This is a genomic window from Halobaculum magnesiiphilum (assembly GCF_019823105.1).
Lineage (GTDB): Archaea > Halobacteriota > Halobacteria > Halobacteriales > Haloferacaceae > Halobaculum > Halobaculum magnesiiphilum.
Window position 1 is genome coordinate 168,088 of the sequence record NZ_CP081959.1, and the last position, 57,016, is coordinate 225,103.

Genomic DNA, 57,016 nt, shown 5'->3' on the forward strand with positions numbered 1-57,016 from the left:
CGGTCATCTGGATGGACGTATTCGAACGCGATCTCACCAAGCAACTCCTCGGCCTCGTATCCGGTGATGCGCTCGCCCGATGGACTTTGGTACTGGTAGGTTCCGTCCGGATCGAGAACGGAGATGATGTCCGTCGAGTGTTCGATAAACGCCTGAAACCGCTCCTCCTGCCGTTTGCGATCGGTAATATCCCGCATCATAATGACCGCGGCGCCCGTTTCTCCATCTGCAACGAGTGGCGAGAATTGATATTCGAACGTCACCTGTTCGCCATCAAAATTGAGCGTCAATTCCAACCGTTCGGGGGAGCCAGCGGGCCCCTCGCGTTCGAACGTGCGTTCGAGTGCCTGTTCGAATCGGCAAGGATCATCCGCTTCGACAATGTACTCCTCAGCGAGGCGCATCACCGCCTGCCCTTCGAGGGTATCGAGCGGGGCATCGATGTACTCTATAACCGACTCGTTTACGAACTCGACAATCCACTCATCATTGACGACGAACGCGACATCGTCAATGGTTTCAACAATTTTCTCGTACTGCTCTAGCCGTTTCTCGCGCTCCTTGTACTCAGTAACCTGGCGGAAGTAAATCGAGACTCCGCCATCACGATTGGGGTATACGTTGACATCGAACCACTCCTCGAGACCGGTGTAGTACTTCGTGAACGAGACCGGCTCGTGTGTCTCCTTCGCCCGCCGGTATTCGTCCTCGAACTGTGTGCCTCGTGCATCTGCGAACACGTCCCAGAAGTGCCGGTCGAGAAGGTTTGATTCGTCCAGCCCTGCAAGGTCCTCTGTTCGTCCGTTCACCAGGGTGATCCGCCACTCTGCATCGACTTCGATGACGGCATCGTTCGTGCGGTCGATGATCTGTTGGCGTTTCTGCTCGTGATCTTTCTGCTCGGTGATGTCACGGTCGGAGATAAGCAGAGAGACGACCTCGCCGTCGTCGTTTCTCACAGGCCGGAACACACCGCTGACGACGAGTGGCTCGTCAACCGATGTGGAGAGATCAATTTCAAACTCGACGTACTCGCCAGCAGCCGCCTTGTCGATCCATTCTCGGATTTCCTGTTGGACCGATTCGTCACCGGAAAACCACGGTGTTTTCCAGAACGGCTTGCCCGTGATCTCTTCTACGTCTGCTTCGATGTACCTCATAGCGGTCTCGTTGATGTCGAGGACAGTTCCATCGGTATCGAGCATCCCTACGAGAATATTCGGATCATTGAAAACCGCCTGATACCGGCGCTCTTTCTCGCGAAGTTCCTGTTGGCGAGCTTTTCGCTGAGTGATGTCACGAACGCTTACGATGATCCCCCCGATGACCGTGTCTTCGAGGCGATTCCGGCCTCGTACCTCGACCCACCGCCACGATCCGTCAGCGTGGCGCACGCGATACTCGACTGTATGGTCCTGATCTGGGTGTTCTAGCAAGTCGGCAAACGCATCCGAGGCTGTCGACAGATCCGCTGGATGGACGTGTTCGAACGCATCGGTGCCCTCTAACTCCTTGGGCTGGTAGCCCAATACTCGCTCGACAGCTGGCGAGATATAGTCCACCTGCGCGTGTTCGTCAACTACTATTACGTAATCGGATGCGCGTTCGAGGATTGTCCCGAAGTACGCTCGCGTTCGCGAGACTTCCTCTACGGCACGGATTTGGGCAACGGCATTTGTGATGCGGTTCGCCAATATCGTGTACTGATCCGTGCCGCTCTCCTTCTGGAGATAATCAGTTACCCCCGCAGAAATGGCATCACTGGCGACTTCCTCTGATCCCTTGCCCGTATAGAGAATAAATGGGAGGTCTGGATACTCCTCTCGGACGGTCTCGAGGAACTCGATGCCGTTCTGACCGGGCATATCGTAGTCAGAGACGATACAGTCGATACTATCGGTGGAAAGGATTTGTTGACCCTCGTCGGCGGAGGTCGCTGTTCGAACCGTGATTCGGTCATTCTCCCGTTCTAGGAAGGTCGCAACCATGTCGCTGAGGCTAGGCTCATCATCGACATGGAGGACATGGACCCTATCACCTGTTCCACTCATACATATGCAAACCCGAATGCACCTAACGTAAAGTAGATGTGTGGGTGCGGTGCCCCTGAGCGACAATTCTGCGTCGGATCCGTGCCCCGTATTCAGCAGGATCGATAAGAAATATGATACCTCCTCTGCTCCTCGATGCTGACTCGTTCATGCTAATGGCGTCACTACCGAGACGATTGGTGAAACAGAACTGGCATTTCGTCGGGCCGTCTGTGACTGACGCCCCACAGGACCGGCACTCGCCGTCGGTGGCTGTTGGCGCATCGAGGTAGCCACCAGCGCTCGTCGCGACGCGTTGCCGACGAGGGTCACCCTCACAGTCGTCGTCCAGCATCGTGTCCGGAATGTGGGACGCCTCGCCGGTCGGCCGCAGTTCTGCAAAGTCAGCATATCGGTTGTGCATCGGTCAGTTCGTAGGTTCTGTCGGTATTGCATTTCAAGTCCGGACGCCTTCGCTCGCAACTCACTCTAGATTATGCGAGAGAGTACAAACATATGCGAGTTCAGCGCCAACACTGTCGTAAGAGGTGCCACACATGTCCGAATCCTCGCGAGATGGGATCCAGTCGTGGACTGAGTCGATGAGCGCCCGCGACCGTATTCGGGCGATCGTCGAGATGCTTCGCGAACCGCGGTCGGTCAACTGGATCAGCGAGCAGGCCGACGCCGCCTGGAGCACGACCAACGAGGAGCTCCAGGATCTCGTCGACCATTGGCAGCTGCGCCGCGTCGAGGCTGGCGAGACAACGCGCTATCTGCCGGACTACACGCGCCTGCTCTTCGAGGAGATCCGCATGCTCATCGAGGAAAACACCCGCGAGGAGCTACGGAGCGAATTGGCCGCGATCACTGAGAAGATCGAGGAGTAGCAGGCGACCTACGACGTCGAGATGTGGGAAGAACTCGAACAGTCGCTCGCTGACGGTGACCTCGCGAGTGACGAACTAAACGAACGCCGTGACGTGATTACGCGCTGGGAGGAGAATCTGGAAGACCGTCGCCTCATCAAGCACGCGTTGGCGCTCTACCCAGATGTCGAAGCCGCTCGCGATCAGTTGATCGACGTGGCTGACAGCGCGAACCGCTAATCCCGTCTCACGGCGTGTTTGAGGTGCTATTTAGCTGCTCAATATCGTCGTTATCGTACACAGCCCGCCCCATCGCATGAACTGCACGCGTCACGAGTGAGACCTCGGTCACACCGATACAGGACGGTTCGGCGTCCGTCGTCACGGCCTCAGGCGGGGGATGGAAATGAACCTCGGGTGTATGGGTGTTCGGGTGGCGGTCGAAGCGCCAATTGACGTCGTCGCTATCGACGTAGTGGAACGAATACATCCCGAGTTCGATCCACTGGATATCGAGCCAGGCGCTGTCGGCGTCGTCGACTCCATCGCTGAGACTGATCTGTAATTCCGTGGGAGCGACGACGTCGTCGTATGCCGTGGCGTCGACGAGCGGCTCGAGTTCGAGCCACAGCTCACGAATCCGCTGGAGCGCTGGAAGATAGATCCGCCCCTAACTCGCCGGCACGGTCGTCACCGTTCATACGGTGAGCTGGTGGCTGGCCTCGTCGTAGGCGAGTGCCGCTTGCGCGACGGCGAGATTCTGCCGCGTCGTGCGCCATGCGCTGAGGTCGTCCCAGCCCTCCGTCTCGTCGGCGTCGAGTTGATGGGCGAGTTCTTCGGGAGATACGACGTCGTAACGGTCCTCATAGCGCCGAATCTCGGCCTTCATGTCTTGAATACTGTCGAGCAACTCCGGCCGATCGACTTCCTCACGCAGCTCGCGGATCCGGGACATCAACACCCGGTCGCTGTTGCGCTTGTACAGCGTCGTTTGGCCGTCCTGTTCCGTCTCAGCGAACCCGGTGTTCACGACCGCCTTGCAGTGGCGACGCGCCGTCGGCTCGCTCACGAGGGCGCGGTCGGCGATCTCGGCGGCCGACAGCCCCTCATGGGTCTGTTCGACGATTTCGTATACCCGCTCGAACGGTGTAGTGTCGTCTTTCCAGTCTGTTTTGACTTGCTCGTTGACGTCGTCCCACGTCTCGGTCATACTGGATGCTACGCAGCCGAGGAACAGATAGTTTCCTGAGAAAACTATCTGACGGCAGCGCTTGTAGATGAGCGTCGGCCGGCGACCTGTTCCTCCAACGTATCTCGGTGTGCCCGAACGGTCGCCTTCGAGGTGTTGGCCACGTCCGCGGGTTCGGATTGCGTCAACCATCCCCCCTCCTCGCGACCGGCCTGTAAACCGCCTCGAGGTCAATACCCGAAGTTTCTCTCGCGTTTGGACTTGGGCCTCCGGGGGCTGTACCCACTGTACTCTGAGATATTTGTTGAGGTGGGTTCTGGGAGGGACCAAACGGTAGTACGGAAGAACGAGCGAACGTTGGGAGACTGCCGTCTTCCGTCTTATTCGGTGGCGAGTTCGTCGTAGATCTCCTGGTGCTCGTCGAGATCCTGGCGGCCAAGGAACCGGATGAGGTACTGCCGTGCCTCCTTGGGGGACATCTCGTCGGGGATCTCGGGCTGCTCACTTTCAGCGGCCATTCTCATTCCTCACTATGGGGGTCGTGGCCATAATCGTTCGGTTCGTGTGACTCATCATCAACTGTGTCGTGCTCCGTTGGCAGTTGGTCTGTGCCGTCAATACGTGACAGCCAGAGGTTGATGGTCGCCTCGTACTCCGGAGCGAGCGGCTCTGTATGCTCTCGTAGATATTCGATCACGTCGTCGTCATCGACACCAGCCTCATCCGTGGCGAGTGACTTCAGAATCTCTTTGATAGTCCGGTCATAGTTGAAGCGTAGACCATTCAAGGCGTAGAAAATTCGAGTCGACATGAGCGCCGTTCGCTTGTTCCCATCGACGAACGGATGATTCGCCGCAATGAGCCGCAGCAGTTGGAAGGCTTTCTCGTGAAGCGACTCGGGCACCTGACCGAAATGACCTTCCTGAATATGTTCTACGGTATATTCAATATCACCTGGTGAAGAGATGCCCGCCGCTGTGTCCGCATTTGATTCCACGATCAATTCGTGGATGTCACAGATATCAGTAGCCGACAAATAGCTGATTGACTCCGATTCCTCGCCCATCGTCAATATACTCTGTTACGACGCATATCTAACCTCTGCTTTGTGCAGTTGTCTCTCGTTTCTGTGTCGTGGTAGTGCTCTTGGTGTCCATCTATGCTCATCGCCCAGCTGTTGTAGTGTATCTCGATGGGTCCGAATTGTTGTTGAGATGTTCGCGGCTCCTGCAACCTCGGATTGCGTAAACCATCGCCCCTCTTCGCGGCCGGCCTTGTAGAGGAAGGCCGCGGCGATCCGGCCGGATGGACGCCCGTCGTCATGCCGCGGTCTTCGGCATGCTCTGCGAGGGTTCGAGCACGCTGTCGGATCTCGTCCGGACACTCGAGGTCAGAAGTGAGGCGCGGCACGAACATGCTGGGGGTAACGGGCTCGGCAGGAAGCCCCAGCTCTTCGATCAGCGGTTCATACGCGTTCGTGACTCCGAGACGCGGGCTATCTCGCTCACGTTGTCCACTAACCGCGAGAGGCCGTTGCACCGGCAGGCCCCGTAGACGCTGGCCGCGGCGATGGCCTCGATGGACCTGCCACGAAGCAGATCCTCGTTCTGGGCGCTCCGGAAGAGCTGACACGCCTGGTCGCGGACCGAATCTGAGAGTTCGAGCGCACTCGCCAACCGCCGCACTTCACCCAATCCGTAGGCGAGATTCCGTTCCGCTTTCGACCGCCAGCGCCCACGGGTCTGCTCACGGCGCATCCGCGCGAGTCGCCGTCGCTTCTGCCCCGAGAGTTCGTTCCCCTTCGCGTCGGTACCGCGACCGATCTCCGTCGACAGGCCGCGATCGTGGCGGGCCGCAGTGAGTGGAGCACCCGTTCGCTCGCGCTTCTCGTCGTCGTACGCCCGCCACTCCGGCCCGTGATCGATACGCTGTTCGTCGATGACCAGGCCACAGTCCTCGCAGACCGTTTCGACCGCGTTCGTGGTGACTCGACCGTCGCACTCGGGACACTGGTTCGCACTCGATTCCGTTCGGACGTCTTCGTCGAAGCCAGTTTCGTAGATGTCTCTAGTTGCCATCGTTCTCACCGTGTTTCGGGAACCCGCCAGTTCGGCGCGCCCCTCACCCATTCAGGGGTAAATAGACTCTCCGGAGTAGCGCGTTCCTGTTCCAATTAATTCTCGATGTCGGCCGTAGAGGATAGCCAGAACGTATCATAGTCGACATTCATATGCGCCGCATTCGAGGCGACGCCCTGAACATGGTTCTCGCCGGTAATCAGAACAACCTCTGAACAATCGTGCTTCTCGCAGGCTGAGACAATATTCTCAAACATTCGTTGGTCCCTGATTGGTCGACGAACATCGCCGAGTCTCGTTCCTATCGTCGTCGCGAAGGCAACCGATCCTAAGGCCGCAATCATCCAGGGAATCGAACCGCTCAATGCCAGTGTCACCGAGATTAGGAGAAAAATGACTGCAAGCCAGCTTATCAACGTCAAGTGCCGAGGGACCAACTTGGCCCGTTCTATTAGAGAGACGTCTACCGCCTCCCATTCAACTCCGTGTTTATCAGAAAGCTGTTTGGCAGCCTGAAGACATTGGGTACGTCCACCACTCTTCAACGTGAGCTGATTGGCTTTCCCTGAAGCCACCATCTTCGTAGCGAAAGCTAAATTGCCGACGATAAATGCGGCCAACCGAAGCATCCCGAAAATCACTGCTAACGGGTTCTTCACTACGGTCCACGCAGAATACTTCATCTTCAATGGGTCTCCTTCTGGTGATTCATGGAAAATTCGGTCGACATCTCCACCGACTTTCTCATCAACTAATGACGGAACACGACGATCGGGATGGCGTACTCCTAAAATCAATAGGTGGTTCGGTTTTTCAGCACTCATTTCACGTTCATATTGTGATGTCTGGTTGACGGGTTTTACAAGTGATAGGAGTCAATCTATGGGCTACACTCTGGACTAAGACTGAAGATATCGAAATCGAAGCTGGAAGACTCGAGTTCCTCTTCATCCAGTGCTTCAACTCGCTCCACTTCTTCTTCGCTCAGGAATTCATACTCCTCACCGATTTCACGGGTAATCCGCTTAATCACAGCTAAAACCTCTGAGATACCCGATCGAGTCAGTGTGAGAAGCTCCTTGAGCAACACTACGTAAGCCTTCAAACCTAGCGTCCGAGCAACGAACCCGAGCAAGTATTTTCGCGCCATACCCACAAGGAAAGACGCTACACGACCTGTGACGCCAAACGCTGTTGCAAGAAGGTCAGCGATTAAGATTCCGAGACTCAACAACATATTCTCAATCTCATTTACTGCTTCTTCTGGATCTGCCTCGGTTACCGCACATGCATCATCAACTAATTGACTGAGACTACTGACTACAGGAAGAAGTGACATACTCCATCGTGTCCAGCTCGTTGTTCGGGTTGTCAATTGATACGCCAACGAAGCATCGTACCCTAACTGATCCTCGACGAGGCCTAAGACGATTTTGAGACCAGAGAGAACTTGAGCTGCTTCGGCTCTGTTGAAACCCTCTTGCAGTCTTGCGGTTTGCTGAAAAGCCAGTTTCGTAGCGGATCCGTCTGATCCGGTCGGAAGAGCCGGTCTTCCCAATGTCAATTCTGAAGGATTTCAACAGAGCCGACTTCGACAAATCAATCAATTGGCTCTGTCGAAATCATTCACCATTGCATTACGTAGAGCCGTTCTTCTCATCGGATTCTACGAGTCCACTGCAACACCAGGGCCTCAGTAAATAGCAAGATGGCGAGAGGATATCAACATCGGTTGCAAACCAGACTGCGCGTCGAGGTCCGGCAGTGACGTGCACCGCTCGCGAGCGTGTTCGAGCGCACGAACTCAGTAGTGCTCTGACACAGCGTGCTCTCGTGCTCGGTGTCGACGTCCTCGCGCCCGGTGTCGTGCAGGATGGACGCTCGAGGCGACGCTGCGGGGAGCGCGCGCACCACCCGCCGTGCTTCGGACGCTGGAGCGCTACGGCGGGTCGATCGTTGATGCGACGCCGCGGGGTGAGCCGCCCCAACTGGTCGTCACCACTCAGGTCGAATAGCTAGCCAAACGCCCGATTCAAGTCACACCCAATGCCACACCAATCCATGTCTGTCACCGCCGCTGACCTCCGCGATCAACTGCCCGCGTTCGACGATATCAAGCCCGGGTTGGCGCTGGAGATCAACGGGGAGCCCTACGAGGTCACGAGCGTCGAAACCGAGCGTCCCGGCCCAGGCGAGGAGATCCGCGTACTCGTACTCGCTGGAGTGGACGGGGAGATGAAATTCTCATGGGGCGCTGGACACGATGTTGAAGAGGTCGTGTTCGTGCCTGTGGATGGAAACCCGATGATGGATGCGATTGAGGTCCGAGAAGTAAAAACAAACACCTAAACCCAATTACTAACTGCCGTAGCCTCTACCGGAAGAATCACAACGACCAGATATTCACGCACGCCTGCGCCAATTCTCGCGTCCTGTTGTCGATATTCTCTCCGGACCACTCATCGTAGTCAGTCGCGATCGCTTTCGTCATCTCGTACTCGGACGTCGAGTACACTTCTTTCTTGTTCTCGAAGGGGTCCGCCCCGACCGACGCATTTCGGTCGGACTCAAACAGCGTCAGATTGCCCAACCGGTCGCGAACCTGCATGAATTCACCCTCGGTCATGTCCAACTGAACTGGCCACGCGCTGTACTTCTTTGCACTGAACGCCGCGCGCGGGGCGATATGTTCTCGCTCGGGCTCCGAGAACTCTACCTGAGATCCATTGTAGTAGTCCTCTTCGATACGGATCAGCATGTACTTTGTCTGGTCGTTCAGCCGCATCCGTTTGTTCTCCAGACTCGTTCGGAACTCGCCGTCGCTCGGCCACCGATCGGTGAATAGATCGCGGAGTTCGTCGGCGACCTCGCTCTCATCATCGAAGTACTCGGAGCAGGCCCGCGAGTAGATCCGGTCGATTTCACCACCGGTCGGGTAGTTCGCCGTCTTCCAGCGGATGACGAACGCTTCGAGAACGCGGAGGGCCTCCATCACTCGATTGGCGGACTCGAGTTCATCGATGATCCGCAGGAGGATGGTGCGGGCCTGAGTGATGCTGAGCATCTCGAGGTCGTCCAGTTTGTCATTCACCGCCGCGTTCCCGTTGGAATCGTACTTGCTGACGGAGTGATCGATCAAGTCTGCGTAGATCGACGCGCTCCGCAACATATCGGCGACGTACTCTTCCAGCGAAATCCCCGCTTGGTCCAGTTTGTTGTCGACGATATCTTGGAAGGTGTCGTAGAGCTTGTAGTCAGAGACGTCACCGTCGTGGTCAGGCTCCGAAGCCGACATGATATAGTGCCGGAAGAATCGACTCGGCTTGGAGAGCTTTGGCACGATCAGTTCGACGATCGCTTCCCAATCGTCTCGAATCTGGTCGTAATCGATGGAAGGGTCCGTTGCCGCCGTGCTGAACACGTAGTTCTTCATCAAGTCGACTGCGGAGAGTTCGAGACCGCGATCGTTGAGGGTCTCGAAGAGCCTGAAGGCCGACTGCTCACCGTCGGTCGTAATCGAGACCGCGGTGACGCTCCGGAGCAGCTTGTTACGTATCTCGTTGATCTCCTTCGGGTCCAGTTCGTCCATCTTCTCCGCGTAGAACTGGAACCCTTCTCTCAGGTTCGAGTCACTCACCTCGTCGAACCGTTGATCGAGGATCGCCCTGTAATCGTCGTCGTCGAACTTACTCAGACTCAGATTAGGATATCGAGCGGTGTCGATGTCCTCCTGCCAGAGGTACTTGTTGTTGATTGAGTCTGCTTGTTTCTCTAAATCCTCGTTGAGGTACTTCTGACGCATCACCGCCAGAATTAGAGAGATCGTCGTCAACCGCTGCTGGCCGTCAACCACCTCAAGTTGGTCGAGATCGTTGAGACCTTGGCTGCGTTCGATGAGTACGATCGAACCCACGAAGTGGGTATCACCTTCTTCGATAGCTTGGATGTCGGACCACAGCGCAGCCCACTGCTCTTCACCCCATGCGTACCTTCGCTGGTAGTCAGGAACGGTGTACCGATATTGCCGCGTGAGAATACTCTCGATTCGGTCTTCAGTGGCAGTCAAGCCGATACCGCTACTCATTGATGGATTCAAACGGTTACTTCACTAATAACATACGGAAGCAGATAGCAGTATTACTCCCTAACCTGTTTTTATTCAGGTGCTACTCCCCGACAGCCTCCTCCACGATCTCGATTTCCTCATCACTCAACCCGTACAGCTCGTAGACGATTTCGTCGATCAACTCGTCGGTCCGCTCGATCTGCTCCTCCAACTCCTCAGCCCGTTCTTTCGTCTCTAGATAGCTCTCCAGCCCGTCGCGAACGTCGTCGACTGCAGGCAGCGTCAACCCATGGAGCCGGTCGACCAGCGAGTTCGTCTTCGTCGCGGTCTCGCGGAAGCCGGCGAAGCCGCCCGCTTCGTCGACGGCGACCGGCACGAACGCTTCGATGAGATCGGCCTCCGATTCGGTGAGATCCGTGATGCGCAGTGCCGGGAGGGGGTCAGTCTTCGTGTAGCCCCACTGATCCGTGTCGTGTTCGTCCTCGTCGTCAGGTTTGTAGCGAGCGGTGAGGCGGATCTCGACGGTCGTTGGCGACAACCGGTCAACGATAGCCCCCTCGGTTCGTAGGTTGATCTTCTCTTCCGATGTTTCTTGAAGAATCGAATCTGCTGCATTCTTTGGTGGCTGAATTAAGCCAACATCACCGATTGCATCTCCATCGTCGTAGTTCCCAAGATAATCTTTGAATGAGAGATTCAAATCACCAATTTTTCTAGTATTTTCGATCATTTCATCTGATAGCCGCATGAGTGCTTCACGGGGACAATCGGCAGGAGGAGTCATTTTGTGGAGCATCTCCTCGCTGACCCCATTGTCCATATCTGGAAGGGGAATTGGACCGAGGTATGACGTTTTGAATCGTCTGAAATCGCCTCGGAGGACTGGACTAGTATGATAGATGTAGAACCATGTTGGGGAACTGTTTAGGATAGCTGTCAAAACCAACCTGTTCGACCGGTCATTTTCTTCTGGAACTACAGCATATGCTGTGTCTCTAATATAGATACCCTGGTCGTCAAGGGTGAATTCCGAACGTTGGCAAACATCGGGGACCAATATCTTATTAGAATCAAAAACCTCCTTTTCACGCGGACACCAAAGAGAGTACCATGTAGGATAGTTCATCGAATCGCTCCCCCTTTCGCTTAGTCGCTTTCTGAACTCGTTCAGATATTGGTATGTTCTGGGGTAATCTGATTCGAGAGTTGACTCTGGAATCTCGGAAGTATTCCCAGCATGATTGGAATATGGATAAATGACCGCTGTTTGGGGATCGATTGATAAGTATCGAGAGATCTGATTGCCATCCGTGAGCGGTTGAACCAGTTCTCGCTCTAGAGTATAGCGGTCATTATTGGCAGGTGATTCAATGACCACCTCGTCCTCTCTCCATTCGACGACATCGACGAATAGGACTTCATTGTCCCCGGACACGATCCCTTCAGCAAGGTAATCGGTTACATCGCCTAATGTAGGCCCCCGCTCCTCCATTTTATTTAGAGTCTGTCTTTCAATGGCCCCCGTCAAGATCCAGGGGGTTGAGTCAAGTTCGCTTGTGCTGACCTTACTTGATGATATATCGGATAAGTCGGCTGATTCGACTGCTTCTGACGGTACCTCACAGTAGTCGAACTCATCGGTTGCGTAGCTATCACCCGATAACAGTAACAGACAAGTGTACGTTGTAGCCCCAGAGAACACTTGATTCTCGCCAAAATCGACAATCGAATTGAGATCGGTTTCCCGCGTGAGGTACTTACGCAGCCCCTCGCCTGCGTTCGACTCGAAGAATTTGTTTGGAAGAATGTAACCTAAGCCTCCGTGAGCACTCAACTGTGACCCTTTCTCTGCGAATAACGCGTACAGGTCAAATCTTCCCGTAGCCGACATATAATTTGACGAGGCGAAGTCAGCAAATTGGGCGTTTGTTTTTCTAATATTCTGAATCTTCACATACGGCGGATTCCCAACAACTGCATCAAACCCACCATCTGCACGCTTCTCCCCATCAGTCCCGAAGAACACCTCGGGGTACTCCAACTCCCAGTGGAAGAAGTCCTCCTCGTCGGCCATCGTCTGAGCTGACGCAAACCAATCCTCTCCCTGCACGTCGGCCCACTCGCTCTCGTCCTCGATCGCGCCGGCCATCTCCTCGTACACACCCTCAGGCACGTCCAACCCGAACTGCTCGGCGGTGTGGACATTCGCCAACTCGAATAGGCGCCCGTATAACGGATCCGAGCGGATCTCGTCATACGTTTCTTCCATCGACTTGATATCCGCGAGTGTCTCGTTGTCGATGGCCAACAGCTCCGACATGAGTTCCATCACGTGCTCGAGCGTGTCCCGACGAGCCTTCGCGAACACCTGGGTGAGCGTCAACTGCCCACCTTCCTTGGCGCTATCATCGGACAAGACCTCGGTGATGTCCGACCCCACCAGCGAGTTCCCGTCCTTCAGGTGGTGGTCGAGGAACGCGAGCGGCTGGTCGGTCGCGAGCGTCTCCAGCCACATCGAGAGCTTCGCCAACTCGACGGCCATCCCGTTGATATCCACCCCATAAATGCACTCGCGGGCGATGATCCGCCGGATGTCCTGTTCATCGTAGCTCTGAATCTCCTGGTGGCGGATGACTTCCATCACCTGTTCGGTCAGATACCCGGTCGCCTTTGTGAGGAAGTGCCCCGACCCCATCGCCGGGTCGAGCACGGTCAATTCGCGGATTTGCTCCAAGAACGGCGCGATGTACCCCTTGTCGCCGGGTTCTAACCCCTCCTCCTCGCGAATATCGTCCTTGATCTCTGCGACCAGCGGGTCGATCGTCTCCTCGACGATGTACGCGACGACGTAGTCGGGCGTGTAGTAGGCCCCAGTGGCCTTGCGCTCGCCGTCGTCGTTCACCACGTACAACTCGCCCTCCTCGACCGTCTCGACGGCGTCAGCGACGCTCACCTCCGTCGCGGGCTTCCACACTTGCCCGCCGTCCTCCGAGACGGCGGCGTACTGCTCGGGAGCGATCCGGAACTCGTGTTCGAGCAGGCCCTCGTAGATCGTCCCCAAGTGCCGGGTATCGAGGTCGGCGTAGTCGGCGAGCACGTACCCATCGCCGTCGTCGGCCGTCGTCGTCCCAAGGCGGTAGACGACCTCGGCGATGTACCGATCGGCGACCTCGTTGTTCGCGAGGAACGCGTGCTCATCATCGTCGAAGAGGCCGCCGTTGTACGGCGGGATTCCCAGCGACTCCTCGCCGGAGTCGATGAGCCGGAATAGGTCCTGGAGGCGCCCCCACATCGACGTGGAGTACTCGCTGTACTCGTCGAAGGAATCGCCCGCGTCGATGTCCTCGTGGATCTCTTGGCGCAACTCGTCGAGGCTGAAGTTCTCATTGAACTCGGCTTCGCGAGAGGGCTCGTCCGGGCTGATGAGGTGTCGCGACTCGGCATATAGCACGAACATCAGCCGATATAACAGCACGAGCGACTGCTCTTTCAGCTCCTCGCGAGCGTCCTCGTCGTCGGGGTCGATATCGAGATCGTTCGTCTCGACGAAACCCTCGCCGAGGATGCGCAGAGCGGTGAAGACGTTGTCCTGGAGGTCCTCGCCGAGCTCCTGGGCGGCCGTCTCCGATTCGTTCCAGACCGTTTCGAGGAACGTCGTGCCCGCCGTCTCGCGGAACGCAGCCGGCCGGAAGAACGCGTAGAAGTACTTGAATTGCTCAAGGTCGCCCGACTCGAGGAGTTCGGGCAGGTTGACCTCGTAGTAGGTCTCGGTCGCGTAGTCTTTCGTCCCGTAGAGGCGCCAGGTCTTGCCGTCGGTGAGGATACCCCACTCCAGTCGCTCAGGCGTGTGTTCGAGGTAGTACTTGATCTGGTGAGAGGCGTCGCGATAAGAGCGCATCTCCGCGAACCGTTTGGTGAAGTCGGCGTCCCACTGCTTGGCCTCGAGGACCGCGGAGGCCAGTGAGTACATCGCGTCGCGGTCGCCGTCGCGCTTGCGGATACTTGCGTCGCGGCGTTTCTCGTCGGATTCGAACAAGAGGCGGTCGTTGTACCCTTCACTGTCCGGAAGGGTGGTCTCCGAGAGAGTTCCGAAGCCGAGGACGTCCAGTACTTCGTCGATCCACGAGTCGAGCAGTTCGTCCTCTTTGTAAGAGGCGACGAGCTCGCCTTCCAGTTCCCACAGGCGTTGGAGTTCCTCGAGGGCGGCTTGGGCTTCTTCATCGCAGTTCCAGGCGTCGAGATCGTCGACGCGCTCGTCGAGATAGTACCCAGAGAAGAGGTCCGAATTGCGGTAGGCCGTCGTCCCAAGCGTGGCCTGACTCATCTGACCGATCCGGTGAGAAACCCTGCAAGCAGTTGTCTACACTCGGGTGCATCCGGTGCCGATGCAGAGTACGCATTGTTCAGATCTTTGGATCCAATTTTCTTCATCAGGACCCACCTGTAGGGGTAGAGATCGATATTGAGTCGGACACTATCGTCCGCTCGTCTGCGATGTTCATAATCATATCCAGTTGCATACATCGAAACCAGATAGCAGATACAAAAGGTTGACTGGATTGAACGGCCCTCCCACCGACCTTCTGGACAGACTCCAGTCTGGTCAATGCGTACTCTAAGGAGGGTTTCCCCATTCTCGGCGTCGGCTTTCTGATTGGCGCGTCTCGAAATGGGTTTCTCAGGAGGAACTGACGATGTCTACTAATCAATCGTCAGTAGCGACGGAGTTTGTCGCTGAGGCGTTCGAGACGGAAGTTCTCGACGAAACGACAGACCGCCTCATCAGCAGGATCGATGACACTGTTTCGAGGTTACGAGAACAGATCGACGACGACAGGCTAGAAAAGATTCTCCGTGCCGATGCTGGCTCGTACCAATTGAAAGCGAGCATGACTCGTGACGGGCTTCAGCCCGAGTCCTTCACACAAGAAGCTGTGATCAACCCCCTCTTGAATGCTCTCGGATACGAGTACTCAACGGAGGCTGGTGGGTTATCTGGCGGGCAAACACAAGTCGCAGACTACACGATTTCGCTCCGCGACTATCCGGCAATCGATTCGACCCGTCTTCTCATTGAGGCAGAACCCATCAATAAGGATCTGAATAGCCGGAAGCATGGGATTGGGCAGGTTCGAGATTGGCTTAGCCAGCGCGAATTTGAATCGGACTTTGGGTTCGCAACTGATGGGCTTCGGTGGATTTTCGTTCGCTACGATCCCGACTCGTACACCCTCAACACTATCGAAGAAATCGACCTTCAGCCAGTCTTCCTTGCACTCTTCCAGAACCAAGTCGGAAAACGGAACGACCTTGATGAGGCACTCTTCGATGCAGATGGTGAGCGTGTCACCCGATTTGTCCGGACGTTCGAGTATGAGAATTTCGTCTCTATTGCAAGCGAAGCCCGGCAAGTCATCAAGCAGAAGCGCGAGGAGATCACCGCTGAATTCTACGACGACTACATTCGCTATGTCTTCGGGATCGTTGACGAGGATGAGGAGACTCCCCGGTCACTTGTCGGGGATGGCGTAGTCGTTCCAGACGCCGCGACCGAGGACAAAGCCCGTCTCTTCGCAGTCGAACTGATGAATCGGTTGGTGTTCATCAAATTTCTTGAAGACAAGGCGCTCGTTCAGCCTGACCTACTTCAGACGCTCAAGGACACCTACAAGGACGGCTTCTATACCGGCTCGTTCTACGAAGAATTCTGTCAGCCGCTCTTTTATGATGTGATGAACGAGAAGCCGGACAGCCGGCCGGCACAGGTCCAACAGATAGATCTGTTTCAAAATATCCCATACCTCAACGGTGGCTTGTTCCGACCGTCCATCGGAGGCGACGACTTCGATGAAGCAGCCTTCGACGTTCGGAACTCGGTACTGTTCTCCATTATTGACCTGCTGGAGCGGTATAGCTTTTCAGCGGAGGGAACACCAACCGATTTGGATCCGAGCGTTCTCGGAAATGTATTCGAGAAGACGATCAACTACGTCACAAGCGATAACGCGGACACGAACAAAGAGTTGGGGGCGTACTACACACCAAGCGAGATAACGCGGTTTTGCGCGGAAGAAACGGTACGACCAGCTCTTTTGGATCGGTTCGAGCAGGTGCTGATCGAGGAGTGCGACTGGCCCGAGCATGCCGCGACTGATTATGAATCGGTGTACAAACTCATTGAGGATCTGCCGGGGAAATTCAGCACGATCAGCGCCCTGCTTTCGGAAGTGGACGAATTCCGGGTGGTTGATCCCGCGTGTGGAAGTGGCCACTTCCTCACGTCTGTTTTGGAAGAAGTCGTCACCATCAGAAAGGCGCTGTATGCGCGAAACGAATCGTATCCCGACGAGTACCGGCTGAAGAAGACGACGGTTCTGAACAACATCTATGGTGTGGACCTCATGGGACCGGCTGTCGAGATCGCCAAACTCAGGTGTTGGCTGTCGGTTATCTCCGAGCTTGAGACGGAGAATGTGGACGAACTTGCTGAAGACAACGCGCTCGCGCTCCCGAACATCGCATTCAATCTCCGCGAAGGGAACAGTCTGATCGGGTACACCGGATTCCCCGAGACGACGGACAACGGCGAGTATACGCTCGGGAGCTTTAGCGAGGACACCGTTCGGGATCGCTATCAGAACATCATTGACGAGATCGAAAAACACGAGAATGCATTCGACAGCGAGACCGCCGAGAAACACCGCCGGCGTGCCTTCTCGCTATTAAGGGATGCCCGAGAAGAACTGATTGAAGACATTCATGGCGAATTTATTGAGGCCGGAATTGATAGAATTTCTTCAGATCAGGTAGAGCAGATGAAACCATTCAATTGGGTACTTGAGTTTGCTGAGGTCTATGCTGATGGAGGTTTTGACGTGGTTGTAGGTAATCCTCCTTGGGACCGTATCAAAGCAAACCGCGATGACTTCTTCTCGCGGTATGACTCTGATTTCCGGACACTATCAACAAACCAGAAAGATATCGTAGTGGCTGACTTGTTGGAGGAGGAGTCGATCCGAGAAAAGTGGGAGGAGTACAAGCGGACCATCGAAATACAGGCTCAATATTTCAACGAAGGGGAGGCATTTACCAAACAACGTTCTACAGTCGGCGGTCGGACTCAAGCCTCAGAGAATGATCTGTCCTCGCTATTCTTTGAACGAGTATTTGAAATTGCTCGAGACGACGGATATGTTTCACAGGTTCTACCAGGTAGAATATTCCATGGAGCCCCGACCAAAACCCTGAGACAGCACCTTTTGACCAAGACAAGAGTTAGCTCGCTGATTAGCTTCGAAAATCACGGTATATTCGACAATATAGATAATAGGTACAATTTCGGTGTATTAACGTTCGAGAATCAGGGAGAGACGGACACGCTACGAGGAATCTTTGAACAAAAAGACTTGGATATCCTACAAAGCTCGAAAGAATCTCTCGTTGACATTCCAATAGAGATACTGACAGGCTTTGCGCCGTCATCACTCTTATTCCCTCGAATTCAAGGGCCGGAGGATTTGGGTGTGCTTCAGAACGCTGTATCATTCCCTGCTGTTGCGGACGAGCAAAGAAATTGGCACGCCAAACCGACACGGCCCCTCGGAAAAACTTCAGACAGTGAGAGGTTCTTTGACACAGCAGAGGGTTGCGATTACCCGATCTTGACCGGACGGAACTTCTTTAATTTCAATCATGATCCAACGTTCTACGAGGAATTGAAACCACCCTTCCAATGGAGTGTGGACGAGAATAGGGACCCAGAGCACAGCGCGAAGCAAAGAATCCGGGAGAAAAAGATGGGTTCGTTGAAGAAGTCAATATACCAATCATTTGGCGGAACAGGTTCAATGAAAGGATTTGTTAATCAATTACTTAAAAATGAGCGAGATAGTCCGCTATCTCCGAAGGATGTGCTATTACCATCAACGGTCTACCGCTTGGGATTCCGGCGGGTAGCACGGGGGACGGACGAACGGACAATGATCTCTGCGGCAGTTCCTCCAGGTCCTGTTTGTGACTACAGTTTTTATGTGATTGATCCATTTTCAATCAAACCCGAGCGAGGTAACTTGTCAGAAGCTCCCCTCCATGGGATGTACGAGCAGATATTCACAGACGGAGAACTATTCGTAGCATTGGGCCTGTTCAATAGTATTCCGTTCGACTTTCTGATTCGACGAAAGGTCGACAACAGTATCCCAATTTATAGTTTCAAAGAAACCCAAGTTCCAGACTTAAGCCAAGGGGACGAGTGGTTCGATTACATCTCAACCCGAGCTGCCCGGCTAAACTGCTACGGAGAAGACTTTGAGGAAATGCGCAACCGACTCGGCGGAATCGAACCCGCGACCGGCATGGACGAACGGCGCGAGGTCCAGGCAGAAATCGACGCGGCAGCCTTCCACGCGTACGGCCTTGACCACGATCAGACGGCCTTTGTGCTAGACGACTTCCATCGAGTACAGAACCCCCGAATCATGGACGAGGACTACTTCGAAATGGTGCTAGAGAAGTACGAGGATCTCGCTTAGGAAACTCAATCTCTGGAGGACAAGAGAATCGCACACAATCTCATCGACAATTTGTATCCGCTAATGGATTTCGCTTAACGCTCGCCGAGTCATCGAGCCATCGATGTTGAGATACTGCCGTGCAGTGTCGATATCTTCCCACCCAAACATCGCTCGTAGCGCTGGTAGATCAAGTCCACGTCCAGCGTGATACGAAGCGGCGGTTGCTCGGAGTCCGTGAGGGGTCGTCTGATTTGGAGACAGTCTTGGTGCCTTTTCGAGTGCGGTCTGCAGCCTCCGCTGTAATGTAGAGAACGAGTACGCCCACCCACCATGGTGCTCGATGAGTTGTTTCAACGTTGTATGGACACGCCACGAGAAGTGAAATGGGACAGCCCGTGCTGCAGCCTTCGTTTTCGGCACCCAATATCGCTTGCCGAGTGCAGCAAACGACTCCTCTGCACCGTGCTTGAGCCGTTGTTCTACGGCTTGTCGGCAGTACCCGCAGAGTCCGCCATTCTGACCCTTGTCACATGGCTGGTGCTCTGGGATCGAAATAATTTGTCTATCCCAGTCAACCCAAGATCCACGTAGGTGGGTTATCTCACCTGGCCGGAGGCCAAGACGTCCACCCAATAGTAGCACTGCACGGCTCTCAATCCGACGCCGCTCATTTTCGATTGCATTAGCTCCACAGAGGAGATACTCGAATTCTCGCTCGGTGACAGTTCGATCTTTTGAGGGTGCCATATAATGAATGAATCACGAGGCCAGATGAGCGGAATCATTCTCCAACGCCTCTGGTAGGATTCGCTGTACGCCCTGGGTAGAGACAACATTGATGCAGTGCTCAGTGAATAGCAGTCGCGAAAATCAGTCTTAGACCACGTCGTGGAACGCAGATCTGAGCCAGATGAATCCTTCTCCAGCAGGTACTGATCCTCGCCGTCCTCGGACTGAGCGCGTTCGCTTCTTGATAACCTGCGACGAGCGCTCGAGGCCTATGAGCGCGGAAACATATACTCCCGTCTGCCACGCCTTCAGCGAGACGGGCGAACGGAGCGACTCGACACTGGTCTTTGAGACCGACAGCTGTCCCGTCGATGACGTCGGTCGCGGCGAATTGGCGACGGCGACGATTACGCAGCGAACACCTACAATGACTGACCGCGACGCGGGCTTGTGAGGGCCCTCTGAACCACCCTCACGACACACACCGATGCCCGAAAACACAGCCCGACGAAACGTCGAAGCGCGTTCTGCATACGAACTGGCTGAGAAACACCGCGACCTCTTCGAGCGGATCGCCGAGTGTAACGACCTGACCATCGCGGAGCGGTTCGGCACGGCCCCGCTACGGAAGTTGGATGCACACAACGGGAACGGAGGCCACTAACGATATGAGGAGATCCACCCCGTACATCGACGAATTCTCGGGGGTACAGACAGATGACGATCTACTCGAACTGGCTGCAGCAGAGTTGGGCGTTCGCGCAGCCGAGATCGCTGCGGCAGTACACAGCGATGACCCCGAGGAGGCCGACAATGGGGATTAGTCGCCAGTTCACGAGCGCCGAAGTCGCTCAGACGGACGACGATTGGCTCCAGGAGCACCGCGAGGAGATCGAGCGCGAGGCGAACGCAGACCACGGTGCTGCGTGGGTGTTCAAGCGGATGATCCAGTCGCTGAACGCCGGTCGCGATGAGTGATTGAATCGGCCATCCAGAGTAGCCAAGGAGAGACACCCCCGGCCGCTCGGCGGATCCCTACGTGATCCGCTTTGTGTACCTCGCCGTCAGTAGCGCCCCACGACGGGTTCGTCGAAACGGCGATCGCACGGCGAGAAGAGAACTGAATGTTCCTCTCGCACGTTCTCCATCTCGCCGGTGTTCAAAATAGAAATATCCGGCTCTGTTGAAATCCCATTAGTTCGATACTTTCCTGCTGAAACAGCCGTTCGGACGATTATGCGTATCTCACGTCGATCGACCCCTAACTCGTGAATTCCTTGACTAACGGTATATTTATTACAAATTCTTGTCGTGAACTTGATCTAATGCCGGTCACTCCACTCGGCGTCGCCACAGGCATCCTGATCACCGCTGCTGGCGGTGCAATCGTGGAACTCGTCAGGCGACGATTCAATCGTCAACAAGACGCCGAGGAATGGTACAGAGGTGCTCTCGGACTCATATCCCGCACTGAACGGATTGGTCGCCTGACCACAGAGTATCAAGAACAAACCAACACCGAAACTCTCCGATCGGAACTTGACCCCCTCTCTGAAGACCTTAGAGAACACGCCGCTGATGCACCTTCCAGCATTCCGCAAGAAGCACGTGACCGGCTCAAATACCTCTCTGACATAACCACCGGTCTAATCATCATCTCCGAAAAGGGAGAGGAAATGACCGCCACGGAGATGCTTTCGAATCTCCAAGGGTTCGTTCAAAAGCGTGCTGAAGATATAGACGGAGAACTTGCAGATGTTGAACAAGTCAACGAGGTAATCTCTCCTATTGACAAAGATGCTATCGCCGATGACCTTCCCGCAGAGGACGTAGACTTCGACGAGGATGAGCTTGAACACCTGCTTGAACAGGTAAGCGATGAAACGCTCCAGACGCAGCAAATTCAGTCAATCGACGAGGTACTCAACTTCCCGTTCGCCGAGGCTAACGAACTCTTCGAAAATATGGCTATCGTAGACGAAACGATGGACGACGCGATGCGAGAGTACGTCCGTCTCTGGTTAATTGAAGTCACTGAGGAGATCTACCGCGAGATGGAAGCCCGTCGAGATCGCATCTAAGTCGACCTCTGCCGGTTCCGCTGAAATCTCAGTGATGACTTCACCCTCTCTTCATAACACGAACCTTGGGAGTGTCCAATTAACGACTAGCTTGGTTGAGCTAGTAGTTCGTCGACTTCGGCCGGTACTTCGAGCCGGAGCAAACCTGCTTGTCGGCGTTCGCGGATGACGGGGGCGGCCGGGTTCGTAGTCCACCGCTCCGCTTTCTATGGCTGGACCGCGGTCACTCTTCGGACACGGTGGAAGGTGATGTGTGGTCGGTCGCTAGTCGGTCTGCCCGGTCGGGGCCGATACCGGGAACCGCTTGGAATGCGTCTTGGTCTGCGTCCAAGAACGCCTGTTCGCTGTCGAAGTGGTCAGCGACGCGCCACGCAAGCGTTTCGCCGATACCGGTGACGCTGGTGGCCTGTTCAAAGATGTTCAGACACTCGTCGGCGGGGACGATCGTTTCTCCGTCGATCTCTCCTGTCGTGATGTCGTCCCGTTCCTCAAGCCGCCGGAGCGCGGTCCGGGTCGTGCTTTCGTCTATGCCGCGGACTTTCGCGTGTTCGATGATAGTGTCCCGGGTGGGTGCATCAGCAGAAGCGGCGGTCTGGTCGTCGATTACGTCCGTGATGGTGTGGAGGATCAGGTCGTTCTGGTCGAGCCAGGTGTAGTCGATGCTGTCTGGGATGTTAGGGTAGTCGTCGCGCAGTTGGTCGATTTCGTCTTGAATTTCGTCCCGGGTCAGTCCGGTCCCGTCGATGAGATAACGGTGGATGCGACCACGGTAGACGAAGAGTTCGGTATGGCCATCGTGGCCGTTTTCACGGATGGTGACAAGGGTGTGGCCGTCGGTGGAGGTGCCGTAGCCGATGATCTGCTTGTTCAGGTCTGTGAACAGGGAGAGGTCAGTTTCCTGGTCGTACTGTGTGGACGGGGAGAGGGTCTGCTGAGGAATACCGAAGTAGTTCAGATAGTCGGCGCTATTGAGTGTGACGAGGCATTTCAGAGTGTCGAACAGGGTTAGGACCGCGTTCAGGTAGTTCGCATTCCGGTACCGAAGCTGGCCGTGGGAAAGCCGGTTTCGGAGGTTCATTCCTTCCCGGCTCGTATATCGGTACCGGAGGTAGATGGCGTAGTGGCGTCCAAACAGGTCGCGTCCGTCGATGAACAGTCCGCCAAGGAGCTGTTGCTGAGTTCCTTCGTCGATGATTGTGTATGCTGGTCGTCCGACAGACTGGAGGGTGTCGACGATTGTTGCTTCGAGATGCGGGACGAAGAGGAACAGCGCTGGGCGGTGGTTGTCTTCGTGGAGTTCGAGGAGTGCGTCGGTGAGGAATGCTTCTGTATCGGGGGAAAGCGTGTCTCCGATCGTGAATATATGGAAGATGTGGGATAACGTGAGGTGGCCTTCCTTGATCAGACGGTAAAGTGCGTTTCCCAGCGATGACATCTTCCCTGCTGCATAGTGGCTGTAATTGTTCGGGATAGATTCAGTGTCCGAGGGGTCAACGGAGAGTGTATGTGCTTCCGGGGAGATGATCCGGCGGCTGACGAGCTGGGAGATGACGAACTCCTCCGTTGACAAGCGAATCTTATTCGGGTCGGGGATGAGGCTACTGGAGAGTGCCAGGCAGTAGAGTGCGTACGAGCCGGATCCGGAGGCTTGCTTCACATGCTTGAACCAGTCGACGTAGACCTGGGTGTTGTTCTCCATTTCTTCGGCGACAGCTTGCTGGAGGCTTTCGCCCTCGATCCCGTCTAAGTCCAGATCGTCCGGATTGAGTTCGTGTAGTTCAGTTTCGGTCCCGGTCCGGCGGGCTTGGAGGGCTTCCTGTTTCCAGTCGCGCTTCTGTTCGTCGCTTAGATATTCGGCACACTCGGCAACGCCACTCTGGAGGATGTCAGCTTTCTGCAACAGGCTCTCTCGCTCAACGAGTCCGGCTTCTCTTCGGTAAGAGTCGACGAGTGCGGTTTCCACGTCCGATGTGTCACGGCCGCATGCTCGTTTGAACTCGTGCAACAGCCGAAGGTATTCTCTGAGCAGGTTGAAGCGGTTATCTGTACGGTAGGCGTCTGCGTTCGCCTTGATGAGGGTTATCCATCGGTCTTTGTGGGGGTCCGGTATATCGTCGATGTTGTCGATTGCGGCTTCGATTATTGAGGTCGTGAAGCTGGGGGTGTCGTCTGGGTGGCAGTTTTGTAGGAACTCGAGTACTCCTTCAAGTTCGTTTGTTACGTCATGGCCCTGTAATCCTGCTTTGAGGCGGACTCGCCGATATTGGTATTGGGAAGCGATGTTCACCCATTCGCGGTCCTCTGCGTCGGCAATGGCGTCCTTGAACTGGTCGAGTGCGTCACGGGCTGATTGGAATGTGTCGTCGGTGTACCAGTCCTCAAGATTGTCCACGAGTTCGGGTAGCAGGTATTCACCGTCCATCTCGTCGAGGTGGAGCCGGGTCTCGTCGCCGAGCTCTTCCTCGCCTTCCACTGATTGGAAAAGTCGGTCCAACTGCAGAGCAAAGTGGAAATCTTCCCCGGGATCCGCTCGTGCCCTGTCGAGCGCATCGAGTAACCGGACCATACGGAATACCAGGTCTTAGATTATGTAAATGACAGGCACGTACTACTCTTGAACTGGCGCTCTACTCAATCTGTCTGAAACCCGCTTCCAGCTCCGTAATGAGTTCCTCGTCCCCGCCGACAGTGAGGTGATGTTTCTTCCTTGCACCTGTTGGAGGGCTTGTTGAAGTTCTTAATAATTACGACAATTCCTCGGATGAATATCGGCGGAGAGTTGTTCTCTCAGCAACCGAACTTTTCTCTAAGAGGTGAGAAGATCTCCTGGGAGTGTTCCCAGTAGATGGATAACACGGTCGGGACAAAGAACCCGAAAACTAAGCCGATATAATGCGAGAATATATTCACTGCATTACCGTCCTGTACAATCTGTTTCGGGAACAAGAGTGTTGGAGAAGATAGGAACAGCGCGAAGGCAACTATCACTAACATAACATGTTCTCTGTTTGAATTAAGTTCGGAAACTGATCCCCGTACCTGATCAAACCCGATACTGTGAATTTCGTAAAATAATAGGAGAGCCGATACCACTAGAATGCCCATTGTGATAAGCAAATTAGTATAAATCCACGCAGTGAACCCAAGTGCCATAAGGAACACCGATGTCCCGGTTGTTCCCCCTGCATCGTTCAAAACACGATATCGTACAAATGTAATCGAGGCCACAAGGAGAAGTCCCATAAAGGCCGCCCCAATACCTGAAAAGCCTGCTCCTGAACCTTGGCCAATTACTGCGATATTCAATAAGGCTATCACTGGTGGAAGACAAATCAGGAACGAGACAAAAGAGTACCAGAACAGCTTACGCCGATCTGCGCTTATAAACAAGAGGTATGTCGGAACGATGTATAGAATATACGCTACCAAGTTGTTGCTGAAGTGGTCGAACCCTCTGTGTACGTAGGAGGCGGACCAGATATTGAATAGAGAGGGATTTCCGTATTCCAGTACCAGTGATTGTTGAATTGATGCTGGTAGTAAATACGCCGCCGTAATTATGCTCGGGACTGCCAGTATCAACGCGAAGTCGATAATGTGAACCCGCTCCAACACTTCTTTCCAGTAGTCATTTTTCCGTTCTTGACAGGTTCTGACAGGGGACTTCATATTCTCGGATACGAACGATATCCGATTTAACACTTCGAATATGGTACATGTGAATCAGCGGTATTATGGTGAGACACGTGATTCAACTAGCTGAATTACGTGCTGCACGCACTGTGAATCACGTATGTCATCTGAAAATAGGTTCACTCCACCCGGGAAAGTACAACCTGGGGACGTTTATGAGGTGTTCTCCAGTTTAGGTGAATCCGTACTTACCACGTCCGAGATAGCCGAGCAAATTGACTGGGCATCTCGATCTACAGTTCTACGCAAACTCAATGATATGGAGAAATCCGACCAGCTTCAAAATAAAAAAGCTGGAAACAAGGAGAACGCGGGGGTAGTTTGGTATCTGCCAGATGAAATTGAAGATGTTCCACAGCCAACTCCCGATCTGATCAGGATCGTTTACCGTCACCCTTGGTTTTCAATATTGACGGGTGGTCTCCTCTTCGCTGGACTCGGCTTCGCTCTCTTTATGCCTAGTTATTTTGGTGAGGGCCTTTACCTCGGCCTGTTTCCTCGGGAACCGCTGGTACTGGTTAGCATCGGGTTGTATGTATTCGGTATCCTTGTAGCGAGTGTCGGGGGTGCGCTAGTTATTTGGGAAACAGTTGTGACTCTTGTTCAAAACAATCTAGATAAGGGGGTTCTGTAACAATTGTATCCCAACGTCTCATCATGGACCTGGGAATCTGAGCTAACTCGGCTATTGAGACGTCTTCTGGGCACCCGATCCCTACAACTCGGGCGGCAACCCTCGCCCGTGGCTTGTTCATACGGCAGACGACATCCCCTACAGCGGCGAAGAGTACATCTGTGCCGGGCTGACGTTGAGCGACCTGCCTGACAATCTCGAAGTGAGAGATACTGACTGGGCGAGAGAGGAACCCGAAGGGACCTCGTACTGCTCTCCGTGGGTGCTCGCGACTGTAAAACATGATGACGTTCAGAATCTGCAGAGGGAGTTGACAGAGGACTTCACAGAGCGGGTCACGATGCTCAGTTCCAAGTATGTGATGGGCGATCTCGATGGATTCAACCACCCTCGTCGGTCGGTGTAGATCCACAGCTAGTATATTTCAGGCCTGTGAGTACTGATCTGAAACTTTCGCTCCTTCGTCGAATTCGTCTCAGGGTATGCCAATTCACCGGTCAGCACTCCCCTTTGTGAGATCCCTCTCACGAGTGGCTCCCGCAGACTCATTACAATCTATTATGTTCTATAGCACATGCCAATTAGCATCGACCACTTCGACGAGGATCCCGCGGACGTCCTCGATCTCCAAGAGGGGACGCAACCGTATCGTATCCTCCATTTCCTCACCGAGAACAGCGAACAAGCGTTCACCCAGACGGAGATTCACGAAACGACAGACATCAAGCGCGGGAGCGTTGGAGCTGCGCTGTCGCGCTTGGAGGGCCGCGGTCTCGTCCGCCACCGCGGGCGGTACTGGGCCATCGCACAGGATGATCGCCTCGCCTCCTACGCGGCGCAAATGAACGCCAGCTCTGTCTCGCCGAGTGACGACTACTACAGAGATAAGGAATGAGCGAGGGCTACGAGCGGGGCGCAGTCGTGAAAGGCCCTTATCTCCTCGCGGATTACGACTACTGCCCGTACATCTGCTGGAGCGATGACTCACACCCGTTCCACAACGAGAAAGTGCTCTACGCGGCCATCGAAGTAGAGCGTAAGCGTGTTCTGCGGGATAACGGGCTGGTGGGTAGTTAGCTTCTTGCCAGAAGTTCTAAGATATCCGTCGACAACACGCTCATCAAACGTGCGTGATAATAGTAGAGCGTTTGATACTGATATTGATTCATATGCTCCTGAGAGTATGCCAGAGCGAGAAGAAGAACTGAGTGATCTCAAGAAGAAGCTGAGACCTGCTGTACTTGGTGGGACACCGAGCCACGGAATTATTTTTGGCTCTTCTGGTCAAGGTAAAACACTTTCAATTAGACTGATGACAGAGTTGACGAAGGATGCATGCGAAGAGGAGCAAATAGATTTTACAACTATATGGGTTGACTGTGAGGGCGCTGGGAGTTCTCATGCGGCGATAGGTCGTTTAATTAATAGTTCGCGCGAAAAACAGGGTAAAGTTGGAAATGAAGACCCTATTGGCCATCATCAAGTGACCCTTTTTAATCGAGCTAGCAGAGAACTTAGAGAAATTGGTGGAACAATTGTCGTAGTCCTTGACGGTGTAGAAGATTTTGAGGGTTATGACTATATTCTATACGCCCTTTCAGAATTTGGAGGAGGTGGAGTGAGGGTTGGCGTGTTAGTCACATCGACCGATTTTGGGTATAGAGGAAAAATCTCTGCCGGGACAAAGTCGAGGATAGGCCCCTTTAATATACACTTCGATAGATACAGGGCACGAGATATTGAGAATATAATCAAACGCCGTTGCGTCGCAGGGCTTCAAAAAACCGGTTTTGAGCAACCTGAGACGTATGACGGTTTTCATTCAGAGTATATCACTGATGATGCTATTAATCTGTGCGCGACACATGCATCAAGTGAGAAAGGCGACGCTCGGCGTGCAATTATGATTCTTAAACGGGCCGTAGCTCATGTCGATAACCACTTTAAACGCGATACTATACGGCGTGAGGATATTGATAGAGCCATTGAACAAATAGAAAAGGAAATTACTATTAAAAATATCATACAGAAACCAACTCCCGTTCAATTTACATTGTTATGCCTAGTGAAGAATTCATTGGATGGATGTGAATGGGTCAGGACAGCTCATATAAAATCCCAATGGGATAGTGATGTGACACTGTGGCGTGAAGGGGTCGTTCATCGAACGATCCACTCATACCTGAAAAGACTTGAAGCTAGTCAACTGGTTGATAAAGAGTACAGGTCAAGCGGGTCCGATAGTTCAAGTGATTACTGGAAACTAACTGAACCAGTCGAACTTGTGCTTGAATCTATCAAAACGACCAACGATCCAGCATCTAAGTACGCTTCAAAAATAATTGACTCATATGAGATTTCTATAGAGAATGAGAGGCTGTGAGCCTTCGGAGTGTTGGGGTACTATCGGAGGATCCTCGATTCATTTGCTTAGCCTCTATAACTGCCTCGACATGTCGTTTGCCGATCTCCTGGCCTGCACCTAGCGATAGAGTGTCGCTGCACTCCCGATCCGTTCTTGGGTCTCCTGCGACCCAGAAACTTCCGCCTGTGTCAGCACTTCCCCCGTGAGCGCCGCCGCACCTCCGGCACCAAAATGAAGATGTAACTGACAACCAGCGATACGATGATTAAAAAACAGGTCTGTCACGCTGGCCGCCGACAGATGCGCGTTATCGATTTAGTAAAGCTTCAGCAGCACGACCAGACCCTACAGCTACCGTTTGAACTCTGTCCAATTCATACAATGCTCTGATGATATAGGTGACATTGTTGTGGGGTGCGTCCGTAAGAGAAGGTAATATCACCCGAAGAGGTCGCTGGAGTCGATACTGAACCCACCTTCTCCGTGCTCCCGAGCGAGATCTCCCGCGAGCCACGTGCGTGGTTCCTTGTCGCGACGCGCGAGCCACCCGTCAGCCTCGAGCTGAGCCAGCACTCGGGAGACTGTTTGCCGGCTCGGCGCGTCGTCGACGCCGGCGCGCACATCTGCCGCCGAAAAACGCTTGTTTATTAATGCGAGTCGGATCGCTTCACTCGCGACGGCCGCCGCACGGTGACTCATAATCGCTGTACGTCAGCTTGATTCATAAGGCTGCCTCAATAATGAGTCCTTAAGTATCAATATATCTTGGTTTTCGGATTTGGGTACCGGCAGTCGTTGCTTCCTTTCGGGTGTGTAACCTCCCGATATGCATTTAAGTACCCTTGATTTCTAAACCGGCGGTAGAGAGCTTGTACGTCCCTCTCAGAACCACATATTGCTTTGTCCCGTGCAGACAAATCAAATATGCAGTTCTCTCGCTGAGGATACATACCCGGTCTCTGCTGGCGGGTCCCAGTGTCGCGGCTGGTGTAGATCGGCGCCGTTCCGCGGCTGAAGACTAACTACTTCGCTCTGAATAGTTGGTTAGCCTGAGAGCTCAGTTTGGTGTGTCCAGTAGAGACACACCAACGGAAGAAGTGCCAGCCAGCGGAGGGGTACTTCGTTGTGGTGTCGCATGCAGACACACCAATACTACAGCGCCTCGTACTCACCTCCACCTGAGCCGGCGCGGGTCACCTGGCGGCCCTTCTCCGCGAGCGACTCCACTGATTTGACTATCTGGATACTGCAAAAATGCCGAGAAACCTAATTTGTGTGTCGACACTACGTAGGAACAGGCGGGTCCAGTGAAACGGGATCTAATGAGACAGAAAAGCTATAACACAACCGACAAGCCTCCGATTATGCCGACTTGTGGAAACTGCGAGAGTTTTGTTACTCAACGATATGTCGATGTTTTCGCGCCCGGTGGTGCAGAGTCAGTTCGTGTTTGTCCAAATTGCGAAGATCTTGTTCGAGACGGCAACGGTGTCAGAGAAGCACGAAGCTCGCGACAGTGATCGCTCCAAGGTAGTCAGCCGCAGCACCGGACACACTTAGTGCGGGCTCACTCTACTGCTAGCGAATGCATCGGAGTTGGCACACAGCCCTTGTCGTCGCGGTCGTCGTCCTTGCGGGCTGTACTGGGGGAACGCCGGGTGTTACAGATGGCGGTGAGTCGCCGGTCCCGTCTACGTCGAGCACAGCCACGTCGTCGACGACGCAACAGCCGGCGCCCGAGGGCACGATGGAGATTCACTTCATCAACGTGGGCCAGTCTGCGAGCACGCTCATTATCGGGCCCACAGGTGAGACGATGCTCATCGATACGGGCGACTTCCGGACTGACGGGGAACACGTCCTGTCGTATCTCAAGGAGCACGACATCGATCGGATCGACCACCTCGTCGTCACCCACAATGACGCGGACCATATCGGGGGCAACGCCGCGGTGATCGAATACCTCGAAACCGAAGGCGAGGGCGTCGGCGCCGTGTACGACCCCGGGATCGCCGCGAGCACGCAGACGTACGAGGCGTATCTCGACGCCGTTGAAGAGTACGATGTCACGCTGTACGAGGTCCGGGAGGGTGACGATCTTCCGTTCGAGGGCGTCGACACTCGCGTGCTCGGGCCTCCCGATCCCTATCTGGATGTCGACGGGCGCAACGAGAACGGGATCGTGCTCCACCTGACGTTCCGCCAGACAAGCTTCCTCCACACCGGGGACGCCGAGGAGCGCCAAGAGGAGTACCTCGTTGAGGAGTACGGCGAGTCACTCAACGCGACCATCTTCAAGGCTGGCCACCACGGCAGCGACAGTAGCTCCAGCTCCGAGCTTCTCGATCTCGTCTCGCCAGAAGTAGCGGTGATCTCCAGCGCCTACGATTCCCAGTACGGTCACCCCCACGAGGTCGTCTTGGAGCGGTTAGCCGAACGGTCGATCCCGGCCTACTGGACGGCGACCCACGGCACGGTTGTCATGGAGACTAACGGCTCAGCGGTCACGGTCAAAACGCAAGCCCAAGCACCGACGGATCCGCTCGCGATTCGTGATAGTGACCCGGTCGAACCGGGCACGACCACACCCCTCGAGCAGCACGCTGTGATCACAGCTGTGGGCGGCAGCGTCCAGACAGTGACGCCGACCGCAACGTCGACACCGGCTATAACCGACGGCGGATCCGATCCCGGCGCGCTCGAGCTCGTCGAGGTGCACGCGGACGCCGAAGGAAACGATCGCGAGAACCTGAACGACGAGTACCTCGTCTTCGAGAACACCGGTGACACCGAGCTCGATCTCTCGGGGTGGACAGTTGAGGACGCCGCTGACCACATCTACACCGTTCCTGAGGGAACGACGCTCGAGCCCGGTGCGCAGATCACCGTGCACACGGGGAGTGGCTCGGATACAGCAACTGACCTGTACTGGGGCGCATCTGCACCAGTCTGGAACAATGGTGGGGATACAGTAACTGTCCGAGCGGAGGATGAGACGATCGTGCTGCAGGAGGAGTACAACTGATGACTGATGATAGCGCCGACGTACCCGACGGGAAGCACACAGCAGTGGTTGATCGCTTCGAGGACGACCTCGCCGTCCTGGAGGTGACGACACCAGATGGACTCCGTCAACTCGTCGTCGACGAGGCTGAGCTACCCGAAGATGGCCGCCACCAGGATGCCGTCCTCGAGGTGACCGTTGAGTCGCAAGAGTTGGTGGAGGCCATGTACAACGAGCGGGATACGGAATCTCGGGTGGAAGGAGCACAGGACCGATTCGACCAACTCTCGAATCGACTTGGGTCGGACAATCCAGATAACCGCTAATAAACCGCTACGGGGCCAATCCTGAAGGCTTCGGAAGATTCATTCCAGTTTCGGTTTCCATTGATCAATTTTCGACTCGATAGTTCGGTTCCATAAATCCCGATAGAATAAAGGCGGGACACCAGTCATCTACATACACTCGTTATGGAGATATCTGACCAACTTCTTTCACTGTACACTGGAAAAATAGAAGAAACATCAGAGCGGTACGTGTTGGAAGTACCTGAACACGAACTCGATCTCGGTAGTCTCGAGAGCGGTGAAGTATACCGTATTGCTGTCCTGCTCGAATCCGATTCAACTGCTGGCATTGAACCTAGTAATACAGTCCAAAACCAGAATCCGCACCGGCAGCCTCAGCACCAAGAGTACGATGAACCACCAGTTGAGCCAGGAGATGAACGTGTTGTCGAGATAGAGTCAACGGGAGAGGAAGGCGATGGTGTTGCGAAGGTGGATCGCGGCTACGTTGTGATTGTCCCGGAGGCTGCAGAAGGCGACAGAGTCCGCATCGAGTTGGATACGGTACGGCAGAATGTCGGATTCGCAGATGTCGTCGAGTACGTCGACTGACTGTTCTTTTACAAACTCTGATTGTCCACGCTGTGGGCGTGATACATGTCTGTCTTCGCCTCTTGACATCTGTCACCGAGTTCCCTCAGAAATTGAGCTGTCGTAATGTGTTGGCATCGTCTTCGATAGCGAGGTGGCGAAAGAGGACGGAAATATCAATTAATAATCAGAATAGATCGGGTTGGATCGTTGTAGAGTCTGGGACAAGGCGAATCCGCAACCGTAATATTAGCGTAGTATTGAACTGAATCTAACTATCGAATGTACGACGCTGCAGACACGAAAGCGGCATGGAATCGCGGCAACACACCGTCGCGATCGCGACGGCTGTTCGTGAGCTCGGACTCTCCGACCGAGTCGGCGATACGGCGAGTGACCAGCTCGTCGTCGCCCACGAGCATGATCTACTCCGTGACCGTGGCGTTCGACCCTTCGCTGCCGCCGCGCTCCGTATCGAGAGTCTTGCGGCCGGGGTTCCGCGGCCGGTGTGTCGGATCGCCGCTGCTCTTGATGTCGACGAATTCGCTGCTCGAGAAGCGGTCAAGCAACTGCAGGGCACGGGTGAGGTGCCGCTCGTGCTCACAGATGTCGAAACCGTACTCATTCAGCTTTGCTTCGAAGCAGATCCACCCGACGCTGTGGCGACGGAGGCGTTCGCCTGTCTTGAAGCACTCGACAATTCGGGCAAGACGATCTATCGCTCGCGAGCAGGAATCGCCGCCGCGTGTCTCATCTACGCGTACGTCTTGGTCGAACTCGCGCCATCACCAACGCACGAGGAGATCGCCGCGATGGCAGGCACGACGCTCATGACGACGTACACACGTCGCGACGAACTGGAGACTGTCCTCGAGGCGGAGTGACGTTGACCTGAGACGGCGCGTGCAGCAGCTCTTACGACTCGTCGAGTGCGCCGATTGCCTTGTTCATATCAGGTGCGTCGACGTCGGGCTCGGAGCGCCACTGCCAGTAGGCATACTCGTACCCATCCCCGATTCTTTGATCGATCTCATCACATATCTTGGGCGACCATAGCATCCGCCTGTAAGAACTGTTCGCTCTTTGGCTAGATAGTGCCGTCAGCCTAGGATTTCAGGGACTCCGTCAAGAGTGGTCTCTCTGCCAATCTACGGACTCTAGAGGAGTCGCTTCGTGATCACTGACCGGAACTCATCTCTGCTGGCCTCGGTGACTTCGAAGACATGTGTGTCGTGGCGGTCGTTGGCCTCGTCGATGAATCCCCTCGTAGAGCGGTAGTGAATTGCAGCGACGAGTGAGTCTAAAAGGGACCTGGCGTCGATCAACTGGCTCAGGAATCAAGCTAACTGGACGGACGCAACCGTCTTGCGGCGACAGAGGCGACCTGACGTCGACGCATTCGTGTCAACTACTACCTCCCAACCGGCATGCTGTGTTCCGATCGGATGGGAATCCGATTTCATCGGATCGGCAACGCACCGTGGACTCCTCCACAGTGTACGTACTCCCGTCAGCAGGTCACCACACCGACTCAAACTCGTCCGGCAGGGCGTTGCTGGTTCTGAGACGCGTCTCGATATCTAACCGCATTAGGCTTGCGTCCTCCCGGTTCTCATCAATGTGGTTCTTCACCGCGGTGTACCATGTCGACATGTGTCGCGTCGCTCTCGAATGTCTCTTCCAGAGTAGTAGATAGGTCGTCTGGCGTCCTCTGTCTCGGCTCTGTGACAGTCATACGTCTATCGGCGTGTGACAATGATACTCATTCTACCACTGTAAGTGTATCTCACGGAGCAGAAGAGACGGCTCACCTCTTTTCGAGGACTCACTTAACCGGTTGAGAGCCCCCTCACTCGCGACTACCTTTCGGCCAACCGTGAGAGGTGATCAGCGAACTGTTGGAGGTGGTGGACGTCTAGATCGTCGACATCCTCAGCGCCGCGCTGTTTGACCCATTCGACGAATGAATTGACGACGCGCTCGATCTCCCTCCGGTGTCGTCCGGAAAATCCCTTGCTCACGTTCGTGACGAACGTCTCCAAAGCGCCGGTAAGTGAGGTGGAGGGGGCGAACGCGGCCCATGAACCCTCGATTTGGCTCCGGTATCTGTGTTCCTCACCCGACGGCGTGGCGGTATTGGATTCCACTTCGGCTTAATAGTGGACTGTGTAGATTCGGATTCAGAATATCTGAGTGCGTTGAGTGCAGAATTGGGGCATCTCGGGAGATACACGTTCACGATATACTCGCCGGCGGCGGTCGGCGTGATCGCCGCGACGTCCGCCACCTGATCCGCGATGAGTCGGTCATCAGTGTGTCCGATCGCGGTGACCACCGGGGTATTCGCGGTGAAAATCGCCTCCGCAACCCGCTCGGTGTTGAAGGCTTGGAGGTTCGAATCGCTCCCACCGCCCCGACTGACGATGATGGCGTCGACGTCCTCCGAGCGGTCGAGATGGTGGACGCCGTTCGCGATGGACGTCGGCGCGTTCGACCCCTGGACGGTTGCGTCCTTAACCAGGATGTCGACGGTGGGGTCCTGTCCGTGGATCGCGTTTTGGATGTCGTATCGTGCGTCTCCTCGGAGGGACGTGACGACGCCGACCCGCTCCGGGAACGCCGGCGGTTGCTGTTTCTGCTCATCGTCGAACCAGCCCCGCTCTTCGAGTTCGCTTCGCAGCCGCTCGACGGCAGCCGCCTGGTCGCCGTCGCCGACGACGATCACCCCCCACGGTTTGAGGTCGATTTTCCCACCTTCGACCCAGTAGTCGATATCGCCCTCGAGGATGACTTCGGTCCCGTCCTCGAGGTCGGCGTCCATCTCCCGGTAACGGTTCGCCCAGATCATACAGGGGAGCTCGGCCTCGCCGTCGGTGAGCGTGAAGTAGAGCGCCGTACTGTTCTTGTGGAGGTCAGTGACCTCCCCGATACAGCGGACGCCGTTGAGGGCAGGCGTGTCCTGGACGACCGACGCGATCCGGTCTTTCAGCTGGGACACGCTAAGGACCTCTCTCGCATCGGGTTCGACCGCCTGCCGTTCGGTATCCGGTGCGTCCGCCATCTCCGTTTCCTAACTTGTAAACTGCCCTACCCTACTCCCTCGGCGCTCTGCGCCTCGGTCCTTGAGGGTAGGGCTTTGATGTGGACTCCCGGCAATCAGTCCCCAGCAACAGGCTGGTGACTCCCGCCGTTCAACGTCCCACCATTTATACGCACGTCTACTGGTGCGTCTCCGCCCCCCGACGTGGGCGAGGAACGGAGTCTGTGTTTCCGCTTTCGGGCATAGCGTAGCCCGATATTCTTCGCTGCATTGTAGTCCGCGTTCACCTCGTAACCGCATTTCTGGCACTCGAAGTGTTCTCCGTGGCGATTCGCTTCGTTCGTGAACCCACAATCCGTCCGAGAACAGCGTTGGGACGTGTGGTTCGGTTTGACTTGTTCCACGGAGACGACTTGTTCTGGTGCCTTGTAGGAGACGTACTCGTACAGGCGTCGGAACGCCCAAACATGGTGCCATTTAGCCTGCGGGAGACGCTCACGGATGTCGGTTAAATCCTCGAACACGATCACGTCGCAGTCGTGTTCGACGGCTTCCGAAACGATCTCATTGGCAACCGTGTGAATGTACTGCTTCCGCCAGGCTTCTTCTCGCTTTCCAAGGCGAAGCAGGGCGTTGTGTGCGGCCTGCGTGCTGCGCCGTTGCATCTCGCCACGTCGCTTCTCGAACTCGCGGCACCAATGGTCGTAGTCGTCGCCCTGCCAGAACGTGCCGGTCGAAGCTACTGCGAGGCTGTTGACGCCGAGGTCGATACCGAGGACTGTTTGGTGCCCGGTATCTGCCGAAACCTCGGACTCGTCGTCATCGTACTTTCGCGTCGTGATGTGGAAATAGAACTCGTCAGTCGTCTTGTCGTATTGCAGTGTGCTCGCCCGGAACTCGTACTCTTCTGAGAGAACGTACTGTTCGTAGGGCGTTGGGCTGTCCGCCGGGAGTTCAAAGTCGCACTCAACACGTCCGTTGACGGTGGAGAGCGAGACTTTGTTCCGGTAGAATGTGGCGCTTCGCTTATCGTAGACTATGCTCCACGAAGTGAACTCCGGTTGGCTCACACGCTTGCCCTGTTTCCATCGTTCGACGCACCCTTTCGTCGCTTGGACGGCGCGTCGGATGGCCTCTTGAACGAGGTTGGCAGTGAGATCAGTTTCTTCCCGCAGCTCCGGGTAGAGTGCGTCTCGCGCAGTTGAGTTCGCAGTGATGCAGCTCATGTAGGAGTCGTCGTCCCAACAGAACTCGGCAGCACGATTCGCACAGTAGAGGAACTGTCGCGCAGATTCGTGGAGGTCGTCGCGCCGCTCATCGGGAACAACGAGTTTGACCGGCGCAGTTCGACGCACCTCCATATTTCAGATTACCACTCGGCGGTTCTTATAATATTGGGAGTCGGGTAGCTACCGTCGTGCGGTTGCGTCGTCCTTTGTCGGTTTCCTCTCCGCCCTACGCGTTCGCTACACTCGCTCCTTGAGATCGGAGGCTCCACCTCGAATTATGCTGAACAGGAACATCAAAAAGCTACGTTCGAGTGACGGGGTTGGCTGCGTTACGCAGGCCTACAGATCGCGGGGCTGGACCGTCTTCCGGTCGTTGGCCTCGGCACGCTCTGCGGCGTCCTCGAGTAGTTCGGCGACCTCTTCGTTGAGGGCGTCGTAGAAATCTGCCGAGACGTTGTGGTCCGAGAGTGCATCCTTCACGGCTGCTTTGACGATTAGGTCAGACATTCCAACGCGGACTTCTATTGTCTATATTATAAAGGTTCGAACTCTCGGTTTTGCCATTCTGGGTGTCAGTTGGAAACACACCAAGAAGCTCCGAAAAATCGATGCCAGTGTTGACCGTGGCGATAACCGGACTCACGGACATCAGAATTGCACCCACAGCTGGTGACTCTACAAGCCGACACGCAGAAAACTATAAACTTAGTCTCGTCTAATTTCGTTCTAATGCTGAGCGCCATCATGGAGGACTATCTCAAAGCGATCTATTACCTCCAGGACGAAACGGATGAACGGGTGCGGACCTCGACGCTCGCTGAGCATATGGGTGTAGAACAGCCGTCCGTCACCAGTATGATGAAAAAATTGGCCGAGCGTGATTTGGTACATCATGAGCCCTACAAGGGGGTTGAACTCACAGACACCGGCATTCCTATCGCTCTCGAAATCATTCGCCACCACCGGCTTTTAGAACGATATCTGACGGATCACCTCGAGTACGATTGGGCTGAGGTGCACGACGAAGCAGATCGCCTCGAACACCACATCAGCAATCAATTCGCCGACCGGATAGCAGAGCAGTTAGGGGATCCCGCAGTTGACCCACATGGCGACCCGATTCCCACCGCGGAGCTGGATATTTCTGCACCGAAATGCGGTGAAACACTGGCCGATCATCAAGTGGGCGACAGCGTTCGAATCGAACGCGTGCCAGACGAAGACGCTGATCTACTCCGATATCTGTCCGAACACGGGATTCACCCGGGAACTGAAGTGGAAATCGTTGAGGTCACCTCATTTGGAATGGTGACACTCGATCTCGACGGTGGCGACGAACCAGTTGCACTTCCCGAGAAAGTTGCCCGCTCTATATCCGCTCAATCTCTGTCTGAGGATACAAGCTAACCGAGTCGGAACCTCGTCCGCCAGCGATTAGTTTAGACTCAATCAAAGTTTAGATGAGTCAAATATATACGTTGGATAGCTCAAGAGACTCCTATGGGCATCAAGAGGCTTGACCAGCGGAGGAGATCATGCCATCGATAGATTACAGTAGCGCAGCAGACGTCACAGAACGACTTGAAGAGCGGCTGGTCGAATCACTCACCGGTGAGACGAGCGTCAGCCGCCGCACGGTGCTCGGCGGTCTCGGTGTTGCCGGGAGTGCAGCCGTCGGACTCGGGAGTTCTCGGGCAAGTGCCGCCTCCGATCACGACGATGAGGCTGAACATGGTAACTTCGGTGCGGTGGGCGAATACCGGGATTTGGATTTCGACCCCCACGAGTTCCTCACTGCATTCAATACCGGAGACAGCGGGCAAGATAACGTTCCCCAACAGGTCTACGAAGAGGATGGCCGAACCGTGCGGGAGTTCGAGTTCACCGCCGTCGACACCACGATAGCAATCGCGCCGGGCGTTGAGTTCCAGGCATGGGCGTACAACGGCCAAGTACCGGGGCCGACGATCCGCGCCGTCGAGGGCGACCTGATTCGCGTGAAGTTCACGAATCTGGGACGACACGCACACACGATCCATCCACACCTGAAGAACCTCAACCCGAGAATGGACGGGATCCCCCAGAATGGGCCTGGCGTCCTCGATACGGGCGAGTCATTCACCTACGAGTGGATCGCCCAACCCGCCGGCACGCACTTCTATCACTGCCACTCACTCCCGTTGAAAGAGCACATCCACCGCGGACTCTACGGCACGATCATCGTCGATCCGGACCCCGAACGCGTCAGGGAGAATCCACGCGAGTACGTCAACTACCCGGGCCCGATTACCGATGACTTCCGAGAGCAGCTCGTCGAAGAGGCGAAGAGCCGGAATCACGAGTACGCTGAAAACGACGCCGTCAACGAGATGGTGATGGTGATGAACTCGTTCGACACCAACTTCGACGGCGGTAACGAGGTCTACGCGGCGAACACACGAGCGTTCGGCTACGGAGTCGGTGACACCGACGGCGAGGGCAACTGGACGGCGGGCGAGACGAAACGCCCCATCCAGATCGACAAGAACCAACGCCAGCGCGTGTACCTCTCCAATGCAACGGAGTTCGACCTCATCAACTCGTTCCACACGCATTCGCAGTTCTTCGACTACTACGACCACGGGACGACGCTGACGCCGACGAATAAGACCGTGGACACGATCATGCAATGCCAGGCGCAGCGCGGCATCATCGAGATTGACTACTCCGATCATGAGCCGGGCCTGTACATGTTCCACGCCCACCAGTCTGAGTTCGCCGAACTCGGCTGGATGAGCTTCTTCGAGGTGGTCTAACATGGCGGATAAGACACGAGACACGACGACGGACGGTGGTGTACCAGCTGAGAACGAGATAACACAACCGCTCGGCCTTCCAAAATGGGTCAGTGCGTTACTCCCGATCGTGTTGCTCGTACTCGTCTTAGGCGTGTTTGCGTTCACGTCACCGCTCGCCGGGGTTCAGAGCGGCGAACCACTTCCCGACGTAACGGTCACGCACACGACGCTTCCGAGCGACGAAACGGTCGTCCTGCACGTGACGAATAACGGCCCCGAATCCGTGACGATATCACAGGTCCTCGTCGACGAGGCGTACTGGGATTTCCGGGTCGAAGGAGCCGGTGGTGACCAAACGCTGGCCCCGATGGAAAGTGCGGAGATCGTGATTCCGTATCACTGGAATCCGGGGTGGGACCTCGAGGTCGCGCTCGTGCTCTCTGACGGAGCGACGTTCCACAACACGATCGTCGCGCCGAGTCAGTCGCCCGGGTTTAGCCTCAGTCTGCTCGGGACGCTCGCAGTCATCGGACTGTTCGTCGGCGTCATCCCAGTCGCATTAGGGATGCTCTGGTTCCCCTACATCAAGACGATGAGTGATCGGTGGCTGCACGCCGTGCTCTTGTTCGCGGCCGGCGTACTGGGCTTCTTGGCATTTGACGCCGGGTTCGAAGCGTTCGAACTCGCCGAACGAGTTCCGGGCGCGTACGAGGGCAACCTCTTGGTCGTCTTCGGGATCTTCGGCGCACTCCTGCTCGTCCAGGCGATCAGTGCGTGGCGTGAGGGCCGTGTCGCTGCTGGTGACAGTCGGGCGAGTAGCGGTCTCTGGATCGCCTATCTGGTCGCGATAGGGATCGGCCTGCACAACCTTGCGGAAGGACTTGCTATCGGGAGTTCGTTCGCACTCGGGCGCGTGTCACTCGGCGCATTCCTCGTGATCGGGTTCATGCTCCACAACGTGACGGAAGGTCCGGCTGTCGTCGCGCCGGTCGCCCGCGGGGAACGCCCTTCGCTCAAGCACTTCGCCGCACTCGGGGTGATCGCCGGCGCACCCGTCATCCTCGGGGGCTGGATCGGTAGTCTTGCATACTCGCCGACGATCGGGGCCTTCTTCCTCGCGATCGGGGTTGGCGCAATCCTGCAGGTCGACTGGGAGATCGCGCGAATGGTTCGCGATGCCGGCGGTCGCGTGGCGAGCGCGACGAACCTGCTCGCGTTCCTGCTCGGACTCGGCGTCATGTACGTGACCGATCTCTTCGTTGTCCTCTAATAGGAAAACACTCGTTTCCGTTACAATGGTCTCGAAGTTCTACAACCGACGATCGATATTGCGGCTCAGCACCGCGACCCTAGCGACTCTCAGCACCGCCGGGTGTCTAGGTGGACAGTCATCATCGGCCCAGACTGTCACGATGCCCGGTGATCTCAAATTTGAGCCGAAGACCGCGACGATCGAACCTGGTGAGACGGTTACATGGACGAACGAGAGTGACATCGATCACACGGTCACAGCCTATGAAGACGAGATTCCAGACGACGCCGCGTACTTCGCAAGTGGTGGCTTCGAGTCAGAGCGTGTTGCGAGGAATCGGGTCACCGAGGGACTCATCGCTCCGGGCGAGAACTACGAGCACACGTTCGATCAACCTGGAACGTACGGGTACTTTTGTATCCCACACGAGAGTTCTGGGATGGTCGGGACAGTTCGAGTAAAGTAATCGAACAATCAAGTTCTCGTTCCGACGAAACACATCCGCAAACTCGTCACGAGCCCTCCGCCAGTAGGTTATCGACGAGGCGGGTGAACCGGTCGATCATCCGATCGGGCAGCGAGGGTGTAATCTCTTCGAGGAGACGAGCGGTCTCAGTCGGCTCGGCTGCGACCAGCGTCACGTGATTATTGGCATCTCGGTGTTTCTCGATGAGATTTTGCTCCGTCAAATGATTCAAGTGCCACTCGAGAGTCCCCCGAGCAATCCCGAGAGACTCTGTGACAGCGTCCGGTCTGGATGGCCCCTGTTCGAGAACGCAGAATAAAATGTCGCGTGCTGTTTCCCGGCGAATGACAGCGATTGCTCCCCGCTCCCACGCATCATATTCAGGTGTGTAATAGTGGGTCCGGCCATAGAGAGGTAATTCGATTACTCTCTCTTGATTCTGGAGTTCCCTGAGATGGTACTGTACCTGTCCTGGTGCGAGGTCTAGTCTCCGCGTGAGTGCGTTGAAGTGTTCTCCAGGGTGGGTGGCAATACACTCGTGAATCCGGTCACGTTGGTGTGTCATGTATCCAAATTGGTCTCGTTCGAAATAGTTCGAGAGTGATAGACCGCAGCAATGACGAGCGCGACAAGAATGACATCAAGTCCGTGTTCGAGAAGGTGATGCTCGGCTTGTGAAAACAGGCCGACGATGGTGATCCCCGCAATTGCAGAGCGTCCAAAGAGGGCAGCTAGCGCAGCGACGACTAACAGATATGGACGGGATTGGCGCTGAACGAACGCGCCGATCGCAAGTCCCAGAAGCACCGCTGTACCAGCAGCTGCGATGGTGATCACCGCGAGCAACGGAAGGGACCACGGATCGATGAACCCACTATGAAGTGGGACAAATCCCGCCATCTGGGTTAAATTTGAAACGCAGTTACCTGAGAGCGTCGATTCAAATCACCCCGGATGTTAGAATTGTAGAGAGTGGTTGGTGGTTCTAAACCCCTTTAGAGGCAGCAGTCTCTATGTAGGAACCACGATTGACTCACCTTTTTGTCTTTCACAATCAGGACGTACGCATATGTCCGCATCCTCAGATCGCGCGCTACTGACGACAGTCGTCGCGGATGTCACGCTGATTCTCGGGTATGCGATCAGTGCGGTTCACCCTGACCGTCGAGTGTGGCCCATCGGCGACAGCTCCTGGCGGTGGTGGTTCAATTGGTCAGCGCTCTCCGTCGTGTTCGCTGGGTTTCCCGTGCTGGTCGCGCTTGATCGGGATTCATTCATTTTCACCAAACGCTGGAGCAAACTCGCAGGTAGCGGTATCGCCGCACTCGGGATGGGATTTGCCCTTTCCGCCCTCTTCGAACTCGGGTGGATGGAAAGCAGTGGAAGAGAAGGGGAGCTTCGGACGGACGGTATCTACCAGTACACGCGCAACCCACAGAGCGTGGGATTCATTACGTTCATCGTCGGCGCGATCATCGCAGTGAACTCCAGGAAACTGGCTGTACACGGCGTCTTGACCATCCTTGTGTACGCACTGTTCCCGTTTGCCGAAGAACCGTGGCTGCGAGAGCAGTATGGCCAGGAATACGATGAATACCGCAAGCGGACCCCCCGATTTATCGGGTGGAACTTGGTGAAGAAGCTCTTCACCAGATAGTCCGATACCGGCCTTGAGGGGGAGATTCAAGAACTCTACCAGAACCGCTTTTCCGTTGACTTCCTAACTGCCGGGTAATGAGTGATGAGAGAGGTATCCCTCGTCGAGAATTCCTCAAGTCGGCCATCGCTATCGGAGGAGCAGCGGCATTTAGTGCCTGCCTAGGCCGTGAAGAGGTCGATGTCCCGACGGGCCCGGACGATCTCTCGTCGTATCCACAACGTCAACACGCTTGGAATGAGGTCCTCCCACGGGACGACCATGGGAACGTCATCGCTCCGAGCCATCGTGTGCTCCTCTATTTGAATTACCGACGAGACGGGCAACCGAACGAAGACGACCGCGACCAAGTTGAAACAGCTCTCCGGGGTATCGAACACGCCTACGAGCGAAGCGGGGACGGGTTATTGCTCACGGTGAGTTATTCTCCGGCATACTTTGACCGATTCGACGACTCGCTTCCCGACGACGTTGACCTCCCCGATCCGGAAGCACTTGCTCCGTTCGAGGAACCCGAGTTCGATACGCCCGATGCGGTCGTCCATCTCGCAAGTAACACGGCACAGGTGGTGCTCGGTGCCGAAGAAGCCCTCAAAGGGAACAAATCGACCCTCAACGGTGTCGATCAGCCCGACGCTGCACTGACCGATGTCTTCTCACTCGCCGACCGGCGAACTGGATTTATCGGGGATGGACTCCCGGCGGAGAATGCAGACGATGCGGAGGGTGTTCCGGCCGACAAAGTCCCGGAGGACGCACCCCTGTTTATGGGATTCAAGTCCGGCTTCAAAAAGAACCAGGCCAGTGAAGAACGTGTGACGATCCAGTCGGGGCCGTTCGCCGGTGGCACGACTCAGCATATCTCCAAGCTCCGACTGAACCTCAACCAGTGGTACAACCAGGACGACCGCTGGCAGCGTGAGGCGAAGATGTTCTGTCCGTACCACGCCGAGAACGACGTAGTCGAGGGCACTGGAGACAACCTCGGAACCAGCAGCAAAATCGACGACTGTCAGCCAACGGATGAGACGGCCCGCGAGATGGGCGTCATCGGTCACTCCCAGAAATCTGCCCGCGCTCGCGACGATGATGACTCGCCGCTCATTCTTCGACGTGACTTCGATTCTACCGACGATGGAGCCGCCAGCCTCCACTTCCTTGCGCTCCAGCGACGGATCACCGATTTCGTCGATACGAGAGAAGCGATGAATGGCACTGACGTCACCGAGCAGTCGGCCGTCGGTCAGCGGAATAACAACGGCATCCTACAGTACATTCGTACGGAGCGTCGCGGTAATTTCCTCGTCCCGTCGCGGTCGTTGCGCGCGCTGCCACCTGCCCAGCCGACTGGGGACGCACAGGAGGTGACGCATGAATCGTCGTGACGTGCTCCGAGTGGCCGGGAGCGGTTCACTCGTAGGGCTCGCGGGGTGTGCCGGCCTGTTCGAGACGCAATCGGCACAAGCACCACCGCTTCCCGAGAACCGGCCGGACGCAGTCTACTATCCGACCCACTACGAGGGCATGAAAATGCCTGGAATGAAGGAACAGGGCGGGTACAGGTGTGCGCTCACGTATTCGTATGCGCACCGGTTCTGGCTGATGAAGCCGAATGGGATCACGAAGGTCGAGATTCAATCCGAGGATTCGATCCACCTGATGCCGGTCGTGTGGGAGACACATACGGGGATCATCCCACCCGATATCAATCCGCAGCTCACGATTACACAGAGCGGGGATTCGATTGATCAGTTCGCACCGTGGCCGATGCTCTCCCAGCCGATGGGGTTTCACTTCGGCGATAACGCACAGCTCAAGGGCGACGGTACGTACACTGTCGAGGTGAGTATCGGCGGGCCGTCGACGCGACGGACGGGGTCGCTGGCCGAGAATCAGGGGAACGCCTCGTTCACGTTCGAGTTCGAATTCAGCGAATCGACGCTCAACGAAATCTCGTATACGGACATCCCCGACGACAGAGAAGGCACGAAGGGTGCTGTCGACCTGATGGACATGGAGATGTTACCGAGTTCGCAAGTGCCGACACCGGACGCGCTCCCTGGGGACGTTCGTGGCTCGGGGACGAGTGGGGACGCGAAGTTCGTGGTTACGATCCTCGAAGACGCGTCGCGTTTCGGTGGGGACGAGAATCAGAGGTATCTCGCTGTTTCCCCGCGCACACCCTACAATCGAACGATGCTGCCGATGATGTCGCTATCGGGGACACTGCACCGTGACGGTACGTCAGTGTTCGACGGAATTCTACAGGCGACTATCGATCCAGAGCTCCGCTATCACTACGGAGCGACGGTCGCGGATGTACGGACGGGAGATGAGCTGACGATTACAGTCGATTCGCCCCCACAAACGGCTCGCCATGAAGGATACGAGACAGCCTTCGTTGATATGCCAGATGTGCAGGTGACGTTGTAGTTCCAAAGGTGTCTTTAGAATTCCAACCGAAGCCAAACCTATGGAAGAGAAGCACCTTCTACTGGGGGCGTTACTTGGCGTTGTCTCACTCCTGGTACTCACTGGATTCGTCGTTCGCTTGGCGTAGACAGTCACAGAATGGCCGAGGCTGACAGTTACAGAAACCCCCGGTTGACGACAGCGAGGTCGACTCAATGAATCTACCAAACATACCATCTCAGAGGAGAATATGAATCGGAGAACGTTTCTCAAACAGGGGACTGCTCTCTCGGGTGGCCTAGTGCTGTCTGGTTGCCTGGGGCGGCTCGGATTCGAGACGCAGTCTGCATGGCGTGATCCTCCGCTCGTGGAGGATCGACCTGACGCCGTCTACTATCCTGCCATCATCGAAGGAATGGGAATGTACGGAACGACGACGGCCGGCGATCTCGGATTTGCGCTGATGCATTCCTTCCCGCACCGTTTCTGGAACCTCACTGGCTCACGAAAGACGAAAGTCGTCGTTCAGTCGGATGATTCGGTGCATCTGATGGCGAGTGTCTGGGACACCGAGACGGAGACGATCCTCCCGGTCGACGTCTCTGTCGAAATCAGTAACAGCGACGGTCGAGTGTCCTCAACCAACCTCTGGCCGATGATCTCGCCGAATATGGGGTTCCACTACGGCGACAATATCGCTCTCCCGGGGGAAGGACAGTACGATGTGACGCTCCAGGTCGGCCCCTTGCAGACAGCTCGTACGAATCCATTCCACGGGCGATTTACAGAGGGACAGTCTGCCACGATGCAGTTCACGTTCGATACGGATGAGACGTACAATTTGGAGATTCGCCGGTTAGGCGACAAAGCAGGCACCCGTGGGACAGTCGATCTAATGGACATGGAAATGGTCCCTGAACCGGTCGTACCGACAAAATCCGACCTTCCTGGTCGACTTCTCCATGAAGGGCAATCCGGTGATGCGACGATAGTCGTTGCTCTCGTTGACGGTGACCATCGGTTTAGCGATAGTGACGGTCCCTTCCTGATCGTCTCTCCTCGAACACCTTACAATCGCGTGATGCTCCCGAGGATGGCTCTTTCAGCAACACTCAACCGAGGAGGAGACACAATCACACAAGGGACACTCCAAGCGTCTCTCGATCCCGACCTCGGGAGTTTCTATGGGATGGGTCTTGATGAACTCAAGACGGGCGATACGGTCAGAATCACCGTAGAGACACCACCTCAACTGGCGCGGCACGATGGCTACGAAACCGCGTTCCTCGATATGGAGCCGATTGAGTTCACTGTCGAGTGATCCCTTTCTGGTCAAGCTCTGACCATAGTGTGCGACCAGTGGTCCCCTCGAAACCACCAGAATCAGGGTAGATAAGGGGGCGTCGCTCCGGGAAGTGAGAGAATCCAGAGGCTAATGACGGTGTAACCGATCATCACAATAATGAACGGGTACTGGCTCCGGATCGCGACGAGACGACTCGAGAAGAGTTCGTAGGCGGTCGCGTGCGCTGCCCAGATAGCGAGGAGATGCCCGACGAGCACGTAGGCGATACTCAAGCCCTCGAACCATCCAGGTGGAGATAATGTCAGGGGATTCGCTGGGGGCGACAGTGGGGAGACAATCGCCATCCCTAGGGCTGGACTGAGGGATACGGCCAGTCCGGTGTAGTGAGCGAGGTGATATCCCGCTGCGATGGCCAATAGCGAGGGTGCAAACCGAAAGGCGATGCGTTTTGCTGTAATGTATGTCCCAGTCCGTCGCCGAGAGAGTACACCAGCATACCAATACGCGGCGAAGAAAACGACGTAGCCACTGACGAAAAGGAGTGTGTAGATGAGAATCGCACGAATCTGTACGGCTCCCACTCCAATATTAGAGAGGCTGGCGAGTGCCTCGATAGTTGCTGCGCCCGTCTGCGTCGTGATGAAGCCGCTGTACGTGAGCTCCCAGATTAGCGCAATGACGAACGCGACATCGGAGGTGTCCGTGATTAAGTCTGAATCAGTCAGGTCGCTACCGGGCAGTTTTACGGTGAGCTTCCCATCCCGCCGTTTTACAGGAGCGACAGCCCCGAAGAATCGGAACAGGACGGATAACGGATCTGCGTTCCCGAACCATGCGTTGGGACCGACGAGTACAGCGCCTGCAATTGTGACGACACTGTAGCCGAGGATCACAATCGAAAGAGTTGACGGGATCGTGCTGACAGGGAAAACCACCTCAATCCACACGAGAAGTAATAGGCCACCAACAGCTGGCCATCGGGCTAATTCTTCTGGATACGTCCGGTATCCAGTTGGGAGTAGCGAGACGATTCCTCGCCAGGGGTTCAGCACTGGCCAGAGATTGCCTCCGAGATACGTGAGCATCGGCAAGCCTGCACGAACGACGACGAACGTGACGAGGATGGTGAAGCTCGCTGTCGGGAGTTGTGGGCCCGTCACTCCGAGGTAGACTGCCAGTCCGAGGACGACGATCCCGAGTCCACGTCCGATCCACACAATAGGTGTTCGCCAGTCATCAATTGTTGGACCAGGAAACGACCAGCTGTGGAGATAACGGATAAACGCCCGATCAGTGACGAAACTTGCAAGCAGGGCAGAGGCGCCAATCGTAGCGCCGCCAGTGGCGAGATACAGCCATCGGGGAATGGCAAGTGTATCCCGTGGCTGCTTCGAGAGCGTCATTCCGTTCCCGGCAGCGACTGTTTCGGTAAACAGCGTCAATACCGAGACCCAGGTTACAAACTGAACCAGGAGTCTGAGCTTTGTGTTCGATACGACCCAATTATGGAGCCTCGACTCTGGCCCTGACTCTGTGTGCCCCTCTCTGCGTGCTCCAGAGTTCGTGTCTGAGTCAGGCGACGATGGCATATAGCATTAAGAAACCGAAGTACAGGAGCACAAGGGCTCCAAGTGCTTTCAGACGCAGCGTGCGTAACTCGTCTTCTTCGTCCGCTCTGGCAGAGATGAATGCGTCTTCCTCGTCGGCATCCAACTCTTGGGGATGTTCTAAGCCTTTGTGGAGGACGAGGCGGTCGGTCGTTGGGAACGGATGCCCACAGTAATCACACTCCCCTGCAGGTGAGTCACGCCGTGGAACCGTAGTGCCTTCGTATGACATACTCTCGAAAGCTGTTAATCGGCCGTAGGCCAGTCAGCGTTGAAACCGTTCTGGTTCGACGTTCGAACTTCTCCGCTCGTATATCGACTTACGTGGCGACATCAAGGGCGTATGGTCGGTTACAACAGATCGGCTAACGAAGAACGAAGTTGTACAAACATTTCCTTTGACGGCGTGGAAGTAGCTTTTTGTTCAGAGTGGTTGTCCTCGACCGGGGACTGACTCTCCGCTTCTCGCTCTTCTTCGTAGGCGTCGCAGTAGATGCACATAGAAAAGAGTAGTCAGAGCGCCTCTATAAAACCATTTGACCGAAGATGGGCTATCGCGGAGAATCGGGACTATGGAGCACTACCTGGTTAAGAGTGAGACGTTATACTGCACGAATATTAACTAACGGCTGAATCACTGCCATATTCTATTAACGATGAGGGGATCAATAACAGACGATTTATTATATCGTGAAGCTCAATTCGAGATAATGAGCGATCCATCTGACTCGGACGCAACCTTCACCGGATCGAGTCCATGGCCACTCTTCGTCGCGATTGGATTTGCTCTCTCGGAGGTCGGTGTCGTCCTCGGGCTTCGGCCTGTCTCTGTTGCGGGACTGTTGTTGTTCGTCGGATCTGTCGCTGGCATTCTCACAGAGGCGGAGTATATCGCTGAGCCAGCGAAAGCAGCAGGTGTTCAAGGACTCATCCTTGTCGGTCTCGGTGTCTTGTTGATCACACAGAACCAGACCGGGACGACAATCCGCGGTCAATCGATTGCGATCGCTGGAATCCTGTGTCTCGTTGGTGCACTTGTCTGGGTAGGCTTCGTTCGGAGGGAAACCCGCGCCACGGTAGCGACAGCGGAGACATCGGAAACAACATCTGATTGAGGGACCGTACTACAGTAGAATTCGCTACAACAAGAGAGAGATCACGTTCGTGGTTCTACTTGCCATCAGAATCGGTAGGGGGCGATAATGAGTCCGATGAGTACCAATGGTGATGTGGTCAGCGCCGGTCTCATCGTGTGTGGAGTCCGTACGCTTCTCCTCGAGATCAAACACGGCGAGTATCGACCAATCCGGACTTAGGTCCGGGGAATGGGACGGATTATCGGCCGATTTAATAACTCGTCCCGAATACTTTATTAGATACTACCATAATAAGGGGTTTTAGTAGCAGCCGATTTAATAAGTCTGTAGTAGCTAGCAGGACGTAATGACCTCACCTGACGAGGAATCCCACGACGGGAGTGGTGAACCACCGGATCACACCCACGACCACGGAGCGGATTCTCACGAGCAGGGTCATACACATGACCACGATCACAAGGATCACGAGCACGACAATCACACTGGACAAGATGGTGATGACGTTGCCCCATCGATAGACCAGGGAGACGTTGCACAGTTCTCCGTCCCGGAGATGGACTGCCCATCCTGTGCAGGAAAGGTCGAAAACAGCGTCGGAAAGCTAAACGGAATCCGGAGCGTCGACCCGCAAGTGACGACAGGGACGTTGACCGTCTCGTACGACGGCGAGCAAACGAGTGCCACCGCGATTGCTAATCGGGTTGAAAAGGCCGGGTACACGGTGGAGGACACTGGCGAGGTCACCTCGAAATTCACGGTTCCGGAGATGGATTGTCCGTCGTGTGCGGGCAAAATCGAAAACGCCCTTGACCGGGTTGGTGGAGTGACAACATACGAGACGCAGCCGACGACCGGAACCGTCGTCGTCACGTACGATTCGTCGCGGGCTGGGGAAGCTGACGTCATCGACGCGATCGAAAGCGCTGGGTACGAGGTCACGGATACGACAGGCGACGAATCGGGGCGTCAGGAAGCGAGCGGAGAGCGCGAGAGCATCTGGACAAGTTCGCGCGCACTCAAGACGTGGGTGAGCGGTGGATTCGTCGCCTTCGGCTTACTCTTCGAGTTCTTCCTGACCGGCCAGAATATACAGATCGCAGGTCTTCTCGGGACGGATCTACTGGTCGCTGACGTCCTGTTTCTGATTGCAGTGGCCACCGGCGGCCAGGAGATCCTTCGCAACGGCTACTACTCGGCGCGGAATCTGAACCTCGATATCGACTTCCTGATGTCGGTGGCTATCCTCGGCGCACTCGTTGCGAGTCTTGTCTTCGGTGAGGCACTCTACTTCGAGGCCGCCACCCTCGCGTTCCTGTTCAGCATCGCGGAACTGCTGGAGCGCTACTCGATGGACCGTGCCCGAAACTCCCTCCGCGAACTAATGGATCTCTCACCGGATGAAGCAACCGTCAAGCGGAACGGGAGCACGGAGACGATTCCCGTCGACGAGGTCGCCGTGGGAGACATCGTCGTCGTCAAGCCAGGGGAGAAAATCCCGATGGACGGAAGCGTCATCGACGGTGAGAGCGCCGTCAACCAGGCACCGATCACGGGTGAAAGCGTCCCTGTCGACAAGACGACGGGCGACGAGGTGTACGCCGGCACTATCAACGAGGAGGGGTATCTCGAGGTCGAGGTCACCTCCGAGGCCGGCGACAACACGCTCTCCCGCATCGTGGAGATGGTTGAGGACGCCCAGTCGAACAAGACCGAACGCGAACAGTTCGTTGAGCGCTTCTCGACGTACTACACGCCAGTCGTCGTCGGCTTCGCCATCCTGACGACGGTAGCAAGCCCGTACATCTTCGGCACGACCTGGTCCACGGCCGTCGTCTACGGACTGACGCTGTTGGTGTTGGCCTGTCCATGTGCGTTTGTCATCTCGACGCCTGTCTCGGTGGTGTCGGGAATTACGAGCGCCGCGAAGAACGGCGTCCTGATCAAGGGCGGGAATCACCTCGAAGCGATGGGTGCGGTCGATGTCGTCGCGTTCGACAAGACGGGAACACTGACGAAGGGTGAGCTCACCGTCACCGACGTCGTTCCCCTAAACGGGAACTCGGAGGAGGACGTGCTCCGGTGTGCACGGGGACTCGAACAACGGAGTGAACACCCCATCGGCGAGGCAATCGTCGCCGAAGCCGGCAGCGCAGGGGTCACCGAGCGCGAGGTCGATGACTTCGAGAGCATCACCGGAAAGGGTGTTCGTGCCGATATCGACGGTACTCCGCACTTCGCAGGCAAACCGGGTCTGTTTGAGGAGTTAGATTTCGATCTTTCGCACGTACACGCGACGACCGACGGTGGCGTCGTGACACAGACAGCCCGGCAGATGTGTGACCGGAACAACTGTCTCGATCTCCTCGAGGAGACCGTTCCCGAACTCCAGGCTGAAGGCAAGACCGTCGTCCTCGTTGGGACCGAAGACGAACTCGAGGGCGTCATCGCGGTCGCCGACGAGATTCGGCCGGAAGCGAAGCGAACGGTGACGCGACTGAAGCAACTCGGTGTCTCCCGAACCGTGATGCTGACGGGGGACAACGAACGGACTGCCCGCGCGATCGCCGACCAGGTCGGTGTCGACGAGTACCAGGCCGAACTACTCCCCGAGGACAAGGTGACGGCGATCGAGGAGCTCGTCGAGGAGTACGACGGCGTTGCGATGGTCGGAGACGGCATCAATGACGCACCGGCGCTCGCCACTGCCACGGTCGGCGTGGCGATGGGGGCTGCCGGGACTGATACCGCATTGGAGACCGCGGACATCGCCCTGATGGGTGATGACCTCGCGAAGCTTCCGTACCTCTACGAACTCGCAAACGATGCGAACGGTGTCATCCGGCAGAACATCTGGTCGAGTCTCGCTGTCAAAGCCGGGCTGGCGGTCGCAGTCCCGTTCGGATACGTCCCGATTTGGCTCGCTGTCCTCGCTGGGGATGCCGGGATGACGACGGCCGTTACCGGGAACGCGATGCGACTCTCTCGAATCACGCCAGACACAGACACCGAAACCAACGCTTCGGAGGGGTAAGATGGGTGCTGAGAACGAGGGAAATACAACGTCCCATACGGAGGCAGACCAGCAGCAATACCCGTTCGGACTCTCGTCTCCGCAGTTTGCCGTCCTCGTTGTGCTCGTTGGGCTCATCGGTCCCGGTTTACTGGTATACACCCTCGAACAGGCGAATCTCTCTGGCGTTGCTGATCTCGTGTGGATCGTCGGCTATGGTACAACCATATTCGTCGTTTGGTTCATCTGGCTTCGTCCGCTCGATTTCAGTGGCTCCTCTGCCCAGGATATATCGCTCACCGAGGAATCGGAAGAGTCCGACACAGCAGCTGAGGAACGCGATAGCGAGTCTGACTCCTCGGATCGTACTGAATCCTCGGCGGAGGATTCGACGTTGGTGACCGAAGATAGGTCGGAGGAGTCTACTCAGGAATCCCCAGAGTCCTCGGATTCGAAGTAGCTCTCCCTCCAAAGTGAATGTATGACGCTCCATGAACACACACAAGAGGATACGGCAGAACACGAACACCCGTCTGAAACAAGTGGTAGTACGCGTCGGCTTGCGCTCGTCGCGGTCGTCAATTTCCTTGGATTCGTCATCGAACTGGCTGGTGGACTCCTGTTCGGGTCGGTCGCGCTTATCAGCGACGCACTCCACATGCTGTTCGATATGCTGGCGTACGCGATGGCGTTCGGCGCGAGCTACACCGCCGAACGGTTCGAGGGTGGCGAGGCGTGGTCGTACGGTCTCCACCGACTGGAGCCGGTTGCGGCCTTCCTGAACGGCGTCTTGCTCCTCCCGATGGTCGGATACATCGTCTGGGAGTCCTACCAGCGGTTCCTCGAGCCGGTGGCGATCAATCCAGAGTTGACGCTGATCATCGCGACGGGTGGCCTGCTGGTGAACATCGGCTCCGTGTACGTGTTGCAGGGTGGTGAGATGAGTCTCAACGAGCGCGGGGCGTTCTACCACCTGCTCGGTGACGCCGGGGGATCTGTTGCGGTAATCGTCTCGACTGCCGCCGTCGCAGTGTTTGACCTCCCTATCGCAGACCCCGTGGCGGCCGTGCTCATCGGGCTGCTGGTGCTCGCGTCGGCTGGGAACGTCCTCCGAGAAAGCACCTCGATCCTGTTGGAACGGAGCCCGGTGTCGTCCGAAGAACTCCGGGATGAATTGACGACACTCGATGGCGTCGACCAAATCGAGGATCTCCACGTCTGGCAAGTCTGTAGTCAACTCACCGTCGCAACCGTCCGGCTCACCGATACGGCGACCACACTCGAGGAGCAACGGACAATCCAGTCACGGGTTCACGATCATCTCACGGGTCGAGGAATCGACCACGCAACCGTCGAGCTCGTCGGGCATACCGACCCCGATACTGACCCTGTCGGTACGACGAATCACTCCCACTAGCGATGTCCCACACAGCACCCAATCGAATGTTCGAAGTGTTGGACGAGACGAACGAGAACCTCATTGCGATTCGCGTCGGGAAGGGCACGCGAACAGGCTATCAAGAGCTGTACTCGCTCCTCGTCGAAAAGAGCGACCAGTACGGGCATATCCACGTGTACGAGGAAGTTCCGAACTGGACGTTCGGGACGTTTCTCACACACCTCCACGGGGTGGTTCCCGATCTCCGGTACGGCCCCGACTTCGATATCGACCGGTACGCCGCAGTCGGCGATACACGATGGGCGAAACTCTTGTTTGACTGGTGGTATGCAATCCGGACGATCTGGCCAGTCGCTCCCAACGAAATGCGATATTTTGACGGCAAGAAACGCGAGCAAGCTCTCGGCTGGCTTCGAGAGGAAATTTAGTTACGAATTCGGTCAACTCCGCCGCCGACAATGAGGAGCGCAGAGACAAGCGTCAGGCCGAGTTGTGGTTCCCCGAACCAGAACGGCGTCGAGGGAACAACGGCCCGAAGCCCGACCAGGAGTAGTGAGAGGCCCGGCACGCCGGCGTCAGTGCTGTCGACGCCGCTTCCGTTAGTCGTATACTTCGGGGCTCCAACAGGCTCACCGTAGGGAAGTCGGTCGGCTTCGTATGGGATACGCTCTGTTCGAACGCTCCAGACGACAGTTCCGGATTCGTCGACCTCGACGAGTCGCCGGTTGAGCGTGTCGGTGATGAGCGTGTTTCCGTTCGGGAGCCGATCTGCATCCCGAGGCCAATCGAATGCGACCCCCTCAACCTGATCTAAGGCCCACGCTGGCTCCCACTCACCGGCCTCCGTTCGATGGAGCTCGACAACCCGGTCGTTCTCGCTGTCAGCGACGAGGACGGCATCATCTCCGAGCCACTGTGGGTTGTGCTGGTGGTTGAGCACGTCGGGGTCACCACATCGAATATCGCCATCACCATCATAGTCGGCTAACTGGCCTGATTTACGACAGTTGGCATCGTTCGAATCGTTCGTGTCCTCGTTGATGACGTCGACGACGCCTTCTCCGCGCTCGATGACGAGAAGCTGGTTGGCATTGCGTACTGAGACGAGATAGCGCCCGGTGCTGATGACGTCCACGTCGTTGATGTGCAGCCAGTCGGTCGTCGTCGGATCTTGTGGAGCGTCGTAGAACGAACTCGCATTCCACTGCCACGTGACTTCGCCGTTCTTGACAGTAAAGATACGCTCGTACTCCATATCGGTGACCAAGTATTCTCCCGATTCGAGTCGTTCGACATCGTGGACTTCGCTGTTCTTGTTCGTTCGCACCGGGAAGCTGTACTCCGAAAGCACCCGAGTGTCTTGTCCGGGGTCAATGACTCGGAATCCCGTTCGGGTACAGGGAGACTCGTACGGTCCGCACGAAGCGTACCCGCTGTCCATGAACCCGGCTAACACTGTTCCGTTCTCCGTTTGTGTGACGTCGAAATAGCTATCAGCACTCGATTCGCGCCAGGTAGTGTTCGTACCGTTGAGGAGGTAGACGCTACCGTATTCGTGCCAGCCTGGGCCACCCCCCTGAGACCCGACCAAGGTCCGGGACGTCTGGTCTGTCTCCGAAGCCGTCCCAATCGCAGGGGCGAGCATTGCACTGCTAACAAGCGTGAGAACGAACAGAACCACGCCGAAAAGGATTAGGTAGCTACCCCGACGGAGATCAGGAACGGCACCATTCGGAATGGCGTTCATTTCTGGATATACAGCGAGTACATGATGACCGCGAGACCAAGCGCGACGAACAGGCTGTTGATGAGCACGCCGAGTGCCAATCCGACAGAAAAGAACTGGTTGGCCACGCCAGTCAGGATTGCCCCGAGTGTGATGATACCGAACCCGACACCAAGGACACGTAGCGAGTCCGCACCCGTACGCCGATAGGCCTTAAATGCAATGTAGGTGATCCCGCCACCGAGAAGCAGGATTACGAACTTGACGACTGCAATCGCCGTGATGACGCCGTTCATACTTCGTCCCCCATCATCGACCAGATATCTGCAAGCCGTTCGTCGGTAGATTGCGGTGGCCGATCGACATTCACTGAAAACGTACCTGAGTCGTCCATAGAGATCGTGACATCCTCGAACGACCGTTCGTAGTAGGTAACCCGTCCACCTCCAGGGTTGATCGTCTCTTGTTCTCGAACGAGGGAAGCGGAACTGAGGAGTTCTAATTTTCGATACAGCGTCGACTTGGGGATGTCACATGCGTCGAGGAGCTCGTTCGCAGTCATTGGTTCGATAGTTTCCCGGAGAATAGTCCGACACGCGGGATCATCCAGCGCATCGAGGACATCCTGCAGCCCTGGAGGGTCCTCGGAAGACACTGAATTATCTCCCATTATTCGAGAATACGTGTTCGTCGGGAAATGGAGTCCGATTATGGACGAGAGGGTCCATCGGCACCCCGTATTCATTACGGATCCGGGCTGGGGAGTGATGATGGCTGATCCATCCAATGAGGGTGAACATAGTGACACAGTTATGAAACGCTATGATTCCTGTTGAGTTTCGAGTCGTTGTTCGCCGGCGTCGGTAATCTCGTAGAGACCCCTCCCGCGCGGAACAATACAGCCCTCACTGTGGAGATGAGCACACGCTTGGTCGATAGTGATCGGGTGCCCATCGACGATATTAGTGATCTCCATCACATGGCAAGGTGACTCGTCAACGAGCACCTCCAATACTTCGACCTCGGTCTGTATTGAGAACTCGGTCATAGTAGATAACGTGTCATTGGCATATCCGTAGCTGTATTTCGCCCGCAAAGGCCGGCCGGTCAGTCATGCTGCGCGTACACCTCGAGAAGCTCTTGGTATCGATTCCGGATCGTGACTCGACTCACGTGGGCGACCTCACTCACCGTCTCCTGTGTGAGCTGCTCGTTCGTGAGGTGGGTCGCAGCATACAGAGCGGCAGCCGCCAATCCGGCTGGACTCTTTCCACTGTGGACGGCATTATCTGTAGCTACCTCAAGCAGTTCTCGAGAGCGCCGTTCTGCTTCGTCGCTCACGTCAAGCGATGACGCGAATTGTGGGATATATTGCATGGGATCCTCCGGCTCGATCTCCAGCCCAAGTTCTCGGGACAGATATCGGTACGCTCGCTGGATCCTGATTTTCTCGACACGGCTGACATCGGCGAACTCCGTCAGCGGCCGTGGCATTCCATGCTGTCGAGCAGCCGCGTACAACGACGCCGTCGACATACCCTCGATCGAGCGACCGGGGAGCAGGTTCTGCTCGACAGCACGCCGATACAGGACGCCTGCAGTTTCCCGAACCGATTCCGGAAGTCCTAGAGCGGACGCCATCCGGCTGATCTCCCCGAGCGCTTGCTTGAGATTCCGCTCGTGGGCATCCTTCGTCCGGAACCGCTCGTCCCACGTCCGAAGGCGCTGTAATTGAGCACGTTTGCGACCGGAGACGGCTTGGCCGTAGGCATCTTTGTCCTGCCAGCCGATAGTCGTACTCAGGCCCTTGTCGTGCATCAGCTGCGTCGTCGGCGCACCGACCCGACTCTTTTCATCGCGTTCGTCCGAGGTGAATGCACGCCACTCCGGGCCGTGGTCGATTGGATCA

54 protein-coding genes and 4 pseudogenes (2 of these 58 running past the window's edge) are annotated in these 57,016 nt (G+C 55.9%); 31 read left to right on the top strand and 27 right to left on the bottom strand.

All coding sequences use genetic code 11. The annotated features are described in order from the left end of the window. Positions 1–2,051 carry the 5' portion of a hybrid sensor histidine kinase/response regulator gene (locus tag K6T50_RS16100; RefSeq protein ID WP_222608983.1) on the bottom strand. It extends 1,630 nt beyond the left edge of the window, so only the first 2,051 of its 3,681 coding nucleotides appear in the window; it begins with the start codon at positions 2,049–2,051; its stop codon lies off the left edge, out of view. A gap of 103 nt (positions 2,052–2,154) precedes the next feature. Next, positions 2,155–2,454: pseudogene (locus K6T50_RS18995) on the bottom strand (biosurfactant protein 1); the annotation flags it as partial. A 133-nt stretch (positions 2,455–2,587) separates the two neighbouring features. On the opposite strand from K6T50_RS18995, the pseudogene K6T50_RS16105 reads away from it, so the two are divergent. Further along, a pseudogene (locus tag K6T50_RS16105) lies at positions 2,588–3,139 on the top strand (DUF7342 family protein). Between the two features lie 7 nt (positions 3,140–3,146). Here the strand turns inward: K6T50_RS16105 and K6T50_RS19000 are convergent. From K6T50_RS19000 to K6T50_RS16140, 7 genes and pseudogenes are all read right to left on the bottom strand, one after another. Continuing rightward, positions 3,147–3,600: pseudogene (locus K6T50_RS19000) on the bottom strand (toxin-antitoxin system TumE family protein). Next, positions 3,597–4,109, bottom strand: coding sequence for a winged helix-turn-helix domain-containing protein (locus K6T50_RS16115; RefSeq protein ID WP_222609161.1), 513 nt, complete (start codon positions 4,107–4,109; stop codon positions 3,597–3,599). Before K6T50_RS16115 ends, K6T50_RS19000 begins: the two are co-directional and overlap by 4 nt. 359 nt (positions 4,110–4,468) lie before the next feature. Next, complete coding sequence (locus K6T50_RS16120; RefSeq protein WP_222608985.1) at positions 4,469–4,606, bottom strand: hypothetical protein; 138 nt, start codon at positions 4,604–4,606, stop codon at positions 4,469–4,471. Between the two features lie 2 nt (positions 4,607–4,608). After that, positions 4,609–5,154, bottom strand: a complete 546-nt coding sequence (locus K6T50_RS16125) for a type II toxin-antitoxin system death-on-curing family toxin (protein WP_222608986.1) — start codon at positions 5,152–5,154, stop codon at positions 4,609–4,611. 15 nt (positions 5,155–5,169) lie between these two features. After that, positions 5,170–6,166: pseudogene (locus K6T50_RS16130) on the bottom strand (transcription initiation factor IIB). 95 nt (positions 6,167–6,261) lie between these two features. Further along, positions 6,262–6,990 (bottom strand): hypothetical protein, encoded by a 729-nt coding sequence (locus K6T50_RS16135; protein WP_222608987.1) that lies wholly within the window; start codon positions 6,988–6,990, stop codon positions 6,262–6,264. Positions 6,991–7,046: 56 nt separating this feature from the next. Continuing rightward, on the bottom strand, positions 7,047–7,505 hold the full coding sequence (locus K6T50_RS16140; protein WP_222608988.1) for a hypothetical protein: 459 nt from the start codon (positions 7,503–7,505) through the stop codon (positions 7,047–7,049). Positions 7,506–8,227: 722 nt separating this feature from the next. Between K6T50_RS16140 and K6T50_RS16145 the strand changes: the two genes are divergently transcribed. Next, a complete protein-coding gene (locus tag K6T50_RS16145; protein WP_222608989.1) occupies positions 8,228–8,515 on the top strand; it encodes a hypothetical protein in 288 nt (95 codons plus the stop codon). Between the two features lie 37 nt (positions 8,516–8,552). Here K6T50_RS16145 and K6T50_RS16150 read toward each other — a convergent pair whose 3' ends face one another. Both K6T50_RS16150 and K6T50_RS16155 read right to left on the bottom strand, forming a co-directional pair. Continuing rightward, a complete protein-coding gene (locus tag K6T50_RS16150) occupies positions 8,553–10,250 on the bottom strand; it encodes a DUF262 domain-containing protein (protein ID WP_222608990.1) in 1,698 nt (565 codons plus the stop codon). 82 nt (positions 10,251–10,332) lie between these two features. Next, complete coding sequence (locus tag K6T50_RS16155) at positions 10,333–14,556, bottom strand: Eco57I restriction-modification methylase domain-containing protein (protein ID WP_222608991.1); 4,224 nt, start codon at positions 14,554–14,556, stop codon at positions 10,333–10,335. A gap of 370 nt (positions 14,557–14,926) precedes the next feature. Here K6T50_RS16155 and K6T50_RS16160 point away from each other — a divergent pair, with 370 nt between their 5' ends. Next, positions 14,927–18,763, top strand: a complete 3,837-nt coding sequence (locus K6T50_RS16160; protein ID WP_222608992.1) for an Eco57I restriction-modification methylase domain-containing protein — start codon at positions 14,927–14,929, stop codon at positions 18,761–18,763. A gap of 60 nt (positions 18,764–18,823) precedes the next feature. Here the strand turns inward: K6T50_RS16160 and K6T50_RS16165 are convergent, their stop codons facing one another. Next, positions 18,824–19,492, bottom strand: a complete 669-nt coding sequence (locus K6T50_RS16165) for a tyrosine-type recombinase/integrase (protein ID WP_222608993.1) — start codon at positions 19,490–19,492, stop codon at positions 18,824–18,826. Between the two features lie 469 nt (positions 19,493–19,961). Between K6T50_RS16165 and K6T50_RS16170 the strand changes: the two genes are divergently transcribed. The 4 genes from K6T50_RS16170 (at position 19,962) to K6T50_RS16185 (ending at position 21,555) form a co-directional block, all read left to right on the top strand. Next, complete coding sequence (locus K6T50_RS16170) at positions 19,962–20,138, top strand: hypothetical protein (RefSeq protein WP_222608994.1); 177 nt, start codon at positions 19,962–19,964, stop codon at positions 20,136–20,138. 4 nt (positions 20,139–20,142) lie between these two features. Then, on the top strand, positions 20,143–20,298 hold the full coding sequence (locus K6T50_RS16175; protein WP_222608995.1) for a hypothetical protein: 156 nt from the start codon (positions 20,143–20,145) through the stop codon (positions 20,296–20,298). Further along, complete coding sequence (locus K6T50_RS16180) at positions 20,288–20,452, top strand: hypothetical protein (protein ID WP_222608996.1); 165 nt, start codon at positions 20,288–20,290, stop codon at positions 20,450–20,452. Before K6T50_RS16175 ends, K6T50_RS16180 begins: the two co-directional genes overlap by 11 nt. 347 nt (positions 20,453–20,799) lie before the next feature. Then, positions 20,800–21,555, top strand: a complete 756-nt coding sequence (locus K6T50_RS16185) for a hypothetical protein (RefSeq protein WP_222608997.1) — start codon at positions 20,800–20,802, stop codon at positions 21,553–21,555. A gap of 223 nt (positions 21,556–21,778) precedes the next feature. On the opposite strand, the gene K6T50_RS16190 is transcribed toward K6T50_RS16185, so the two are convergent. Beyond that, positions 21,779–24,028, bottom strand: a complete 2,250-nt coding sequence (locus tag K6T50_RS16190) for a DUF4209 domain-containing protein (protein WP_222608998.1) — start codon at positions 24,026–24,028, stop codon at positions 21,779–21,781. Between the two features lie 314 nt (positions 24,029–24,342). After that, on the bottom strand, positions 24,343–25,224 hold the full coding sequence (locus K6T50_RS16195) for a hypothetical protein (RefSeq protein WP_222608999.1): 882 nt from the start codon (positions 25,222–25,224) through the stop codon (positions 24,343–24,345). A 124-nt stretch (positions 25,225–25,348) separates the two neighbouring features. On the opposite strand from K6T50_RS16195, the gene K6T50_RS16200 reads away from it, so the two are divergent. The 5 genes from K6T50_RS16200 to K6T50_RS16220 all read left to right on the top strand — a co-directional run bounded on the left by K6T50_RS16200 (position 25,349) and on the right by K6T50_RS16220 (position 28,265). Further along, entirely contained in the window at positions 25,349–25,882 is a 534-nt protein-coding gene (locus K6T50_RS16200; protein WP_222609000.1) for a hypothetical protein, read from the top strand. Between the two features lie 175 nt (positions 25,883–26,057). Further along, positions 26,058–26,288 (top strand): hypothetical protein, encoded by a 231-nt coding sequence (locus K6T50_RS16205; protein WP_225935431.1) that lies wholly within the window; start codon positions 26,058–26,060, stop codon positions 26,286–26,288. Positions 26,289–26,456: 168 nt separating this feature from the next. Next, positions 26,457–26,777, top strand: a complete 321-nt coding sequence (locus K6T50_RS16210) for a MarR family transcriptional regulator (RefSeq protein WP_222609001.1) — start codon at positions 26,457–26,459, stop codon at positions 26,775–26,777. Continuing rightward, the gene (locus K6T50_RS16215; RefSeq protein ID WP_222609002.1) at positions 26,774–26,959 is read left to right on the top strand and encodes a hypothetical protein; all 186 of its coding nucleotides are present in this window, start codon (positions 26,774–26,776) and stop codon (positions 26,957–26,959) included. The genes K6T50_RS16210 and K6T50_RS16215 overlap by 4 nt, the downstream gene beginning before the upstream one ends. A 49-nt stretch (positions 26,960–27,008) precedes the next feature. Further along, a complete protein-coding gene (locus tag K6T50_RS16220; protein WP_225935432.1) occupies positions 27,009–28,265 on the top strand; it encodes a Cdc6/Cdc18 family protein in 1,257 nt (418 codons plus the stop codon). 420 nt (positions 28,266–28,685) lie between these two features. On the opposite strand, the gene K6T50_RS16225 is transcribed toward K6T50_RS16220, so the two are convergent. Further along, entirely contained in the window at positions 28,686–28,946 is a 261-nt protein-coding gene (locus tag K6T50_RS16225; RefSeq protein WP_222609004.1) for a helix-turn-helix domain-containing protein, read from the bottom strand. 665 nt (positions 28,947–29,611) lie between these two features. Here K6T50_RS16225 and K6T50_RS19325 point away from each other — a divergent pair. From K6T50_RS19325 to K6T50_RS16245, 5 genes are all read left to right on the top strand, one after another. Continuing rightward, positions 29,612–29,767, top strand: a complete 156-nt coding sequence (locus K6T50_RS19325) for a DUF7563 family protein (RefSeq protein WP_425601414.1) — start codon at positions 29,612–29,614, stop codon at positions 29,765–29,767. A 65-nt stretch (positions 29,768–29,832) separates the two neighbouring features. After that, positions 29,833–31,272, top strand: coding sequence for a lamin tail domain-containing protein (locus tag K6T50_RS16230; protein ID WP_222609005.1), 1,440 nt, complete (start codon positions 29,833–29,835; stop codon positions 31,270–31,272). Next, on the top strand, positions 31,272–31,577 hold the full coding sequence (locus K6T50_RS16235; RefSeq protein WP_222609006.1) for a DUF3006 domain-containing protein: 306 nt from the start codon (positions 31,272–31,274) through the stop codon (positions 31,575–31,577). Before K6T50_RS16230 ends, K6T50_RS16235 begins: the two co-directional genes overlap by 1 nt. Before the next feature lie 144 nt (positions 31,578–31,721). After that, positions 31,722–32,150: a TRAM domain-containing protein gene (locus tag K6T50_RS16240; protein ID WP_222609007.1), complete on the top strand. Its 429-nt coding sequence runs from the start codon at positions 31,722–31,724 to the stop codon at positions 32,148–32,150. A 290-nt stretch (positions 32,151–32,440) separates the two neighbouring features. Continuing rightward, entirely contained in the window at positions 32,441–33,013 is a 573-nt protein-coding gene (locus tag K6T50_RS16245) for a transcription initiation factor IIB family protein (RefSeq protein ID WP_222609008.1), read from the top strand. Between the two features lie 1,133 nt (positions 33,014–34,146). On the opposite strand, the gene xseA is transcribed toward K6T50_RS16245, so the two are convergent. From xseA to K6T50_RS16260, 3 genes are all read right to left on the bottom strand, one after another. Further along, positions 34,147–35,190 carry an exodeoxyribonuclease VII large subunit gene (gene xseA / locus K6T50_RS16250; protein WP_225935433.1) on the bottom strand — a complete coding sequence of 348 codons (1,044 nt, stop codon included), beginning with the start codon at positions 35,188–35,190 and terminating at the stop codon, positions 34,147–34,149. Between the two features lie 95 nt (positions 35,191–35,285). Beyond that, on the bottom strand, positions 35,286–36,530 hold the full coding sequence (locus K6T50_RS16255) for an RNA-guided endonuclease InsQ/TnpB family protein (protein WP_222609009.1): 1,245 nt from the start codon (positions 36,528–36,530) through the stop codon (positions 35,286–35,288). A 207-nt stretch (positions 36,531–36,737) separates the two neighbouring features. Then, entirely contained in the window at positions 36,738–36,905 is a 168-nt protein-coding gene (locus K6T50_RS16260) for a DUF1931 family protein (protein ID WP_121538119.1), read from the bottom strand. A 222-nt stretch (positions 36,906–37,127) separates the two neighbouring features. Between K6T50_RS16260 and K6T50_RS16265 the strand changes: the two genes are divergently transcribed. From K6T50_RS16265 to K6T50_RS16280, 4 genes are all read left to right on the top strand, one after another. After that, complete coding sequence (locus K6T50_RS16265) at positions 37,128–37,805, top strand: metal-dependent transcriptional regulator (RefSeq protein WP_137685112.1); 678 nt, start codon at positions 37,128–37,130, stop codon at positions 37,803–37,805. A gap of 128 nt (positions 37,806–37,933) precedes the next feature. Further along, complete coding sequence (locus K6T50_RS16270; RefSeq protein ID WP_137685111.1) at positions 37,934–39,193, top strand: multicopper oxidase domain-containing protein; 1,260 nt, start codon at positions 37,934–37,936, stop codon at positions 39,191–39,193. Position 39,194: 1 nt separating this feature from the next. Further along, positions 39,195–40,445: a ZIP family metal transporter gene (locus K6T50_RS16275; protein ID WP_137685110.1), complete on the top strand. Its 1,251-nt coding sequence runs from the start codon at positions 39,195–39,197 to the stop codon at positions 40,443–40,445. Positions 40,446–40,470: 25 nt separating this feature from the next. Beyond that, positions 40,471–40,893 carry a cupredoxin domain-containing protein gene (locus tag K6T50_RS16280; RefSeq protein WP_103427990.1) on the top strand — a complete coding sequence of 141 codons (423 nt, stop codon included), beginning with the start codon at positions 40,471–40,473 and terminating at the stop codon, positions 40,891–40,893. 46 nt (positions 40,894–40,939) lie between these two features. On the opposite strand, the gene K6T50_RS16285 is transcribed toward K6T50_RS16280, so the two are convergent. After that, on the bottom strand, positions 40,940–41,458 hold the full coding sequence (locus K6T50_RS16285) for a winged helix-turn-helix transcriptional regulator (RefSeq protein WP_137685109.1): 519 nt from the start codon (positions 41,456–41,458) through the stop codon (positions 40,940–40,942). Continuing rightward, a complete protein-coding gene (locus tag K6T50_RS16290) occupies positions 41,455–41,730 on the bottom strand; it encodes a DUF7471 family protein (RefSeq protein WP_225935434.1) in 276 nt (91 codons plus the stop codon). Before K6T50_RS16290 ends, K6T50_RS16285 begins: the two co-directional genes overlap by 4 nt. Before the next feature lie 232 nt (positions 41,731–41,962). Between K6T50_RS16290 and K6T50_RS16295 the strand changes: the two genes are divergently transcribed. From K6T50_RS16295 to K6T50_RS16310, 4 genes are all read left to right on the top strand, one after another. Then, entirely contained in the window at positions 41,963–42,550 is a 588-nt protein-coding gene (locus tag K6T50_RS16295; RefSeq protein WP_137685107.1) for a methyltransferase family protein, read from the top strand. Between the two features lie 77 nt (positions 42,551–42,627). Next, positions 42,628–43,935 carry a DUF7405 family protein gene (locus K6T50_RS16300; RefSeq protein ID WP_137685106.1) on the top strand — a complete coding sequence of 436 codons (1,308 nt, stop codon included), beginning with the start codon at positions 42,628–42,630 and terminating at the stop codon, positions 43,933–43,935. Next, positions 43,922–44,983, top strand: coding sequence for an iron transporter (locus tag K6T50_RS16305; protein ID WP_222609010.1), 1,062 nt, complete (start codon positions 43,922–43,924; stop codon positions 44,981–44,983). The genes K6T50_RS16300 and K6T50_RS16305 overlap by 14 nt, the downstream gene beginning before the upstream one ends. A gap of 229 nt (positions 44,984–45,212) precedes the next feature. After that, positions 45,213–46,283, top strand: a complete 1,071-nt coding sequence (locus K6T50_RS16310; RefSeq protein ID WP_137685104.1) for an iron transporter — start codon at positions 45,213–45,215, stop codon at positions 46,281–46,283. A gap of 62 nt (positions 46,284–46,345) precedes the next feature. On the opposite strand, the gene K6T50_RS16315 is transcribed toward K6T50_RS16310, so the two are convergent. Beyond that, positions 46,346–47,857, bottom strand: a complete 1,512-nt coding sequence (locus K6T50_RS16315; RefSeq protein WP_137685103.1) for a hypothetical protein — start codon at positions 47,855–47,857, stop codon at positions 46,346–46,348. Then, positions 47,841–48,107 carry a DNA-binding protein gene (locus K6T50_RS19195; protein ID WP_137685102.1) on the bottom strand — a complete coding sequence of 89 codons (267 nt, stop codon included), beginning with the start codon at positions 48,105–48,107 and terminating at the stop codon, positions 47,841–47,843. Before K6T50_RS19195 ends, K6T50_RS16315 begins: the two co-directional genes overlap by 17 nt. A 478-nt stretch (positions 48,108–48,585) precedes the next feature. On the opposite strand from K6T50_RS19195, the gene K6T50_RS16320 reads away from it, so the two are divergent. The 6 genes from K6T50_RS16320 (at position 48,586) to K6T50_RS16340 (ending at position 53,809) form a co-directional block, all read left to right on the top strand. Then, positions 48,586–48,990, top strand: coding sequence for a DUF7541 family protein (locus K6T50_RS16320; protein ID WP_137685101.1), 405 nt, complete (start codon positions 48,586–48,588; stop codon positions 48,988–48,990). 96 nt (positions 48,991–49,086) lie between these two features. Beyond that, on the top strand, positions 49,087–49,191 hold the full coding sequence (locus K6T50_RS19330; protein WP_425601409.1) for a hypothetical protein: 105 nt from the start codon (positions 49,087–49,089) through the stop codon (positions 49,189–49,191). Positions 49,192–49,318: 127 nt separating this feature from the next. Further along, positions 49,319–52,003: a heavy metal translocating P-type ATPase gene (locus tag K6T50_RS16325; RefSeq protein WP_137685100.1), complete on the top strand. Its 2,685-nt coding sequence runs from the start codon at positions 49,319–49,321 to the stop codon at positions 52,001–52,003. 1 nt (position 52,004) lies between these two features. Beyond that, positions 52,005–52,442 carry a DUF7996 family protein gene (locus K6T50_RS16330; RefSeq protein ID WP_137685099.1) on the top strand — a complete coding sequence of 146 codons (438 nt, stop codon included), beginning with the start codon at positions 52,005–52,007 and terminating at the stop codon, positions 52,440–52,442. Positions 52,443–52,463: 21 nt separating this feature from the next. Then, positions 52,464–53,399 carry a cation diffusion facilitator family transporter gene (locus K6T50_RS16335; RefSeq protein ID WP_137685098.1) on the top strand — a complete coding sequence of 312 codons (936 nt, stop codon included), beginning with the start codon at positions 52,464–52,466 and terminating at the stop codon, positions 53,397–53,399. 26 nt (positions 53,400–53,425) lie between these two features. Continuing rightward, positions 53,426–53,809, top strand: a complete 384-nt coding sequence (locus tag K6T50_RS16340; RefSeq protein WP_137685097.1) for a SpoIIAA family protein — start codon at positions 53,426–53,428, stop codon at positions 53,807–53,809. Here the strand turns inward: K6T50_RS16340 and K6T50_RS16345 are convergent. The 5 genes from K6T50_RS16345 to K6T50_RS16365 form a co-directional block, all read right to left on the bottom strand. Further along, positions 53,806–55,128 carry an arylsulfotransferase family protein gene (locus K6T50_RS16345; protein ID WP_137685096.1) on the bottom strand — a complete coding sequence of 441 codons (1,323 nt, stop codon included), beginning with the start codon at positions 55,126–55,128 and terminating at the stop codon, positions 53,806–53,808. The two genes, K6T50_RS16340 and K6T50_RS16345, sit on opposite strands and share 4 nt — an antisense overlap. After that, positions 55,125–55,403: a DUF7521 family protein gene (locus K6T50_RS16350; protein ID WP_004594563.1), complete on the bottom strand. Its 279-nt coding sequence runs from the start codon at positions 55,401–55,403 to the stop codon at positions 55,125–55,127. Before K6T50_RS16350 ends, K6T50_RS16345 begins: the two co-directional genes overlap by 4 nt. After that, entirely contained in the window at positions 55,400–55,777 is a 378-nt protein-coding gene (locus tag K6T50_RS16355; protein ID WP_137685095.1) for a winged helix-turn-helix domain-containing protein, read from the bottom strand. Before K6T50_RS16355 ends, K6T50_RS16350 begins: the two co-directional genes overlap by 4 nt. Before the next feature lie 150 nt (positions 55,778–55,927). Then, a complete protein-coding gene (locus tag K6T50_RS16360; RefSeq protein ID WP_137685094.1) occupies positions 55,928–56,155 on the bottom strand; it encodes a transcriptional regulator in 228 nt (75 codons plus the stop codon). A 59-nt stretch (positions 56,156–56,214) separates the two neighbouring features. Continuing rightward, on the bottom strand, positions 56,215–57,016 hold the 3' portion of the coding sequence (locus K6T50_RS16365; protein WP_137685093.1) for a transcription initiation factor IIB. Its footprint extends 158 nt past the window's final position; the window shows 802 of its 960 coding nt (coding positions 159–960); its start codon lies off the right edge, out of view — the gene reads right to left on this strand; it ends in the stop codon at positions 56,215–56,217.

Excerpts from the sequence above, each read along its gene's own strand:
- K6T50_RS16115 (WP_222609161.1), bottom strand. The coding sequence starts at position 4,109 with ATGACCGAGACGTGGGACGACGTCAACGAGCAAGTCAAAACAGACTGG.
- K6T50_RS16120 (WP_222608985.1), bottom strand. The coding sequence starts at position 4,606 with ATGGCCGCTGAAAGTGAGCAGCCCGAGATCCCCGACGAGATGTCCCCC.
- K6T50_RS16125 (WP_222608986.1), bottom strand. The coding sequence starts at position 5,154 with ATGGGCGAGGAATCGGAGTCAATCAGCTATTTGTCGGCTACTGATATC.
- K6T50_RS16135 (WP_222608987.1), bottom strand. The coding sequence starts at position 6,990 with ATGAGTGCTGAAAAACCGAACCACCTATTGATTTTAGGAGTACGCCAT.
- K6T50_RS16140 (WP_222608988.1), bottom strand. The coding sequence starts at position 7,505 with ATGTCACTTCTTCCTGTAGTCAGTAGTCTCAGTCAATTAGTTGATGAT.
- K6T50_RS16145 (WP_222608989.1), top strand. The coding sequence starts at position 8,228 with ATGTCTGTCACCGCCGCTGACCTCCGCGATCAACTGCCCGCGTTCGAC.
- K6T50_RS16150 (WP_222608990.1), bottom strand. The coding sequence starts at position 10,250 with ATGAGTAGCGGTATCGGCTTGACTGCCACTGAAGACCGAATCGAGAGT.
- K6T50_RS16155 (WP_222608991.1), bottom strand. The coding sequence starts at position 14,556 with ATGAGTCAGGCCACGCTTGGGACGACGGCCTACCGCAATTCGGACCTC.
- K6T50_RS16160 (WP_222608992.1), top strand. The coding sequence starts at position 14,927 with ATGTCTACTAATCAATCGTCAGTAGCGACGGAGTTTGTCGCTGAGGCG.
- K6T50_RS16165 (WP_222608993.1), bottom strand. The coding sequence starts at position 19,492 with ATGGCACCCTCAAAAGATCGAACTGTCACCGAGCGAGAATTCGAGTAT.
- K6T50_RS16170 (WP_222608994.1), top strand. The coding sequence starts at position 19,962 with ATGCCCGAAAACACAGCCCGACGAAACGTCGAAGCGCGTTCTGCATAC.
- K6T50_RS16175 (WP_222608995.1), top strand. The coding sequence starts at position 20,143 with ATGAGGAGATCCACCCCGTACATCGACGAATTCTCGGGGGTACAGACA.
- K6T50_RS16180 (WP_222608996.1), top strand. The coding sequence starts at position 20,288 with ATGGGGATTAGTCGCCAGTTCACGAGCGCCGAAGTCGCTCAGACGGAC.
- K6T50_RS16185 (WP_222608997.1), top strand. The coding sequence starts at position 20,800 with ATGCCGGTCACTCCACTCGGCGTCGCCACAGGCATCCTGATCACCGCT.
- K6T50_RS16195 (WP_222608999.1), bottom strand. The coding sequence starts at position 25,224 with ATGAAGTCCCCTGTCAGAACCTGTCAAGAACGGAAAAATGACTACTGG.
- K6T50_RS16200 (WP_222609000.1), top strand. The coding sequence starts at position 25,349 with ATGTCATCTGAAAATAGGTTCACTCCACCCGGGAAAGTACAACCTGGG.
- K6T50_RS16210 (WP_222609001.1), top strand. The coding sequence starts at position 26,457 with ATGCCAATTAGCATCGACCACTTCGACGAGGATCCCGCGGACGTCCTC.
- K6T50_RS16215 (WP_222609002.1), top strand. The coding sequence starts at position 26,774 with ATGAGCGAGGGCTACGAGCGGGGCGCAGTCGTGAAAGGCCCTTATCTC.
- K6T50_RS16225 (WP_222609004.1), bottom strand. The coding sequence starts at position 28,946 with ATGAGTCACCGTGCGGCGGCCGTCGCGAGTGAAGCGATCCGACTCGCA.
- K6T50_RS19325 (WP_425601414.1), top strand. The coding sequence starts at position 29,612 with ATGCCGACTTGTGGAAACTGCGAGAGTTTTGTTACTCAACGATATGTC.
- K6T50_RS16230 (WP_222609005.1), top strand. The coding sequence starts at position 29,833 with ATGCATCGGAGTTGGCACACAGCCCTTGTCGTCGCGGTCGTCGTCCTT.
- K6T50_RS16235 (WP_222609006.1), top strand. The coding sequence starts at position 31,272 with ATGACTGATGATAGCGCCGACGTACCCGACGGGAAGCACACAGCAGTG.
- K6T50_RS16240 (WP_222609007.1), top strand. The coding sequence starts at position 31,722 with ATGGAGATATCTGACCAACTTCTTTCACTGTACACTGGAAAAATAGAA.
- K6T50_RS16245 (WP_222609008.1), top strand. The coding sequence starts at position 32,441 with ATGGAATCGCGGCAACACACCGTCGCGATCGCGACGGCTGTTCGTGAG.
- xseA (WP_225935433.1), bottom strand. The coding sequence starts at position 35,190 with ATGGCGGACGCACCGGATACCGAACGGCAGGCGGTCGAACCCGATGCG.
- K6T50_RS16255 (WP_222609009.1), bottom strand. The coding sequence starts at position 36,530 with ATGGAGGTGCGTCGAACTGCGCCGGTCAAACTCGTTGTTCCCGATGAG.
- K6T50_RS16260 (WP_121538119.1), bottom strand. The coding sequence starts at position 36,905 with ATGTCTGACCTAATCGTCAAAGCAGCCGTGAAGGATGCACTCTCGGAC.
- K6T50_RS16265 (WP_137685112.1), top strand. The coding sequence starts at position 37,128 with ATGCTGAGCGCCATCATGGAGGACTATCTCAAAGCGATCTATTACCTC.
- K6T50_RS16270 (WP_137685111.1), top strand. The coding sequence starts at position 37,934 with ATGCCATCGATAGATTACAGTAGCGCAGCAGACGTCACAGAACGACTT.
- K6T50_RS16275 (WP_137685110.1), top strand. The coding sequence starts at position 39,195 with ATGGCGGATAAGACACGAGACACGACGACGGACGGTGGTGTACCAGCT.
- K6T50_RS16280 (WP_103427990.1), top strand. The coding sequence starts at position 40,471 with ATGGTCTCGAAGTTCTACAACCGACGATCGATATTGCGGCTCAGCACC.
- K6T50_RS16285 (WP_137685109.1), bottom strand. The coding sequence starts at position 41,458 with ATGACACACCAACGTGACCGGATTCACGAGTGTATTGCCACCCACCCT.
- K6T50_RS16295 (WP_137685107.1), top strand. The coding sequence starts at position 41,963 with ATGTCCGCATCCTCAGATCGCGCGCTACTGACGACAGTCGTCGCGGAT.
- K6T50_RS16300 (WP_137685106.1), top strand. The coding sequence starts at position 42,628 with ATGAGTGATGAGAGAGGTATCCCTCGTCGAGAATTCCTCAAGTCGGCC.
- K6T50_RS16305 (WP_222609010.1), top strand. The coding sequence starts at position 43,922 with ATGAATCGTCGTGACGTGCTCCGAGTGGCCGGGAGCGGTTCACTCGTA.
- K6T50_RS16310 (WP_137685104.1), top strand. The coding sequence starts at position 45,213 with ATGAATCGGAGAACGTTTCTCAAACAGGGGACTGCTCTCTCGGGTGGC.
- K6T50_RS16315 (WP_137685103.1), bottom strand. The coding sequence starts at position 47,857 with ATGCCATCGTCGCCTGACTCAGACACGAACTCTGGAGCACGCAGAGAG.
- K6T50_RS19195 (WP_137685102.1), bottom strand. The coding sequence starts at position 48,107 with ATGTCATACGAAGGCACTACGGTTCCACGGCGTGACTCACCTGCAGGG.
- K6T50_RS16320 (WP_137685101.1), top strand. The coding sequence starts at position 48,586 with ATGAGCGATCCATCTGACTCGGACGCAACCTTCACCGGATCGAGTCCA.
- K6T50_RS19330 (WP_425601409.1), top strand. The coding sequence starts at position 49,087 with ATGAGTACCAATGGTGATGTGGTCAGCGCCGGTCTCATCGTGTGTGGA.
- K6T50_RS16325 (WP_137685100.1), top strand. The coding sequence starts at position 49,319 with ATGACCTCACCTGACGAGGAATCCCACGACGGGAGTGGTGAACCACCG.
- K6T50_RS16330 (WP_137685099.1), top strand. The coding sequence starts at position 52,005 with ATGGGTGCTGAGAACGAGGGAAATACAACGTCCCATACGGAGGCAGAC.
- K6T50_RS16335 (WP_137685098.1), top strand. The coding sequence starts at position 52,464 with ATGACGCTCCATGAACACACACAAGAGGATACGGCAGAACACGAACAC.
- K6T50_RS16340 (WP_137685097.1), top strand. The coding sequence starts at position 53,426 with ATGTTCGAAGTGTTGGACGAGACGAACGAGAACCTCATTGCGATTCGC.
- K6T50_RS16345 (WP_137685096.1), bottom strand. The coding sequence starts at position 55,128 with ATGAACGCCATTCCGAATGGTGCCGTTCCTGATCTCCGTCGGGGTAGC.
- K6T50_RS16350 (WP_004594563.1), bottom strand. The coding sequence starts at position 55,403 with ATGAACGGCGTCATCACGGCGATTGCAGTCGTCAAGTTCGTAATCCTG.
- K6T50_RS16355 (WP_137685095.1), bottom strand. The coding sequence starts at position 55,777 with ATGGGAGATAATTCAGTGTCTTCCGAGGACCCTCCAGGGCTGCAGGAT.
- K6T50_RS16360 (WP_137685094.1), bottom strand. The coding sequence starts at position 56,155 with ATGACCGAGTTCTCAATACAGACCGAGGTCGAAGTATTGGAGGTGCTC.